A 56,344-nucleotide genomic window follows, 5' to 3' on the forward strand; every position below is an offset into this window, starting at 1 on the left:
CGTCTACCTCAAGGCCGACCCGAAGGACGTCGACCTCGTCCCCGGCTTCACCCGGGACGTGACGGGGCTCGGCCACCACGGCACGGGCGACCTGGAGGTGCAGCTGCGTACGGAGCGAGACCTGGAGCGTGCCCAGGATCTGTTCCGCCTCAGCTACTCGGCGGCGTAGAGCTCCCTCGCTGGAGCGCTGGCGGCGTATGGAGTTGTGGGCGGTCGTCGTGATGCTGCCTTCCGACGTGACGGGCAGGGACTGGCGGTGGACCACTAATGGTCCGGACGATCCCCGGTTTTGCTAACCGGGGATCGTCGGCTATGTATCGCCCCGCCGCTGCTCGGCAGAGGAGTGACTCTGCCGACAGTGAGCCTCGACGGCCCGCCCGCGCCGCAGCCTTGCTTGATCATCAGCGAGCCGATCCTGACCGACGGATCGCCGTGACGTCGACTGTTGGGTGCCGCCGTTTATTCGCTGGTTGGGTGCGGAGACGACGCGGCGCCGAGCCTGATGCCTGGGGCGGCATCAACGACATGTACTAGGCAATTCCGTGATGGTGCTGCGGCTGAACCGCAGAGTCAGTGCAATCGCATCCTGTTGGAAGCGGGTGGTCTGCTCGCCGTGGTGGTGCTGCGTCTTGAGAACGGCAGAGGTGTGCTCATCCTGGTAGACCGAGGCAATGACGTTCAAAGTTCCGTGGTGGTGCGGGGGCGGGTAGAGCAACAGTAACTGACTGGAGGTTGTAACGAATTCGACCTGAAGATATGTCCGTGGTGGTGTGTGGCTTGGCCGGCCACAGAAATTACGCCAGGCCAAATATTAGGCCGAAATCGGCGCCATCGCCACAGTGGTGCTGCGAATTTGAATCGCAGAGGCAGGCGAATTCGGTAGTGAGTCGGCGCCTGGTGAAGCTGGAGTGATGGTGCTGCGATCCCGGGCCCCGGAGGTAGAACCTTGCTGAGGAGACCCAATCGGGGATCTACCAACCGTGATGGTGCTGCGGCACATGGTCGCCGAGCCCGGAACGCTGCCGAGGTGGTGCTGCGGGTGGCTCCGCAGAGGCAGCATGATGCAGATGGAAGGCGTCCACACCGACCTGCAGCCGTGATGGTGCTGCGGTTCGACCGCAGAGGCAGGCGATGGGAGCCGAGACGACCGGCCGCGGTGCGTCGCCCTGATGGTGCTGCAGTACCTGACCCCAGGCAAGCCCATAGTGGGCCGGGAACCTTCCGGACCAGCCGATGCTGTGGTGGTGCTGCGGTTCAGAACCGCAGAGGCGGCAGTAAGGTCAGCCCATCCAGGCTGGCCGCCCACAAGCCACGATGGTGCTGCGATTCGAAACCGCAGAGGCGTCATCCGGTGAAAGCCATTTTTCCCCGGGTCAACGACGCTGCGATGGTGCTGCGGACTGTGACGGCAGAGGCGGCACGGAATCCATGGCAAGAATCTGTACCCACCGCGGGCCGTGATGATGCTGCGGAACTGGCCGCAGAAGTGGTGTCGCCCGGCAGTGACCAAGCCGCCGTGGTCGCCCTTACTGTGGTGGTGCTGCGGTCCTCTCCGCAGTAACTGGCGGGGTGCTGTAACGAGTTCGATCTGAAAATGTGTCGTGGCGGTGTGTGGCTCGGCAGCCACAGCGATGGTGCCGATATCGGCGCCATCGCCTTAAAGGTGCTGCGAATTTGAATCGCAGAGATACGTCGAACCCGTGGCTACGGGGTGCAGTGGAAGCAGCTGACCGCCTCCAACGTAGATCCCGATCTGGTCGCCGTGGTGGTGCTGCGGTTCGTGCCTGCAGAGGCAGCCCGGTATGCGCGGTTTGTTGTTGTCTGGGCCACGCCACCGCGATGGTGCTGCGGTTTGGAACCGCAGCGAGAGCTCAGTGAGCACCGCCTGTGCAGCCTGGAGGTGGAGCCGCGATGGTGCTGCGTCTCGAAACCGCAGGGCAGTTCGGTGTAGAGGGTGACGATGGTCCCCATGACAGGGCCGTGGTGGTGCTGCGGTTTGAGACCGCAGAGACAGTGGGCGGGGCGCCCTTGCGGCCGCGCAGATGGGACCAGCCGTGATGGTACTGCGGTTCGAACCACAGAGACAGCGGCCGCCCGCCCGAGTACTTCGATAGAGCCTGCCAGCCGTGATGATGCTGCGATTCGTAACCGCAGATGTGGTCGGTAGTCGCTGGCTGGCGGGCCGTGGCCCCAGGCGCCGTGGTCGTGCTGCGGTTCGAATCCGCAGAGGTAGCCGTTGCGGTCGAACGCATACGTCTTCTGAGCGCCGCCGTGATGGTGCTGCGGATTGGAACCGCAGAGACGAGCCGAGGTTTCCTGGGCAGTCGAAAGTGATTACGTCTCCACGATGATGCTGCAGCGTACGGTGGCAGGGAGTGCAGTCCGAGGCAGCGTCCGTAGCGTACGAAGTCCTCGCCGTGATGATGCTGTGGTTCAGAACCGCAGAGGTAGCGGTGGCGCGCCAGGTTCTGCAGTGCGAGCGCGAAGCTGTGGTGGTGCTGCGGTTCGGAGCTCCAGAGAAAGCGTCTAGCATGCCCCGCCCTTGCGTTGAAGACCATGCCGAGATGGTGCTGCCATTCGGAGCTGCGGAGATAGATCCAGCAGCGTGCGATCGCCGTGGTGCAGGAGCAGCCGTGGTGGTGCTGCGGTTCAGTGCCGCAGAGGAGATAGGCGCCAGCATGCTTGTGGTTCCGAACTCGGGTTTGGTGGTCGTTCATGGGTAGACGGGGTGGCCGAGTTGGAGGGGCCCGTCAGCCTGTGGAAGGCGTGTGCGAGGGGCGTTGTAGATGGCGGTGACGCCGAGGTTGTGGAGTTTGGCGGGGTCGGGGCTCGGGGTGCGGACGAGGGGGTGTTCGAGGAGGGTGGTGATGCTGGCTGTGGTGAGCGGAGGGCACCAAATGGGCCAGGTGAGTGCACCGTTGGGGATGGTGCGGTCCCAGCTGGTGGTCTGGGCCAGAGTGCTGTCGCCGGTGAGGCGGAAGGTGGCGAACCCGTGGAGAGCGAGCCAGGTGGCTCCGGGGACGCCTTGTTGCGTGGGTCTGCCTTGGCTGACCATGTGCGCGTCGCCGGTGGAGTGGTGGTCGAGGTTGGCGCCGGCGTAGCCGTCGACGCGGCGCCAGGCGGTGAGTGCGGCGAGCAAATGGGTGGGATCTTTGCGGCATTCATCGGCGGCTTTGGTCCAGTTGTTGGCCAGGGTCATTTGTCCGCCGCGGCCAAAGAGCGGGGTGCTTGATGTGTAGAGGTCGGGCTGCTTGCCGCGTACGGGGCGGACGTTGCCGGTGTTCTTCTCGGTGGGGGCAATGCTGAGTTGGTTGACGAGTGCGGTGAACCAGTGGGCGGTGGGGGTGTTGTGTTCGCGCTCGACTCGGGTGTGGGTGCGCAGGTGGTGCAGGGCGGTGTCGATGGGCATGCGCAGGGCGTCGCTGGGTCCGCTGCGGGGCAGCGAGAGGATGCCAGGAACCAGCGGCAGGGGCTCCTTGGCGGGGACGTCGGGTAGTTGGGTGCTCAGCAGGTCGGCGAGGGTTTGATGGGTGAGGGGCTGGCGGGTGTGGAGGAGGGCGGGTGCGTCCGGGCCGCGCCAGGAGAGCCGGGCGGGTTGGTCGAGGAGGGGGGCGGTGAGCTGGAGGATGCCCAGCGCGGCGAGGAAGCCGAGTGGGGAGTTGCTGACCAGGGCGGGCAGTTCGAGTTCGTGGTGGGGCATCGGGGTTAGCTGCCTTCCTCGGAGCAGGCCATGTCGGCCAGGCGTACAACGGCTTCGAGCAGGGCCAGGCCCCAGGGGCCGTAGCGACGGTTGAGGGCGTGGAAGCGGTCGGGGCCTGTCCAGTCGGTGCCCATGGCGGCGCTGTTCACGGTGATGTGCTGCTGGTCGGGCATGAGGCAGGTGACGTCGACGGGGTCGGGGTCGGTCACCGGGGGCAGGAGCGGCCGGGCGTGGCCGTGGTGGGAGGCCACCAGGTGCACGATGAGGTCGCTGTCCAGGCCCTGGGTGTGGTCGGGATGGGTAGTGAGCCACTTCTGTACGGCCAGGGCGCTGAGTGCTTCGTGGCGCAGCTCGGGATGCCAGTTGGCCAAGCGGGCAGCGCGGCGGCGGCCCGTATGGTCGGCCGGGTCCATGCCGGACTTGGCCAGGGGCTCATCCAGGGACTCGGCGAGCAGACGGTCGCCGGCGCACAGCATGCACTGGAAGCGGGGATGGTGTTTGCCGCAGTCGTGGGCGTGCGCCCCGGTCTCCACAGCAGCCACCAGGGCCGTGGGTAGATCCAGACGTACGGCGAATTCGGCTGCGCGTGCCGCGACGGCCTTGCCGTGCTGGGCCAGGCCGACGGGGCGAGTGAGGGAACTGCCATCGGCGTCCTCGTCGTTGACGCCAGCGGTGCGCTCGACGCGGTCGCCCTTCGGGCGGGCGGGGACCAGGAGCAGGCGTGATGGGTCGGTGGCGTCGAGGATGGCGTGGCCCGTGCGGGCCGAGCGCCTATCGGCGGCAGTGTCCCAGGCGGTGATGGTTCGGAGCTGGCTGAGGCGCTGGTGCAGGTCGATGGTGTACGAGCCGGGCGTCGGTGGCCCGGAGTCTGCGGCCGGGAGCAGGCCCAGAAGCTGGTCGAGGAGTTGGTGGATGATATCGGTGATGGACTCGTCGTCCTCGCCGGCCAGCAGTTTCTTGGATGCTCTGGTGATGGCCGTCGTGGCCGCCTGGGCGGTGGTCTCGTCGAATCCGCCGAGCAGTGCCAGGGGGCCGGCGTCCAGGCGGGTCGGTGCGCTGTCTGTGAGGGGCGGGAAGTCGGCGAGGTCGACGACGGGGGCGCCGGGGGTACCGGTCCAGCCGTAGGCGTCGTGGCCGCTGTAGTGCGAGGGCAGGACGACGATGCTGCCGGGACGGATGTCGCGGGGGCCGGTTGCGGGGATCCACTGGTTGTCGCGGTCGTCGTAGCGCAGTACCGGAGCCATCGTCTGGTGTTTCTTGGCCGGGGTAGGTGCCTGCGCGTCCGGTGTCCCTTCCAGGTCGCTGGTGGTGTCGTCGGCGGACGGCTGGGTCAGGAAGCGGCGCAGCTGCCGGGCGGGGATGGCGACGGTTTCGCCGGGATGAGGTGGGACTTGGGCCATGCGAGCGGCCCACTTCTCCCAGTCCGGCTGACCTCCCACGGTGGGGAGGTCGCTGCGCCACAGGACCTGGACGTCTTCGGGCGTGGTGCTCAGGCCGTGGAGGAAGGGCGCGGTCGGCTGGTCGGGCACCGGGGTCGGGCTGGTGCGGGTCCAGGAGTCGAGCAGGGTGCGGTGTAGGACGGGAATGCGCGGAGCCGGCACATTCAGCGACGCGGTCTCGGTGCCTGCCAGCAGGAGGGGCAGCGTGGTCGGGTTGATGACCAGTCCCTGGTGAAGGCTGTGCTGGAGGTCCTCGGCGCAGGTGGTGAGAGGGGTATGGGAGGTGAGCCATTCCCAGGTCGCGTGGGCGGCTGGGCCGTAGACCGGGATGTCCTGCGGATCCGGCGCTGCGGCGCGAATCACGACCGCCGGGGCCCAGGGGAAAGTACCGGTGCGGTCCAGGCGGCCCAGGCGCTGGATGAGCGCCGCCGCAGCGGCGTTCTCGCTGATGAGTCCCGCGAAGGACACATCTACGCCGACTTCGACGGTCTGCGTTGCGACGACCACCAAAGGCCGGTCGCGATCGGCGTTGATGCCTTGGAACAGCTCGCGCATCTGGCGGCTGTTCAGCAGGCGCTCGCGATCCTCGCCGCGGCAGCGGCCGGTCAGCAGGACCAGGTCGATGTCGTCGCGTGCGGACAGGCGTTGGAAGGTTGCTCGGGCGGTGCGGATGGTGTTGGCGATGATGCCGAGCACGGGGCGGGCCATGAGCGGCAGCATGACGTCCGTGGCCTGCTCGGCGGCCTGGGCGAAGGCGAGCGCGGAGTTCTTGGCGAGGGTGCTCGCATCCCACAGGGTCAGCCGCCGCTGGGCGTTGAGACGGTTCCCCGCGACGGGGTGCTGGCGATCCGCTCGGGTGATGCTGTGGCGCGGGCGCGCGGGATCAGCAGCGCCGGTGGCGGAGAGGCTGACGACCTGCACGCCACGGCGGGCGAGGTCGGTGTGGGAGGCGGTCTGCTGGTAGGCGGTGCAGTCGGCGGCCGTTGTGAGCAATGGCAGAGCGATGTGCGCCTCGTCCACCGCTAGCAGCGCGTCGGTGCCGCACAGGGCCGCATCGATTGGCCGCATCCTGGGGCTGGTGTGGTAGCCGCGGAAGAGCAGGCGGCTGCCGTACTGGTCCACGGTCGAGGTGATCACGGCGGGCTGGACGGGGGAGCGCAGCCAGCGTGAGGCCCAGTCCACGCCGCCCCGCATCCGCACCGCTTCCAGAGCGGTGCTTTCCCCGCTCAGTTCACGCAGTGCCTGGGCGACGCGGCCGGTGAGGGAGCCGTACGAGGCGCCTTGCAGAGCGCGGTGGACGGTGCGGGCGTGCTCGTGCGCCTGGTCGACAACGAGACGGCGGTCAACGACGAAGAACAGCCGTAGCGGCACACTGCGCTCCAGCCCGGTGGCGCACTGCCAGGCGAGCAGGAACAGCCAGATATCGATCAAGCTGGTTTTGCCCAGACCGGTCGGCACATCCAGGTCCCGCCATTGCCCGGTCTGAGCGACCTGCTTGAGGTAGGCGTTCTGCCACGGGAAGGGGCGGTAGCCGTGTACGGCTTCGACGAAGTCGGGAAAGTCCTCCGGGGTGAAGCTCATGCCTCCGCCTTCCGGGCGTCGGAGGGCACGCACAGGCCCAGGCCGAAGGTCTTCTTGCTCCCCAGCACCACCGGACCGGTGACAGGCTGAGGGAAGGCCAGACGTACATGCCGGACGGGAAGTGGTCGTTCACCGTCCTTACGACGTACCGCATTCGAGTAAAGGCTGGGTGCGCCGGGCACGAAGGCGCCGGTGCGCAGGACCTCCACTGCAACAGGCGTGGGCAGGCCGGCCAGACGACAGCTGGTGGCCACCGAGCCCTCGATGTCGCGACCCCGGGGGAAGCGATCCAAGACCATGGGCAGGGCTGTGGTCCACTGGCGCGCGGCCCGCGTCCACTGCTCCGGCATCACCGACTTGAGGGAGGTGACTTCCGTGTCGCCGGCGCGGACATAGGTCAGCGATACGGGACGTTCCAGGCTGGGCACCTTGAGCTTGCGCAGGCCGCCGCCCATGCGGAGGAGCACGGCCAGGAGCGCTCTGCGGTGCGCGGGATCCAGGTCACTGGGCAGTGCGACCGCGACTCCCCGCAGCCGGCCGTCGGCGTGCGGGTGGCCGACGAACGGCAGCCCTAGGTAGGCGCAGAGGCGGCGCTCGTCTCCCTTTGTCTTGTGGCCATGGACGGCGACCATGGTCTCGACGTCGTGTCCCGCCTCCGCGAGCAAGCCCATCGTCTTCTCCCGCAGCGCGCCGGTCGCCGCAACCGTCAGCGCGGGGTCCAGGGAGAACCGCGGTGGGAACGCAAAGGTCATCAGGTCCTCGAACGGCCCCGCCTTGGGCTCCTGGGTGGCATCCGGCGCGGTGGCTCCCTGGCGGATGTAAGGGAACATTCGGGCCTGCTGCCAAGCGGACTCACCCTGCTCGTGCGCCAGACGCAGCCGCTGCAAGTAGCCCGGATACGGGGCCCGAAGAGAGCACACATCGGCTGTCGTGCCGGCTGCATCGCTGGGGTGCCACATATCCCACTCGGTGCTGCGGTCCTTCGACACGGAGTGCTCAGATGCGTCGGCGGTGACGAGGGCATGGCCGCCGGCCCGGCCAATGTAGGGCACTGTCCTGGCCAACTCGGCCAGGACAGTGAACACTCCCCTTGGTGGCTCTGATGGCCATACGAACTCCAGCCGAGGCTGAGCCAGGGAGCGCTGCGGCCACACTTTCGGTTTACCGCCGTTGGTCCGTCCGGGCAGCACCGCGTGACCAGGCTTGGCCGCCGAGGCGTTCGTCGGCACCCAGGCCATCCGCGGGATCTCGGCCTCCGTGGTACGAGCCGGCACCAGTAGTGCCGGGAGCGGCTGCTGCTCCAGCCAGGACAAGGCGGCGTCCTGGACAGGATCGGTGGGATCAGCCACAGACACCAGGGCGCAGAAGATGCGGGAGGGGTGCGGGGGCCACTCGGCGTGGCTGCGATCGAGGGTAGACGCCTGGTAGGAAGCGTCTAGCAAGTCGACGGTGATGCGAAAGGGCATCGGGGTCACTCGCTCTCGGCTTCGCCGACCCCGGCAATTACATACGACTTGTCAATCGCTTGCTGAAGGCTCGGGTTGGGGTGCACGATCAACGGCTCGGCCGCCCACTGCACGCCCGCAGCATGGGCTCGATCGCGTGCGATCTCGAACAGCTCCAGCGCCTCTTCGTGAGTGGACAGCTCCAGCGCATCGAGCGCCGGTCCCCCGTCACGGCTGCGCTGGACCCAATCAATGCGTTCGGACACCAACAGCAGCTCGCAACCAGAGCGCAGGTGCAGGGCAGGGGCAGCGAAGGCGAGCCGGTCGCCCAGGAGGGCAATAGCGGCCACCAGGGCCCGTGCAGCCTGCGTCAGCTCGTCGCTGACGGGACCGAAGCGCAGCATCGCCAGTTTCGCCAGGCTCAGCGAGGCGCTGCGCTGTACGGAGGTGACCGAGACGCCGCCCAGCCCCTCCGAAGGCGGAATCATGCCGTGCCCGAGCTCCGACATGCGCGCCGTCTTGACGCCCGCCTTGGGCTTCTCGGAGGGCGAGGGAATCCAGCCGGTCTCGGTCAACTGGACCGTCTCTCCCGCCAGGTTGAGACGGTCGAAACGCCCGGCTCCCCGAACACCGACCAGCGGCTTGATGCCAATCATTTCGGACCGATAGGCGCGGGGGATCTTCACCTGGATACGACGCTTGCGGTGCGAATCCCACGCTCCGTAAATGAGATCGCTCGGGGCCAGACTCAGGTACCCGCTCATGTCGCCGGGGCAGGCATCGCGCAGAGCCATACCCGGCTCCGTCGCATCGAAGGCAACGCCCGCACCGTCGACAGAGTCTCGGAAGTACGCATCTCGCGAGCGATGCGGGGCTTCCAGGCTCGTCATCCGCACCGGCACCCCTAGAGACTCGGTCGCCATCTCCAGATGCGGAATGAACGCGGCCTGCCGCCGAATCGCATCCAGCAGAGCGGTTTCGCACCGGTTGGCTTGTGACTGCGGCTGGTCGAGAAGAACGACCGAGGTCTCAAGGCCGTCCACGTACCGCCGCTCGACAAGATGGGCGGCGGCGTTCGTCTCCCTCCCCTTCACCGTCGGAGGGGACACAGGCGTCCCGACGCCGGCCAGCGGTTCGTAATGCGCGGTGATACGAATCGCACCATCTGCAGACCGCAGGCTCGCAGCGTCCAGCAACCGTTCGTAGACATCCTTCATGGCGGAACCTTCCGTTGCGCAGGGGAGTGTGTGCCCCAGCGCGACGGACGAGAACATGGGTCCGCCGGTTGAGGCAGACGTCATGCAAGCAGCGACGACGGCGCGCAACAACGATCACGATCGCGGCGAGGGTGACGCGCTGTCAGAGCCGCTAGATAGGGTGCCCAGCCGCCCATGGCAGACGCTCGTGGGTACTTGTCGGGCTGAGGCGCTCCGGCCGTCTCGCGGCACCGGTCTGTGAGCAGGCGACTGGCGGTCCTGCACGCATGTCGCTGTGTGACCACACCCCCCCGACTGGCCCTCAAAGGTGGGCACAGGATGCTGCTCTGACGCGCTGTCGTTGCGCCGGGCGCGACAGCACGGCACCCGGAAGCGGTGAGCCAGGCACGGGAGGTGTTGGTATGAACGCTGTCTCTGCGATACCAGTCTTGAGGGCGAGCTGGGTGACTGCCTTCGGCTTAACTTCAATGTGACTTGAATCACAAGGGGAGGGTGCCACTGTTCGGAGTGTCGGGTGTGCGGTGTCCTCCGCGACCTAGGCTGGGGTAGGGCGCTGCGCCGTTTTTTACAGGACTCCGCGCGTGTTGACCGAGGAGGGCTGTACGGCTGGACGACCGGTCGGATCGCTGAGCTCGGGGATACCACTGTGAAGTACGTCCGCGATGTGAAGCGCGCGGCGAAGCGGCGTCCCGGCCGGCGACGCCGTTCGACCTGCCTCCGGCCCGCGGTTCCTCAGGCTCCCGTGGTAAGAAAATCAACCCAGACCATTAAGTGGTCACGGTACCCGGTGTCTTTGCTTCGCTCAGGCACCGTGGCTCCCTGGTCCAGGTCTCACTCTCGACGCAAACGGCCATGGGCAGATGATCACTTTTGGATAGGCTGAGGTCATGCCCCGTGTACACGTCATCGTCGCCACTGCCCTGCTCGGCATGACCGCGCTCACCGCCTGCTCATCCAGCAGCGACACCCCGGGTTCTGCCGCGAACGCGCACGACAGCAGCAAGCCGTCAGCGTCCTCTCCTATGCCGAAGCCGATCACGAAGGATCTCCCTCAGGCGGCGCTCACGCAAGCCTTGCTGGGCAACGGTGAGACGCTCCCGGGATGGTCCCTGCACGACAGCAAGCAGGTGATGGAGGGCCAGTACTGCAACACCAACGCTGCAAAGGCCGCACCGCAGGGATGGGTCCGCAGCAGCGACGCCTCCTACGAGTACAACGGGTCCACGAGGAACATGACGGACGTGGACATCTGTCTGTTCGATACCGCCGAGAATGCCCACCGCGCCTACCTGGCGGTGAAGGGCAAGGAGACGAAGAAGGAGCAGGCCCCCAAGCCGGCCGTCGGTGACGAGAGCACGCTCGTCCTCAACCCTGGGGCCGCAAGCGACTCCGTTTACGCGTACAGCCGCTCTGGCAGGGTCAACATCCGTGTCCGGATGGACGGTGGCAATGGCGGTGACCCGTCCGGGGCGCAGGCCACCCTCTCAGCGACGTTGAAGCGGCTTCAGCAGCTCCAGGACGGCCAGCCCGCCACGGCCCGGGCCACGGATGAGAAGGTCGCCGTTCCCGGTACGTAGCCCACAGCAGCCGTTGTCGCACTCTGTGACCCAGTCGGCATGGAGGTGCTGCTGGAAGCATTGGGCCGGGCGGACGGGGACGGGGCGCGCTGCTTCACTAGGCAGTGTCGAGGCGATGCTCCCAACGCAGTTCCGGGTGATCGCCGATCCAGTACGTATGGGACTTGTCCGTAACCCGGAGCTGTACGGCGGAGACGTCAGGACTCCCCGCGGCCTGCCAGGCGATGAGAGTCCGCTCGACCTTGTCCCACAGGGCCACGGGGCCGCCCTGGCGGACGACCCAGCCATCACCGTCCTCCACGAAGTGTGCGAAGGACTCGCGCTCAGCATCGAAGAGGTAGAGAAGTCGGGCGCCGTCGCTCGTGGCAGCACGGACGAATTGGGCGCCGGGAACGGAAAGCTGCGCTAGGAAGGCGGGTACCCATTCCTCCAGCCGGAGTGGCGACACCCTGGCCTCTCGCTCGCTGTCGGCATACGCGGTACGGGCCGACAGGTCACCCGCCACGGGGGTGACTGCCTGGGCGCGGGCCTGCATGAACGAGGAGCGCCCGATGATCGAACCCTCGGCGGTGCCGTTGTCCTTGACGGTGACCTTCGCAAGGCCGGTTCCCCAGGGCCAGGAGCCCACGGTGCTGAGGACGATGCCGCCGGGCCTCGTCTGCCTGACCCAGGTGTATGGGATGCGGCGGACGGCACAGGTGGCGATCACCCGGTCGTAAGGCGCTCGGCGCGGGTGGCCAAGGAGTCCATCGCCGGTCACGGTCCAAGTCGAGTAGCCGACTGTCTCCAGGGCAGCATCGGCGCGCGCCGCCACCTGCGGGTCGACCTCGATCGTGGTGACGTTGTCCTCGCCGAGGTAGTGGCACATCAGGGCTGTGGAGTAGCCGGTGCCAGTACCGATCTCCAGGACGCGGTGTTCCGCCTTGAGGTCCAGGGCCTCGATCATGCGCACGACTGTGGTCGGGTCGGTTGAGGAGGACGTCGGTACGCCCGCGACGGGCTCGCTCACTTGATCGGCGGTGAGGTGGCCGTCGAGCTGGGTCGTCAGGGTGTCGACGCTGTAGGCGATCTTCAGCCACTCGTCCCGGTCCGTCCCGAGAGCTGTGAGGGGTCGCCACGTCCGTCCCTCGTCGAGGAAGACTCCGGGGTGGAGGAATTGCTCGCGCGGCACGCTCTCCACGGCCCCGCGGAGCCAGGGAAGTGTCAGGGCGCCCTTGTTCGCGAGCGCGGCGGCCATGCGACGCCGCTCGGACGCGGAGTCTGTCATCGGCTGTCTCCTTGCGTGAGTAGGTCGGCAAAGGCTGCGGACAATGGGAGGCCGGTCTCCGTCTCCAGCCACCCCCATTGGCCGTTGGGGTTCAGCTCCAGCCACCAGTAGTCCCCTGCGCGGTCCACCGCGAAATCGAAGCTCCCTGATAACAGTTCCAGGCGGTCCAGGTAGGCGTGCAGGGCTTTGTCCACCCAGTCGGGGAGGTACTCAACGGTGTAGGTCAGGGCGCTGTAGTCCTTGCGCCAGTCCAGCAGTTCGGACTCGATGCGCACGGCGAACGTGTGCCGGCCGACGATCAGGACGCGGAGGTCAGCGACCTTGTCCACCCGAGCCTGGAACAGATGAGGGGTGACGCGAATGCTCTCGTCGATCTCGTCGGCACTGACGGGGTCAGCCCAACCGGTGACTGGTACGCCGTCACGTGTGTACGGGGTCCATCTCAGTGTCTTGTAGATCGCGTCCCCCTGGCCGCAGATGAACTCGCGAGCTTCGTCGGGGTCGTTGGTGACCAGGGTGGGTGGGACGGCGAAGCCGAGGCGCTGGGCGAGAGCGAGCTGAGCAGGTTTGTAGTCGGCCGCAGCGATTCGTAACGGGTGGTTGACCCAGAGCGGGCCGCCTAGGGCGTAGAGGGTGCCACCGAGCCCGTAGCGGACTTGCGCTGCCGCGAAGCGGGAGTCATCGGAGGGCAGGTGAGGGAACGAGGGCCACTCGGGGCGGCGCCAGTACACCGACCGGATTTGGGTCAGGTCAGCGGTTCTCGACGGGGTACGCACCTGCCCGACCACGGGGGCCGGGCAGGTGCCGAACCGAGCCGAGACCGCGAGGTCCCCGCCGATGTCAGCGGGATTGAACCTGACCACCGGCACATCGCGCCGGTTGATTTCGGTGATGACCATGTCGGCGGTGATGTCGTCCGCCTCTGTGGCCACCAGGACCGGCCTCTTCTCGGCTTCTATCATCAGTCCTGGTTGCTGTCCTGGTCGTGGCCCTGGTCGTTCTTGGAGTCGGAGTTCGTGGTCATGGACGTCTCGGTGCCGGAGCTCGTGCCGTGCTTGCCCATCTCGACCACGTGGCCGGCGCGGTCGCGGAAGACGCCGAGCTGGGTGGCAGAGTCAATGGTGATCGTGGCGTGCGGCCGGTAGGTAGTGGTCGGGTACGGCGCCAGGCGGCCGACCCCCCACGGGCGGCCGGAGGTCTGCGTAGCGGTCGTCACGGAGACTCCTCGGATGAGTGGATGGACTGTTGGTAGAGCGGCGGACCTCGGGGGAAGCCGACCGCGCCGTACCGCCTGGCTCGACCTGTCCGGGGTTGCTCCAGGCGGAGCATGCGGGCGAAACCGCGTCAGGCCCTGAGCACGGCGTATGCGTTGAGCGGCTCGGCCGCGTCGGGGTCGCCCCCGTCTTCCTCGGTGGCAACCTCGGTGTCGCTTTCGACGACCGCGGCCTTGTCGGGTTCGGTCTCGGTGGTAGCGGGCAGTGTGCGTTCTCCTTCTCTCATCGTCCCCGGACCATGCTGGGCGCGGGAGGTGCCCGTCCGTTCCACGGACTGGGCTCCGCCATCGGTTGGACAGTCGGCCGTGATGGAATACCGGTGCCCCGGGTGGTCCCCGCCGATGGCGGAAGATCGTCAAGTGCCCCTCCGCTCGCCGGGTTCCGGAGGAAGCCCGCGCGTAGAGGTCGCACCGCCCTGCTTCTTGTAATCCGCCGCGAGACGCTGGAGTGAGCGCACGGCGTACTCCGGTGCGTCCCACTGCGGCGGCCGTGGTGCCCTGACCATGAGGTGCAGTCCGTCCAGCCGCCGATACAATTCACGCTGCGTCACGTGCCGGCACCACTGCCTTTCGAGCCACCAGGCGACGAGCCAGAACTGATCGCGGACAGTCAGCTTGGGGGGATGCATAATCTGCTGCACGTTGCGCTCGTAGTTTGAGAGCACCGGCCTGTGGCGGAATAGACTCCTCATCGCGCGGTTACCTGGGTGAAGAACGAGGCGAGGGTCAGGGCAACGAGCACACCTATCACGGCCAGGTACGTATACAGAGCGTGCATCGCGACCGGGTGTGTGTGGTGAATCACCTTCAGAGCGGCGAGCCCCGCCTTACCTCCGGCCGACGGCCGGGACCCTGATGCGGAGATGGTCAGGTATGTGCCCGCTGGCGGCATATCCGCGCCGCCCATCTCCTCGGCCAAGGCGTCAACAGCGTCGTACAGCTCGAAGCGCCTCTGCATGGCCAGGTACGTGCGGATACGGCGCAGGTTCCAGAATTCCTGCATGGCTTACGGTGCCTCCTTCTGCGTGTACGGCTTGGTGCTGGCCGGGCGGGGGCTGGTCCCCCTAGGCATCGACGGCCTCCTTCTGGGCGGGGTGGGAGCCCTGCCAGCCCTCACGGGTCAGCAGTGCCAGGAGATCCCGGACCACTAGCGCAGCCTGCCTCGTGCTCCTCCGCGATGGCTGGTGCTCCTCATCGGCGACGGCGCGCGCCCGCGTGACCATCTCGCGAACCACGATCCGGCCCATGTCCAACTCCGTCTCCGCCGCCTCCGCGAGAGCCGCGAGATGCCCCTGAATCGTCTGGAGCGTGGCGTCGAGTTCGCTGTCCTGCGCCGCGTCCAGGTGACTGCTGAGCACGTAGTCCATGGTCTGCCGGATGGCCTCGACAGTGATGTGGACAGGCCCGTCCCCGCACTCCTCGACTTGCTGCCGTCGCATGGCCTCGAGAAACCGTCTGAGGAGATCCGTCTCCAACCTGACACCCTCACAGGCGGCGAATCCCCGTTCAGGGAGGCGGTACACCCAGGATGAACCCCGCTCGCGGCTCTCGGCCAGACCGCGCAGCCCGAGGGGAACAAGGGAGAACGCTGTACGCCGCTTCGCGTGTTTGGCCATCAGGCGCGTCCGCCTTCGTGAAGCTCCGCCCAGACGACCTTTCCCCACGGCGTTCGGTCGTAGCCCCAACGCCAGCTCATCGCCTCCACCAGAAGCAGTCCGCGCCCGCCCTCCTGGCCGTCGCTGGGGTGCCCCAGCTCGGGCGTGAGACGAGACTTGTCGCTGACACCGATCCGGACCACGCCGGTGCTCGGCCGATGAATGCTGACGCGAACCAAGCGGCAAGGGGTGTGGTTGATGGAGTTGGCGACGAGTTCGGAGACGATGTACGTCCCAGCGTCAACCAGCTCGTCCGCTCCCCACGCGTTGAGGGCGGAAGAGACGAGCAAGCGGGCACGGTAGGCGGTCTCCGGCTCGCACGGCCAGGTCTCGGCGTAACCGGCGGGACCTGTCCCAGTCGGTCGGGCGGCTGTCACGGTCACGGGGCTTCCCTCCGGGGTGGAGCGGCCGGCCTTTACCGGGGGAAGGCCGGCCGCACTTCTCCATGCAGCGAGCACCGGGGGTGGCGCCTCTTCGCTGCGGCGGCGGTGGTGGCGAGAGACCAGTGTACCGCCGCTGCTTTTCCCACGACAGGTGATTCCTTCAGATGCCGAAGGGGTGACCCCGGTGATTTTTACCTTCGGGGTGTTGCCCCTGATGGCCGCGCCGCTACCTTGCGGTTGTGGGAGAGAACCGCAAGCTCGCTGCGGCTATGGACACCTGCCGGATAGGGCAGGCGGAGTTAGCCCGGCGCATCAACACGGAGATCGGTGCCCTGACGGGGCAAGAAGGCCACGTCACTGACCGGGACATCCGCAGGTGGCTGGACGGCAAGACTCAATGGCCGCAGGCCAAGCAGCGGTTGTGCGTCGAGAAGGTACTAGGTCGTTCAGCTATCGACCTGGGCTTCGTTCCCCGGGCCAAGAAGGCAGCACAAGCACCACCGGAGGACCCGATGTACCGTCGTACTCTCTTCGCCGCCGCCACCGGGACCGCCGTCGCACTCACCACGGGCGCCGCGCGTCCCCGCCTCGGTCAGAGCGACGTGAACCGCTTCCGTGCCGAGTACGCCGAGATCGTCACGGATGACCAAGCGCTCGGCGGTGCCCAGCAAGTGGAGAACCACGCCGTAGAACTGGCCATGCGAATCAAGTCGTCACTGGCCGCGGGAGGCGCCTCGGCCTGGGTGCGGACGAAGCTCTACTGCCTTGCCTCGGACGTCACATGCTCGGCGGCCTTCGCCGCCATCGACGCTCAAGCCCGTACCCGTGCCCGCAACCACCTGGACACCGCGGTCACGTTCGCCGGCCTGTCCGGAGACAGCGAGACGCAGTACCACGTATGGAACCACCTGGCGATGGTGGCCGGACAGCGTAAGGACTACGCCGAGGTCTCCGCAGCGGCAGACGCGGCAAAGAGCCTGACCATCGCGAAGAAGGACCCGCTGTACGCATCTCTGGCACACATGCGCAATGCCCACGCCTACGCAGGAAGCCGCGAACGCAGCACCGCGCTGAGGGCCCTCGCTTCCGCGGAACGCTCGTTCGGCCGCCACCTGGACGTGGAGCGGCCCCCCTGGATCACGTTTTACGACGAGGCCGAACTCGACGGCCTCACGTCGATTGTGTGGCTGCGGCTTGGCGAACCCGAGCGTGCGGAGTACCACTTGCACCGTGCCCTAGGCGCCATCCGTCCGGACCTCCTCCGGAACCGGACTTACTACACCGCGCATTTGTCCCTGGCGCAGGCCAAGCAAGGTGACCTGGAGCAGGCTTGCTGCACGGCGAACCGAGCTGCCGGCCTCCTGACCAAGGTTCGCGGCTCGAAGCGCACGACCGACACCCTGGCGAACGTGCGCAAGCTCGTGGTGTCGTCGGGGACAAGGGAGTCCAGTGTTCTGGACTGGGCAGAGAGGGCACAGGCATGGATCTGAAGACCTACACGCGCAAGGGTGCTGCCGACATCCGGGAGATGCTCCTCGACATGCACGACGCTGTCTACGACGGCGGCGAGGACCGCTTCCACGAGAGGGAACGCTTCGCCTGGTTCGTGGACCACTGGAGCAGCAAGGACAGCTGGTCATGCGTCGTGGGGTTCGACAAGGGGGCGCCTACAGGCTTCGCCTACGGCGCGACGTTCGAACCCGGTGGATGGTGGAAGGGGTCGGAACGCCCCGGGTCCGTACCGCCTGAGGCGACGGTCTTCGCTCTTTCAGAGTTGATGGTCATGGAGAAGTGGCGCAAAACCGGTGTTTCCACGAAGCTCCATGAAGCCCTGGTGGACAGCCGCGACGATGACTTCGCGACGCTCCTGGTCGACACAACGCATCCGAAAGTACAGGCCCTCTATGAGACCTGGAAATACGAAAAGGTCGGCACGCAGAAGCCCTTTGAGGATTCGCCCGTCTTCACGATCATGGTTAAGCCACTCTCATCTTCTGGTCCGCTGCTGGCATGACTCGTAGGTGGCTGCAAAGTTGGCAGCCACGAGGCTGCCCCGCTCCCATACGAGAACGGAGCCATACTCACGGCCAAATCCCGCGTGGTCGTAGCCGTCGATGTGCTCGCGGCCGTTCAGATGGGCGGCGACCTTGCCAACGCCTCGTTCCGGCCGGTACCGCACAGCTCGGTCAGTCACTCTCTGGAGGGCGGCACCTCCGCGTCGGGGAGGGCGGCGCAGTACCGCAGGACGATGGCCTGGCGCTCGCCGGGGGCGAGCGGTGCTGTTACCCGACCCCGCCGGATGTCGGCAAGCAGGCTGGTGCTCGCGAGCTCTGGGTGCACCGCGCCCACACAGATCATTCTAGGTAAGGACGGGTCATCCCCACGGTGGCGTGAGCCACCAGGCGGCCTTTCGTCCGCTGCGACGGGGGAGCGACCCTCGATCCAGGCGGTGGGGCCGGAGCACAGGGCTTCGACGCGGCCGGCTTCCGCCGGGGTGGGAGAAAGCGGCGACGTTGATCTCGCGGCTTGGTTGCTGTGTGTTGGTGGCAGAGATGTTCGGTGAAGTCGGTGTCGACCCCGAGATGGGGAAGGCATCTTACTCAAGGGCCTGCAGACAGCTTCCCGGCACGTAGGGCCACGCGGAAAGGGTGTGAGTCGGATGAACAGGATTTCCGGATCACTAGGCACCGTCGTGCTGACCGTCGTCCTACGGTCAGGCGGTACTGCCGCGGCCGTTCAGCAGTCACCCGCCGGACCGGACGCGTGGTCGGACTGTCCTCGTGCCACCTGGTGCATGTGGGACGGGAACAACGCCGTCGGTGACATCTACAGTGACTGCAACGAGCCCAAGTACAACGCAAATCTGACCGAGTATGGATGGAATGACCGGGCCAACTCCGTGGTGAACAATTGAACGCGGAACATCTGTGTCTACTGGGACAAGGACTACGGTGGAAACTACGTGCGCATCGCAGCCGGGGCCAAAGTGAACCTCCCCGTCTCCTGGCGCAACCGGGTGAGTTCATACCGCCAGCTGCCAGCCGGTATCAGCAGTTGCGTCTATGACTGATGTGAGGGCATGCGCCTGCCGAAGGCGGCGTGGCGCCGCGCGAGTCCTCTCCGTGAACTCGCCCGTCTCGCGTGGCGTCGCCCGGATACGCAACGTAACGCCGGGCCGGGCATGTCGCCTTGCTGTCCTACCGGCCGAAGCTCAGGCACACGAACAGGGTGCCCAGCAGTGTGAAGGCCCCGGTGATGAGGACGCAGAAGAGGTGGCCGAACAGGGGTGACCAGGTGCCGCCTTGACCCATGACCGTGGCGGACCGTGCGGGGTTGTTGGGCCGGTACCGCACGGTGACGGTGTCGCCCGGTTCGAGGAGCAGAGCATCTTCCTCGAACTCGACGTACTGCCCGTCGAGGGTGGTGAAGGCATGGACGTGGTGCCAGGAGGTGTTGCCTTCGCTGCCTTCTGACGAGTATCGGCGGATGCAGCGGCCTTCGACGGCGATGCCGCTCGTGACGGAGCGCAGGCGGCAGATCAACCGGCGCGAAAGGGAGAAGCAGAGCATTCCGAAGGCGGCCACGATGGTGAGGCCGACCCAGAACATCGTCGTTTCTACCGGGTTGAGGCTCATCGACTGCGCCCGGGAAGGTGGACGGCCTGTGGCGCTGCTGCTACCCGTGCTGGGGCTTGTGCGGTGCGACGCACTGGGCCGCGAGTAGCTGGATATACGAGGCGGCTTCCATGGCCCTCGGTCATTTCGAAGGCGATGTTGTGCACCAGGGTCATCGGTGTGTGCGTGGACAATCGGAGTGCCCAGACGGGCTGGTGGGCGGCGTGGCCGCCCCAGAAAGTCCATATGGGAAGGGAGCCGTCGGCCTTTTGGACGTCGAGCGCATCGAAGAGCATGCCGCCGTTTTCGGGGCCGGGGGCCTCCCAGGCGATGTAGCGCCCGTGAATGGACTGCTTCCAGCCCGCATCCGCGAGCGGACGGGTCACCTTGACGATGTGAGCCTCGGTAACGCGGGTGGACGGCCCGCGGCCCCAGACGTCCTCGGTGGTGACCGTGTCCAGCAGTGCGCTGATGATCGCGGTCGGCGTGGAGGCGGTGGCTGTGCTGTGCCACAGGCGGTCGCCCACGGGGGTCTCGTAGGCTGCGACGGTCCAGTTGATGTCGCGCGGCCCGGTTTCGTGCTCGAACTCCACGCGTAGGGTGAGGGATTCGTGGCTGGCGATGGTGGTCTCGTCGTACGGGCGGTACTTCTCCCAGGCGGGCTGGGAGTTGAGGAAGTCGTCGAAGAGGGCTTCATGGTCGCCGGGGTCGGCGGCGTACACCGGTACCAGCTCCGTCTTCGGTGCCTGCGATTCGACCTGGGGGTCGGTGTCAGCGGCGGTGGCTGCCTCCGACGCTGAGGTGCCGGCGAGAGCTTGGGCGGCATGCCGTTCTGTGTCGGTGGGTGGAGGCGGGCCGGGGCGGACGGCGGCGCCGTACAGGCGCTCGAAGTCGGCGATGGCTTCGCTGGGGGTGTCGTAGGAGCCGCTGACGACCCGCAGATGGTCCTCGCCGTGGAGATGGACGCTGTCGGCGTGCCGGTAGGTGCCGACCGCGACGGTGGTGTGACCGTCGTGGGCGTGGAGGTGGAGGGTGAGGAAACCCGAGGCGATGTCGTCGTGGATCTTCTGGGCTTCGGCGGAGACGAGCCGGATCTCATCCCGGTTGAGCCAGGTCATCGGGTGGCTCGCCCAGGTCCACTCGGTGTTGATCTCCTCCCGGAGCGGCTCGGTGATCTCCACGGGGATGCCGGCGTCGCGCAGCAGACCTGCGGTGATGTTGGCGTAGTAGGGCTCCTCGTGGTCGATCCGGACGAGGAGCATCGTGGTCTTGGTGACCGGCTGGAAGCCTTCCGAGGCGAGGGTGGCGCGGGCGGTGTGGAGTGTGCTGCCGGTGAGGGTGGCGACGACGGCGCTGGGGTGCTGGGGGTGCAGGGCGAGGAGAACGTGGGCGTCGGGTGCTGTGTCGGGCATGGCGGGCTCGTTTCGCCGGTCCGGGCCGACGTGGAGGTCGGCCCGGACAGGGGGTTTCAGCGAGTGACTCGGAGGGGGAGCGGGGCGGTCCGCGGTGGCGGACCGGCCCGAGGAGCAGCGGGGGTGCGGGCGGGGCGGGCGGTGCGCGGCGCGGCCCGGCTGGTGGCCTGCTGCCAGCGGGAGCGCACGGCGGTCAGGTCGGCCAGCGCCCGCCGGCTGCCGGTGATGAGCTGGTGGGGGCTGTTGGCGGGGTCGTTGGTGAAGGCGGCGATGGTGGTGGCGACGCTCTGTGCGCGGCTGAGCAGGGCACGCTCAAGGACTTTCTCGCCCCAGTGCTCCGGGGAGCCGACCGGCGTGGACAGCAGGGCCAGCAGATCCGCAGGAGCGATCCTCTGTACGAGGAGGCCGCGGTGCTGGGCTTCCCAGAGCACCGTGATCGGGTCGACCGGATCGCCGCGATGGGAGAGCGCGGCCACACATCGCCACAGCGTCGCGTGCACCGGGAGCGCGAAGTCCTCGGGGACAAGCCAGCGCATCTGGCCGGCCTGGGCGGGGTGGGCGGTCGCGGTGGCGATCAGCAGGCGTTCCTCGTCGAGGGCGTCCTCGCTGGTGTCCCGGGCCGGGGGCGGTGGCAGCGCGGTGCGCGGCACAGAACCCGCGTGCGGGGCGAAGCGGCCCGCGAGATCGTCGAGGAACCGGGTTAGGGCGTCGGCTTGGCGGATCGTGTCCTTCGCGCGGTGGGGCAGGGTGGTGTCCATCGCGCTCTGGGCGAGGCGTTCGGCGTGGAGGCGCAGGCTGCGGCGGGCGTGGTCGGCGCGGATCATCCGGGCGTACATGGCTGCGTGTTGGGGCCAGGGGCAGACCTGGATGAGCAGGTGCAGGTAGGAGACGGTCAGTCCGGGGGCGTGGGGACGGGCCGCGTCCAGGACGGTGTTCAGCCAGGCAGGGCTGGTGCGGTGCTGCTCGGCGTCGGGGGCCGGCACCGTGCGCATCGCGCGGAACAGTTCGCTGTGCGCGTGCTGGGAGAAGTGGTCCGGATCTAGGGGGCCGAGTTCGTTGAGGCGGTGCGGGTCGAGCAGGAGGGCGCCGAGCAGGGCTTGTTCGACGTAGTGCACGGGCGAGGGAAGGTCGTCCAGGTTGTCGTTCTCGTCGGGCAGGGGGTGGGGCATCAGGCGGCCAGGGTGAAGTCGTCGGGGGTGAGGGTTTTCCCGAGGTGCGGGGCCAGCAGGTGGGCTGCGAGTCGGGGCGGGACGGCGTTGCCGACCTGGCTGAAGACCTGGCCCTTGTTGCCCTGCCAGGGGTAGTCGGCGGGGAAGGTCTGAAGGATGCCGGCCTCGGCGGCGGTGATCCGGATCGGATCAGGCGCGCGGACGGTGCCCGGCGTCGCGGGGGCAATGGGTTCGGCCTGCCACACGCATTCGTTGACACGGTGGCCGAAGAACAGCGTCCCGGCCGGCTGGTCGAGGGTGCGGGTCGTGGCGTTGGCCTGGCTGTTGCTGCGCAGACTCCAGCGCCACGCCGGTGCCGTGCCCACGGCAGGGTGAGGGAGACGGTCGGTCTTCTCCACCGGACAATGCGCTTCGCACCGAACGGAGTTGGCGGGCCTTTGCGGTTTCCAGGTACCGCGGTCGCGGGCGTCGCTGAGGGTCTTGCGGGAGCCGGAGGGGAACGGCTCGGGCCCCCCTCCGGGACCGCCGCCGGCACACACGGTGGGAACGGGGCGGTCGGTGGCGCCCCAGCCGAGGGCTTCGGCCATGGAGATCCAGCGGGCGCGGCCCGGCCCGAACAGCGTCTCGGGCTCGGCGAGTTTGGCGTGGGTGGCCGGCGGGGGCTCGGCGGTGTGTGTACGTGAGGCGAGCAGGATCGCCCGTCGCCTGGTCTGCGGGACCCCGTAGTCGGCGGCGTTGAGGATCCCGGTCCAGACCGAGTACCCCCAGGCCCGAAGGATCGCCGCGTACTGGCGCCACAGCGGAAGGACGTCGGGGACCTCCTCCATCGCGACCCACTCCGGCTGGCCGTGCTGGTGGAAGGCGTGCAGGTAGCGCATGGGTTCAGCGGCGAGCAGACTCCGCGGATCCCGGCAGGCGGCCAGGAGCTTGGCACGGGTGTCGAAGCCCCGGGCGAGGTCGGCGACGGCCTGGTGGACCAGGGGCTGGTCGAGGAGCCCGAGGCGCTTGCCGGCCATTGACCACGCCTGACAGGGCGGTGAAGCAATCAGCCCGGTGATCCGGCCGAGGAACGGCCACAACGGATAGGCCGCGACATCGGTTTGGATCGTCAACCGCCCTGCCGCCGCACGGGTTTTGCACGCCCATGCGTCCCATTCCAGGCCCACGTCCCGTGCGCCGAGCATGGCCAGGGCCTGACTCCATCCGCCGGGCCCGGCGAACAGATCAAGTATCAAGAGGCCAGTCCGAAGTCGTCCTGAACCGGCTCGGCTTCACCGCGGCAGGCCCACGGGGAACAACCGTCGACCACACCGTCCTCCAGCGCCTGGGCGTCGGCTTCACTGTCGTCGAGTTCCTGCTGCATGGCTGCCCATTCCGCGGCGGTGACGTGATCGATCGGCGCTTGGTCGAGCGGCACGCGTGAGCGGTGCAGGAATGCCTCGCCCAGCAGCCGGTTGCCGCTCGCGTTGGCGCGCGCGTTGCCCTTCCGGATGGCCGCATCGAAAGCCACCACGTCCTCCCACTCCTGCGGCGAGGAGTCCCGGATGGACCTCCACTGCGCGTTTCCGTGGAAAGGGCATCCCAGGCAGCTCGATTTGGGTGTATCCGCCAGGCCGAGGGACGTCAGGTATTTGATGCAGTCGGCCCTCGACCAGCCCATATCGATGAGAGGGTGCCGGTTGCGCATGTATTTGACGTCCGAGTCCTTGGCCCGGTGGAATTCATCCGTCGAAATGCCGACCCACTGCTCCACGAAAACGTCTCTCGGGATGCGCACGGGATAGGGGTATCCGAGGAGTTCGCGCACCTGCTTCTTCAATGGCTTTATTTTGTACTCGCCAGTACATTGACGCCTGGTCATGCCGGGCTTGCCGTCCTGGTTCAGGATGTACAAGGGCATGGAAGCGAAGCGGTGATGCGGGTCGAGTGCGTCTTGTCGAATGTTGCCGGACGAGACGCGCAGGATGGGGATTCCGGCGGGTGCGGCTATGTCCCGCTCCAGTCGGTCCAGATGCCGGTAAACGGCCTGCGGCTCCCATCCGGTATCGGCGAATATCGCGTAATCGACACGGGGGAGAACGCCCTTGGCTGACAGGGCGAGCATGGCGCTGGACTGCACTCCAGCACCGAGCGAAATTGCGGTGAATGCGGGGGTTGTGGAAATGGGTGATCCTTGCGGCGGGGAGGCGGGAGTGAAGGCGAGTCAGCGCAGTGTTCGGCCCGCGTCGCGAGGTGACGCAGCGGTCATGCGGGGCAGCGGGCAGCGCGACGCCGTAGGTGCGGTGCGGGCGGGGCTGGGCCGGCGGGCCTGTGCGGTGGCTGCGATGTAGTGGGGGATGAGGCGGTCGGTGATGCGCCAGGCAGCCCGCGCCGGTTCGGCGGGTACGGCCACGGACGGTGGGGCGCTCATCCGGTCGGTGAGGTCCTCGTGGAGGCCGTCGGGGATCACGGGGCAGACCAGAATGCGGCTGGTGCGATGGCCCAGGAGGTAGAGGCGGAGCCCGTCCGGGCCGGTGAGCACGGCGTCCTCCAGGCGGTGGAAGGCGGCGAGGGACGGCCGTGCGCTGCTGGGCGTCCAGACACGGGCAGTGCGTTCGAAACGATCGGCGATGGCGTTGTGGTGCTGGACGTCTGCGGCCCAGTGGCCGGGCAGTCTGGCCGCCAGATTGCGGGAGAAGTCGACAAGGTCAGGAATGGGATGTCTCTCTTCAAACGACGTGCGGGGGCTTCGAGGGATGCATGGGGGAGCAAGTGCAGCCGTGCGGAGTGACGAGGCCCGGACGACAGTTGTGCGAGGTGCCGGCCCAGAGTGCTTAGGCAACGGGGGGCTTCAGGAGTGGACGGGCCGGGTCGTACGACGGCGGATCCTGGTTCGGGTTCTGCCCGTGGAGCAGGGAGGGCTACGCGGCGGTGTCGTAGTCGGACTGGTGGGGGGCGGCCTTGGCGACGGCCCGCTCGGTGATGCCCTTCGACGCGCGGGCGGAGGCAGCGGACAGCTCGTCGGCGCCGGGTTCGAGATACCAAGGGCGCAGGTCGAGCATGGCCGCGCGCAGGCCGGTGGCGAAGCAGAGCGCGGTGCCCTTGGGCAGGGCGCGGATGGCGTCGGCGGCCAGGATCCGCTCCTGGCGCATGGAGACGGAGGTGCTCTTGCCGGAGTCGGAGTGCGAGGTGGAGGTGGTTTCGACGTCGTGGTCGCCGATCAGACGGGAGAGCTTGTCGGCGAAGTCGGGGTCGTCGATGCCGGACCCGATGACCTTGATGGTGGAGGCGGACCACATGGCGTCCATGCCCGCGTCCCCCCAGACCTTCTGCCCCTGACGGTAGGACTGCAAGTGAGAGATGAGAGGGTCAGCCGGGTGAGCGAGACACTGACGAACACCCTGCAATACCGCTCTGACGGGCCAAAAGACGCTCCGGTCCTGGTCCTGGGCCCCTCGCTGGGTACCACATGGCACATGTGGGACCGCCAGATACCCGAGCTCTCGGGGAGCTGGCGCATCGTGCGCTTCGATCTGCCCGGGCACGGCGGCGCCCCGGCCCTCCCGGCGGTCTCGGTCGCCGAGCTCGGGGACCGGCTGATCGCCACCCTCGACGAGCTGGGCATCCGGCGCTTCGGATACGCGGGCAGTGCCATCGGCGCCGCCGTCGGTGCCGACCTGGCCCTGCGCCACCCCGAGCGGCTCGCCTCGCTCGCGCTGGTCGCCGCCTCCGCCCGGTTCGGGACCGCCGACGAGTTCCGCCAGCGCGGTGTGGTCGTGCGCAGCAACGGGATGGACCCGATCGCCCGCAGCACGCCCGAGCGCTGGTTCACGCCCGCCTACGCCGCGGCGCAGCCCGCCATCGTGGAGTGGGCCGTCCAGATGGTCCGCACCACCGACCCCGGCTGCTACATCGCCGCCTGCGAGGCGCTGGCCGCCTTCGACATCCGCGCCGACCTCGCCCGTATCGGCGTGCCGACGCTGGTCCTCGTCGGCGCCGAGGACCGGGTGACCGGGCCCGGTGACGCGCGCGTCCTGGTCGCCGGGGTGCCCGACGCGCGCCTCGCGGTGGTGCCGGGCGCCGCGCACCTGGCGCCGGTGGAGCAGCCCGCCGCCGTCACCGATCTGCTCGTCCACCACTTCTCTACCGCCTGGCACGAGACGCTCCCGGCAGTCCCGGTCCCGGTCCCGGCCGCCCCGGTCGCCGCCGTCCCGCAGCCGCCGCGGGCCCCGGCCCCGCACACCCTGCACGTGCCCGTCCCCACGGCCGCCGAGCCCGTGCCCGCCCCGGGCGCCGTGGCCGAGGAGCGCCCCGACCCGTACGAGCGGGGCATGAAGCTGCGGCGCGAGGTCCTCGGGGACGCGCGCGTGGACGCCGAGACCGCCGACGCCGACGGCTTCACCGGCGCCTTCCAGGAGCTCGCCACCCGCTGCGCCTGGGGCGAGGTGTGGGCCCGCGACGGGCTCGACCGGCGCACCCGGGCCGTCGTCGCGCTCGCCGCGCTGGTGGCGGGCGGCCACCTCGACGAGGTCGCGGCCCACACCCGCGCCGCGCTGCGGGCCGGGCTCACCCCCGACGAGATCAGGGAAGTGCTGCTCCAGACGTCCGTGTACTGCGGCCTGCCGGCGGCGGGCGCGGCCTTCCGGGCCGCCGCCGCGGTCATCCGTGAGGAGACCACCCCGCAGCCCTGAGCGGTCCGGGCGCGGCGGCCCCCGCCGTAGCAGGATGGGGGCATGAGTCTGAAGCTGACCAAGAAGACCCACGCCTGCGTCCGGCTGGAGAAGGACGGCCGGACGCTGGTCATCGACCCCGGCGCCTTCAGCGAGGCGGACGCCGCGCTCGGCGCGGACGTCGTCCTCGTCACCCACGAGCACCCCGACCACTTCGCCGAGGACCGGCTGCGCACCGCTCTGGAGCGCAATCCGGCGGCCGAGATCTGGACCCTGCGCAGCGTCGCGGAGAAGATCTCCGCGGCCTTCCCGGGCCGGGTCCACACCGTCGGGCACGGCGACGCCTTCAGTGCGGCGGGGTTCGACGTCCAGGTCCACGGCGAGCTGCACGCGGTGATCCACCCCGACCTTCCGAGGATCACCAACGTCGGCTTCCTGGTGGACGCTTCGCTCTTCCACCCCGGGGACGCGCTGACCGTCCCGGACCGGCCGGTGGACACGCTGATGCTGCCGGTGCAGGCGCCGTGGAGCAAGATCTCCGAGGTGATCGAGTACGTACGGGAGGTCGCCCCGCGCCGGGCCATCGACGTCCACGACGCGCTCCTGACCGACCTGGCCCGGCCGATCTACGACACCCACCTGGGCAATCTGGGCGGCGCCGACCACGCGCGGCTGAGCCCGGGGGAGTCGACGGATCTGTGACTGTCGTACCCCGCCGTTAGGCTGTTCCGCATGCGCATCGCGACCTGGAACGTCAACTCGATCACCGCCCGGCTGCCCCGTCTCCTGGCCTGGCTGGAGAGCACCGGCACGGATGTGCTGTGCATCCAGGAGACCAAGACCACCGAGGAGGGCTTCCCCGCCGCCGAGCTCCGCGAGCTGGGCTACGAGTCGGCGGTGCACGCCACGGGCCGGTGGAACGGAGTGGCGCTGGTCTCCCGGGTCGGCCTGGAGGACGTGGTGCGGGGCCTGCCCGGCGACCCCGGCTTCGAGGGGACCCTGGAGCCCCGCGCCGTCTCCGCGACCTGCGGCGGAGTCCGCCTCTGGTCGGTGTACGTGCCGAACGGCCGCGAGGTCGGCCACGGCCACTACGCGTACAAGCTGGCCTGGTTCGAGGCGTTGCGGGCGGCCGTCGCCCAGGACACGGCGGGGGAGCGGCCCTTCGCGGTGCTCGGTGACTTCAACGTCGCCCCCACCGACGAGGACGTGTTCGACGTGGCGTTCTTCGAGGGCCAGACCCATGTCACCCCGCCGGAGCGGGCCGCGCTCGCCGCGCTGCGCGAGGCCGGTCTCTCCGACGTGGTGCCGCGCCCCCTGAAGTACGACCGTCCGTACACGTACTGGGACTACCGCCAGCTCTCCTTCCCCAAGAACCGGGGCATGCGCATCGACCTGGTGTACGGCAACAGCCCGTTCGCCAAGGCCGTCAAGGACAGCTATGTGGACCGCGAGGAGCGCAAGGGCAAGGGCGCGTCCGACCACGCCCCGGTCGTCGTCGACCTGGAGATCTGAGAATCACACCCCGCCCGGAGATCTGAGAATCACACCCCGCGTGCCGGTGGTGCGCGGGTCTGTGCCAGTGGGACGCTGGACGTCATGAACATCCTGGACAACTGGCGCAAGCGGCACGGCTCGCAGCGGACGGCGGTGCTCGCCGAGGCGGTGCAGACCGATCCGGAGGGTGTGGGGGAGCTGCTCGCGGAGTGCGAGCTGCTCCGGGTCCGGGCGCAGCAGGCCGGGCTCGAACTGGACGACAGCCCGGCCTCGTTGGCCGCGCTCGACCAGCTGCCGCCGCGCTGGCGGGACGACCCGGAGGAGCTGCCGGGGCTGGGCAACGACGCCGGCCTCTATCTGGGCACGGTGCTCGTACGGACGGTCGAGGGCGCCTCCTGGCAGGTGTGGCCGGGCGGCCGGCCGGTGGTGCGGCTCGTCTCGGGGCGCGAGATCGACGTGGTGGGCGCGGGGACGGAGTGGGCGGCGAGCGGGACGCCCGAGCTCTCGCAGATCTACGCGGAGGCCTCCGAGGTCTGACCGTCGCGCCCCCGTTCCCCCGTACCGGGGAACCCAACTCGCCAGTAACCCAAAATACGGTTTATGTCCTCTTCGTGCGTGTCGAGATGAAGTGCCTTTCCCGGCTGGATAGTTTGCGCTGACCTCGACACAGCGATGAGTGGGCAGGACCGTGTATGGCCGTCGATCCGTTGATCGAGCTGCGTGACGTCAACAAGTACTACGGGAAGTTGCACGTCCTGACGGACATCAACCTCACCGTCGGACGCGGGGAGGTGGTGGTCGTCATCGGCCCGTCCGGGTCGGGCAAATCGACGCTCTGCCGGACGATGAACCGCCTGGAGACGATCGAGTCGGGGTCCATCACCATCGACGGCAGACCGCTGCCGGAAGAGGGCAAGGGACTCGCGGCGCTCCGCGCCGAAGTGGGCATGGTCTTCCAGTCCTTCAACCTCTTCGCCCACCGGACCGTCCTCGCCAACGTCTCCCTCGCTCAGATCAAGGTCCGCGGACGCAAGAAGGACGAGGCCGACCAGCGCTCGCGCGAACTCCTCGACCGGGTCGGCCTCGCCTCCCAGGCCGACAAGCTCCCCGCGCAGCTCTCCGGCGGCCAGCAGCAGCGCGTCGCCATCGCCCGCGCGCTCGCCATGGACCCGAAGGTCATGCTCTTCGACGAGCCCACCTCCGCGCTCGACCCGGAGATGATCAACGAGGTGCTCGAAGTCATGCAGTCGCTGGCGCGCGAGGGCATGACCATGGTCGTCGTCACCCATGAGATGGGCTTCGCCCGCTCCGCCGCCAACCGCGTCGTCTTCATGGCCGACGGCAGGATCGTCGAGGACCGCACCCCCGAGGACTTCTTCACCAACCCGCACAGCGACCGGGCCAAGGACTTCCTCTCCAAGATCCTCAAGCACTGAACGGGGAGTGGACGCAACCATGACGCGTACGCGACGCGCGCTCGCCGCGCTGGCGCTGGTCCTGGCCGCCACCGGGTGCGGCAAGTCGGGCAGCCCGCCGGTCAAGGGCCCGCAGCCCGACCGACTGCCCCGCTACCGGGTCGTGACCGGCTTCTCACTGCCCGGCTCGACGGTGTGGCGGCGGGCGAAGAACCGCGGCCACCTGGTCGTCGGCGCCAAGGAGGACCAGCCCTACATGGGCGAGAAGGACCCGGCCACCGGCGTCTACTCCGGCTTCGACATCGAGATCGCCAAGATGATGTCCGCCTCCCTCGGCTTCGACCCGAAGTCCATCGAGTTCAAGACGATCGCCTCCGCCAACCGCGAGACCGCCCTGCAGAACGGCCAGGTCGACTACTACGTCGGCACCTACACCATCAACGCCAACCGCAAGAAGCTGGTCGGCTTCGCCGGGCCCTACTACATGGCCGGCCAGGGCCTGCTGGTGCGCACCGACGAGGACGACATCGACGGGCCGCAGGACCTGAACGGCAAGCGCGTCTGCTCGGCCGCGGGCTCCACCCCGTACCAGCGCATCCAGAAGGACTACCCGAAGGCCGATCTCGTCGCGTACGACACGTACTCCGTCTGTGTGGACAACCTGCTCACCTTCCAGGTCGACGCCGTCACCACCGACGACACCATCCTCAGCGGCTACGCGGCCAAGGTGCCCGACGAGCTCAAGGTCGTCGGCAAGCCGTTCTCCAAGGAGCCCTACGGCGTCGGGGTGCCGCGCGCCGACAACGCCCTGCGCTTCGCCCTCGACGACGCCCTCGCGGCCCACGAGAAGAACGGCGACTGGCAGAAGGCCTACGACGCCACTCTCGGCCTGTCGGGACGCAAGGCCGCGCCCGTCCCGCCCATCGACCGCTACCCGGCGAGCTGAGGTCCCGCATGGACGTACTGACCAAGAACTTCTCGCTGTACGGCAAGGGCTTCCTCGGCACCGTCGAGCTCACCGTCTACGCCTCGGCCCTGGCGCTGGTGCTGGGCTTCCTGATGGCCTCCTTCCGGGTCTCGCCGGTCGGCTCCTTCCGGGCGCTGGGCACCGTCTGGGTGAACGTGCTGCGCAACACCCCGCTCACGCTGCTCTTCTTCGCCGTGCTCCTCGGGCTGCCGCGCTTCGGTCTGGTGCTGCCCTTCAAGCTGTTCGCGGTGCTCGCGCTCGGCTGCTACACCTCCGCGTTCATCTGCGAGGCACTGCGCTCGGGCATCAACACCGTCCCCACCGGCCAGGGCGAGGCGGCCCGCAGCCTGGGGATGACGTTCGGCCAGACGCTCTCCGCCGTGGTGCTGCCGCAGGCCTTCCGCTCGGTCATCCCGCCGGTCGGCTCCACCCTCATCGCGCTCGCCAAGAACTCCGCCATCGCGGGCGCGTTCAGCGTCACCGAGCTGCTCGGCACGTACAAGACGCTCAGCGAGCTCGGCTACGACATCGTCTGGACCTTCATCTGGATCGCCGTCGGCTATCTGATCATCACGCTCGCCATCAGCGTCGTCTTCAACCTCATGGAGAAGTACTGGGGAGTCGTCCGATGACCGCACAGCCGTCCACGCGGGCCACCGCCCTCTACGACATCCCCGGCCCGAACACCCGGCAGCGGCACCTGCTCTACGGGGTCGTCTCCACCGCCCTGATCCTCGCCCTGCTCGGCTGGGTCGTCTATCTGCTGTTCGACACCGACCAGTTCACCACCACCAAGTGGTCGCCCTTCGAGTACGAGGGAATCCAGCGGCTGCTGCTGCGCGGACTCGGCAACACGCTCAAGGCCTTCGGGTTCGCCGCGCTGTTCTCCCTGCTCCTCGGCGCGGTCCTGGCCACCGGGCGCCTCTCCGACCACCGGCCGGTGCGCTGGCTCGCCACGCTGCTGGTCGAGTTCTTCCGCGCCATGCCCGTCCTGGTCATGATCTTCTTCATCTTCGTGGCGCTGAAGGTTCAGCCCCTGCCGGCGCTGGTGGCCGGACTGACGCTCTACAACGGCTCGGTGCTCGCCGAGGTGTTCCGCTCCGGCGTCAACTCCGTGGAACGCGGCCAGAAGGAGGCGGCATTCTCGCTCGGGATGCGCAAGACGCAGGTCATGACGTACGTGCTGGTCCCCCAGGGGATCCGCGCGATGATGCCGACCATCATCAGCCAGCTGGTGGTCGCCCTGAAGGACACCTCGCTCGGTTTTCTGATCACGTATGAGGAGTTCCTGCACGCGGGGAAGCTCATCGCCTCGAATCTCGACTACGATTTGCCGTTCATCCCCGTGGTGATGGTGATCTCACCGATCTACATCGGGATGTGCATGCTGCTCTCCTGGTTCGCCACCTGGATGGCCAGGAGACAGAAGCGCAATCCCAAGACGGAGGCCGTGGATGTCGCCCCGGCCGAACCAGGGACGCTGCTGCCAGGTGCGCAGTAGCAAGGGGGCAAGGCCCACCCGGCAGCAGCCGGTGATCACTCCTCGCGGAGAGGGACCGTCAGAGACGACGGATCTGACGCGGGCGGGGAGAAGGTCAGCTGCGCGCCGGTCGGGTTGTGCTCGATGCAGAGCGGGTCGACGGTGTCCACCACCTGTGCCGGGCGTCTTGCCGTGGAAGGTGCAGGGGGCGTTGCCGGCCGGCTTGCCGAGGCCGAGCGGGCCCACGTCGTACAGACGCGACGGGGGTGCCGCTCTCCTTGGCGGGGGTGACCGCGGGGTGCGGGGCGGCTCTAGCCGGCCGTGGTCGAAGCCCCGTTCAGGGCGCTCTTGGCCTGCCACTGCTCCCAGCCGAGGTTCCACTCGCCGTAGCCGTTGTTGACCGCCTGGGTGCCCTTGGCGTCCTCGCCGGTGATCTCGAACGGGTCGCCGGGCTGCACCATGCCGTACAGCTCCTTGGCGTTGGCGTCGCTCATGCCGATGCAGCCGGAGCTGTGGTTGGTGTTGCCGAAGAACGCGTCGTTCCAGGGAGCGGCGTGGGCGTACATCCCGGACCAGGTCAGACGCATCGAGTAGTCGACCATCTTGTCGTAGGTCTTGCCGAGCCCGACCGTCTCGGAGTTCATGTTGATCGTGCCCTCCTTCGCCATCAGGACGGCCTTGCCGCGCCAGGACGCCTTGTCGCCGCCGGGCGTACCGCCCGATATCGGGATGTCCTTGACCACGGCGCCGTCGCGGTACAGCTTGAGGTGGTGGTTGTCGAGGCTGACCTTGACGACCTGGTTCCGGCCCACCGTGAAGCCGGTTTTGTAGTCCTTGACGAACCAGCCGCTGCCCGAGTCGACGCCGTTGAGGTCCGCCTGGAGCGTGACCTTGGTGCCCGGCTTCCAGTACTCCTTGGGCCGCCAGTCCACCCGGGACTTGCCGGAGTAGTCCTCCATCCAGCCCCAGGACCCCACGGTGTTGTCCGAGGTGGTCACCTTGAGCTGCTTCTCCACCGCCGCCTTGTTCTTCACCGGGTGGTCGAAGACGATCGACAGCGGCTGGGCGACACCGACCGTGGTGTCCTTGCCGGGCGCCAGCGCCAGCTTGTTCACCTTGTCCGCGGCGGCGGTCGCGAAACCGGCCTTGGCGGACGAGCCCTTGTCGTCCTTCGCCTCCACCGCGTACGTGGTGCCGGGCGCGGCGTTCCGGTCCGAGGTCCAGGTCCTGCCGTCGGCGGATATCTTCCCCGCCAGCGTCCCGCCCTTGCCGTCGGTGACCGTGACCTGCTGGAGCCTGCCCCCGGCCAGGGTGACCTTGACCGGCTCGCCCGCCTTCGCCTGCTGCCCCGTCAGATTGACCGCGATCTCGGCCTTCTTGGCGCCCGCGATGTCGGCGCCGCCCTTGGCGTCGTCCGAGCCGCCCGACCCGCCGGAGCAGGCGCTCAGAGCGGCGGCGAGGACCGCGGTGCCGGCGATGACGGCGTTACGGACGGGTCGGCGGCGGAGCGGGATGTGGCGGCGTATGCGGCTCAACTGGAAAACCTCCGTAGCAATGCTTCTCCGTAGGAGAGAGTCGGTCACTCGACTCTAGGTTGCGCAAAGGGCCGGAAATCTCCGGGATTCGCTTTGTGACAAGGACCGCAGAGGAACTGTCACCGTCCGGTCACATGCGCCGCGCGGCGCGGTCATGGACTGCTGTGAGCATCCTGTGCATCCCCGTGGAACCGATCGCGGGGCGTACTTGGGAGGTCACTCACGTGTCCGCACTGCTCGTGACCGGAGACCGCGACCAGGACCTGCACGTGCGCGGTCTCTCCGTCGCGGAGTACCGGTCCTTTCTGGCGGCCCGCTCCGGCGTGAGTTTTCTCCAGCACCCCTCCTGGGCCGAGGTGAAGGACCAGTGGTCCGCGGAGAGGGTCGGCTGGCACCTCGGCGGCGGTGAGCTGAAAGGCGCCGCCCTCGTGCTCTACCGGCAATTCCCGGGCACCCGGAAATACTTCGCCTATCTCCCCGAAGGACCGGTCGCGGACTGGGCCGACCCCGAGATCGACCGCTGGCTCCAGCCACTGCTGCGCCATCTGCGCCGGGCGGGCGCCTTCGCCGTACGCATCGGGCCCTCACCCGCGTACCGGCGCTGGGACGCCGCCCTGCTGAAGTCGGCGACCGGCACCGGCCGCAGGGTCGGCGACGTGCTCGCCACCGAGGTCGACTCGCTGGGCAGCGCGGTGGCCGAACGGCTGCGGGCGCGCGGCTGGCGGCGGTGCGGAGGGGACGGCGGCGACGCGGACGCCCAGCCCCGCTACGTCTTCCAGGTGCCGCTGGCCGGGCGCACCCCCGAGCAGCTGTGGTCCGGGCTCAACCAGGAGTGGCGCCGCAATGTGCGCACCGCCAAGAAGGCGGGCGTCGAGGTCGTCACCGGGAACGCGTCCGACCTGCCCGAGTTCTACCGGCTGCTGCGGATCACCGAGGAGCGCGACGGCTTCCGGCTGGGCCGCTCGCTGGCGTACTACGAGCGCCAGTACGCGGCGCTCAACGCCGAACACCCCGGCCGGATGCGCCTCTACCTCGCCGTGCACGGGGGCGAGGTGCTGGCCGCCCACACCATGATCTCCACCGGCGGGCGGGTCTGGTACCAGACCGGCGCCTCCGCCGACCACCGCCGCGAGGTCCGCCCCAGCAACGCCCTTCAGTGGCAGATGATGCTGGACGCCCACGCGCTGGGCGCTCAGGTGTACGACATGCGCGGGGTACCCTCCACTCTTGATCCACAGGACCGCCCGTTCGGTCTGCTGCGCTGGAAGCTCGGCACCGGCGGCCAGGTGGTCGAGACACTGGGGGAGTGGGAGACACCGATGAGCGGCACCGCCAACCACGCGCTCCACCGCGCGTTCCAGGCCTATCTGGCGCGCCGGTGACGGCCCCCGTCAGAACGGCGCCCCGGCACGCCGCCAAGCCGTCCCTGGCCCGCAGCGGAGCGGTGATGGCCGCGGGGTCCATCGTCTCGCGCGCCACCGGTTTCGTCCGCTCCGCGGTGGTGGCCGCCGCACTCGGCGTCCAGCTCGTCGGCGACGGTTTCGCGGTCGCCAACAACATCCCCACCATCCTCTACACCCTGCTCATCGGCGGCACGCTCAACGCGGTCTTCGTGCCCGAGCTGGTCCGCGCCGCCAAGGAGCACGACGACGGCGGCGCCGCCTACACCGACCGGCTGCTCACCGCCTGCACCGCCGCCCTGGCCGCCCTCACCGCCCTCGCGGTACTCGCCGCACCGCGCGTCGTCGACCTCTACACCGACTACACCGGCGCCCAGCGCGACCTCACCGTCGCCTTCGCCCGCTACTGCCTGCCGCAGATCCTCTTCTACGGCCTGTTCACGCTCTTCGGGCAGGTCCTCAACGCGCGCGGCCGGTTCGGCGCGATGATGTGGACGCCCGTCCTCAACAACCTCGTCGTGATCGCGGTGTTCGGCCTGTACCTGGTGACCGCCGGAACCTCCGGCGACACCCTGAGCGCCACCGACACCCGGATCCTGGGCTGGGGCACCACCGCCGGGATAGCCGTCCAGGCGCTCGCGCTGGTCCCGGCGCTGGGCGCGGCCCGGTTCCGCTGGCGGCCGAGGTTCGACTGGCGCGGCAGCGGCATCACCCGCCCACTGCGCTCCGCGGGCTGGCTGGTGCTGCTGGTCCTGACCAACCAGCTGGCGTACTGGGTGGTGACCCGGCTCTCCACCACCGCGGCCCAGCACGCCAAGGGCGCGGGCTACACCGCGTACACCAACGCGTACATGCTCTGGGTGGTCCCGCACGGCATCGTCACCGTCTCGCTGCTCACCGCCCTGATGCCCCGGATGAGCCGGGCCGCGGCCGACGGGGACCCGGCGGGAGTGCGGCGAGACCTGTCCTACGGTCTGCGCACCAGCGCCGCGCTGATCGTCCCGGCCGCCTGCGCCCTGTTCGCGCTGGCGCCCTGGCTGATGGGCGTGGTGTTCGGGTACGGCAGGACCAGCCCCGCCGACGTCGAGGTCATGGCGGGGATGCTGATGGCGTTCGCGCCCGGGCTCATCGCCTTCTCCGGGCAGTACGTGCTCTCGCGCGGCTTCTACGCGCTCGGCGACACCCGCACCCCGTTCCTGCTCAACCTGGTGATCGCCGGCTGCAACGCGGGCCTGTCCGCGCTCGCCTATGTGCTGCTGCCCGCGCGCTGGGCGGTCACCGGGATGGCCGGGGCGTACTCGCTGGCGCTGTTCGCCGGCTGGGCGCTCACCGCCTACACCCTCGACCGCAGGCTCGGCGGCGGCGCCGGACTGCTGCGCTCGCCCGCGCTGACCACCCACGTCCGGCTGCTCCTGGGCTGCGCCCCGGCGGCGCTGCTCGGCTGGGCGGCGGCCCGCGCGGCCGACCCGCTCGGCTACTTCGCCGGGGCCGGGGCCGGAGCCGCCGTGCTGCTCGTGACCGTCGCCCTGCTCGCCCGGCCGCTGCGGCTCGACGGCATCAACGACGTGCTCGGCAAGCTCCGCGGCGGACGCAAGCGCTGAGACACCTCACCCGCCCGGGACACACGAGACTGCTGGGATACTGACGCTCATGCCACGCGTGCTGCTCATCGAGGACGACCCCTCCGTACGGGAAGGGGTCGAGCTCGGGCTGCGCAGGCGCGGCCACGAGGTGCGCGCGGCGGAGACCGGCGAGGCGGGGCTCGCCGCGCTCAGGACCTTCCAGCCCGAACTGGTCCTGCTGGACCTGATGCTGCCCGGCATCAACGGCGTCCAGGTCTGCCGCCGCATACGCGAGACCAGCCAGCTGCCGATCATCATGCTCACCGCGCGCGGCGACGACTTCGACGTGGTGGTGGGCCTGGAGGCGGGCGCCGACGACTACATCGTCAAACCCGCCCGTACCGAGGTCATCGAGGCCCGCATCCGGGCCGTGCTGCGCAGGCTCACCGAGCCCGGGCGCCCGGGTCTGGAGTTCCACGGCGAACTGGTCCTCGACCGGGCCGGTCTCACCGCCGCCAAGGCGGGCGAGCGCCTGGCGCTCGCCCCCTCGGAGCTGAAGCTGCTGCTGCATCTGTCGGCCCACGCCGAGCAGGTCTTCAGCCGCCAGCAGCTCCTGGAGTCGGTGTGGGAGCACAGCTACCACGGCGACGCCCGGCTCGTCGACGCGTGCGTCCGACGGCTGCGCCACAAGATCGAGGACACCGCCGGCAGCCCGCGCTACATCCAGACCGTCCGCGGTTTCGGCTACCGCTTCGGCCCGCTGCGGTGATACGCGCGCGTCTGCGGGCCGGGCGCCTCGGGCTGCGCGCCCGGCTGATCGCCGCCTTCCTCCTGGTCGCCGCCATCGCCGCGGGCACCACCGCCACCCTGATCTACCAGGAGGCCCGCTCGGTCATCCTCCAGCAGGCCCAGGACACCGCCGTCGCCCAGCTCCGGGACCAGATCGGCGCGCAGACGGTGAAGCTGCCGATGACCCGCACCTCGCTGCGCGAACTCAGCCTCGCGGTGGGCCGCCAGGGCAAGCCGCACCCCTGGTACGTCTTCGCCGAGTACGGCTCGCTGCGCGCCTCCAACGTCAGCCAGACCACGTCCGGTGTCCTCACCGAGGACCTGCGGCGCCGGGCCCGCGCCAATCCGCACGGCACCTTCCAGCGGGTGGTGAAGGACGGCCAGCCCTGGCTGACCGTGGGCATGCCCGTGATGCTCGGCGACGAGGGAGTGCAGCCCGCGCAGCCCACCGGGCTCACCGTGTTCGCGGTGATGCCGCTGGCCACCGAGGAGGACAACGTCCAGGCGATGGTCACCGCCGCCCGGGACGGCGCGCTGCCCGCGCTCGCCGTCGCCCTGGTGCCCGCGCTGCTCGCCGCCCGCAGTGTGCTGCGTCCCGTCCGCGATCTGCGGCGGGCCGCCAGCAGCATGGGCAAGGGACGCCTGGACACCCGTATCGAGGTCAAGGGCTCGGACGAACTCGCCGATCTGGCCTGGACGTTCAACGAGTCGGCCAGGGCGCTGGAGCGGTCCGTCGAGGAGCTCCAGAAGGCCGAGGCCAGGGCGCGCAGATTCGCCTCCGACGTCTCGCACGAGCTGCGCACCCCGCTCGCCGGGATGCTCGCCGTCACCGAGGTCCTCGACGAGGACGCCGGCCGGCTCGACCCGGACACCGCGGCGGCGGTCCGGCTGATCTCCACCGAGACCGACAAGCTCGCCACCCTCGTCGACGACCTGATGGAGATCTCCCGCTTCGACGCCAAGGCCGCCGAGCTCAACCTCGACGAGGTCGACGTGGCCGAGACGATCGCCAAGACCCTCCAGCGCAGGCGCTGGGAGGAGCGGGTGGCCGTCGACCTGCCGCCGGGGATACGGGCCATGCTGGACCCCAGGCGCTTCGACGTCGTCGTCGCCAACCTCGTCGGCAACGCGCTGCGCCACGGCACCGCCCCGGTCCGGGTGGTGCTGCGCGCCGACGGCGACCGGGTGGTGACCGAGGTGAGCGACGGCGGCCCCGGCATCGCCCCCGCCGTGCTGCCGCACATCTTCGACCGGTTCTACAAGGCCGACGCCGCCCGCACCCGCTCGGCGGGCAGCGGGCTCGGTCTCGCGATCACTCTGGAGAACGTCCGGTTGCACGGCGGCACCGTCCGGGCCGCCAACGGGCCCTCGGGCGGGGCGGTGTTCACCGTCGAGCTCCCGGCGCGCCCGCCGGGCGAGGGGAGCCCGTCGTGAGGGCGGCCCGGCTCGCCGCCCTGTGCGCCGCCCTGCTCCTCGCCACCGGGTGCGGCATCCGCTCCACCGACGTCGTGGAGGTGGGCGACCCCGCCTACGTCCGGGCGACACCCACCGTCCCCGGCGGCGTCACCCTGTACTTCGAGGGCCCTGGCGGAGTGCTGCCGGTGGTCCGGCCCGGGCAGCGGGAACAGTCACCGGGCAGCGCCGTCGCGCTGCTCCTGAACGGCCCCACCCAGGCCGAGAAGGACGCGGGGCTGAGCACCGGGCTGCCCAACTACTACGGGGCGATGGCCGTCAGCAGTGAGGGCGCGAACGTCGACATCCGGCTGGAGCGCGCCGTGCGCGACTTCCCGGCCGGCGCCCGCCAACAGCTGGTGTGCACCGCGGCGCACGCCGTCACCCAGGTGCCGAGCAGGTCGGTGTCGGTGACGGTGGCCGGGACCGACGGCGAGCTCGCTCCCGCGAAGTGCCCGTTCTGAGCCGGAGCCGGGCTCCCGAGGGGCGGTCTTGTCGACGGCGCCGGTGGGCGTCACCTTGGTGCGATGAGTGATCTGCCGGACGTCTTCGACCCGCGCCGGTACGCCGCCGGGCCGCCCCACGACGACTACCGGGAGCTGCGCGAGCGGCACCCGGTGGCCTGGCAGGAGGAGTACGAGGTCCTGGGCTGGCCCGCCGGACCCGGCTTCTGGGCGGTCACCCGCCACGCCGACGTCGTCCGCGTACTGAAGGACGCGGCCGGTTTCTCCTCCGCGCTCGGCGCCACCCAGATCCGCGACCCCGACCCCGACGACCTGCCGTTCATCCGGCGCATGATGCTCAACCAGGACCCCGCACCCGGCTCCGCACCGGTGCCGGGCCGCACGGACCACCACGACCACGGCAGGCTGCGCCGCCTGGTGAGCCGCGCCTTCACCCCGGGCCGCGTCGACCGGTTCGCGGCGGCGGTACGGACCCGGGCCCGCACCCTGCTCGGCGCGGCCCGCGACGGCGCCGAGGACGGGGTGTTCGACCTGGTCACCGAGGTTACCGACGACTACGCGCTGCTCAACCTCGCGGACCTGCTCGGAGTGCCCGGCAGCGACCGCGGGCTACTGCTCGAATGGACCGAGCGGGTCATCGGCTACCAGGACCCGGACGAGCCGCCGGTGCTCGGCCCCGACGGACGGCCGGTCAACCCCCGCTCACCCGCGATGCTGCGCGAGATGTTCGGCTATGCCCAGGAGCTCGCCGCGTACAAGCGACGCGAGCCGGGCGACGACGTGATGACCGCGCTCGCCCACTCGGAACTGGCCGACGCCGAGCTGGAGATGTTCTTCTTCCTGCTGACGGTCGCGGGCAACGACACCGTGCGCGCGGCGGCGCCCGGCGGTTTCCTGGCGCTGGCCGAGCACCCGGCCGCCCAGCGCGCCCTGCGCGCCGGCACGGCGGGCGTCGACGGCGCCGTGGAGGAACTGCTGCGGTGGCACCCGCCGGTGCTCACCTTCCGCCGCACCGCCGTACGGGACACCGTGCTGGCGGGGCAGCGGGTGCGGGCGGGCGAGAAGGTGGTGGTCTTCCACGCCTCGGCCAACCACGACGAGCGCGTCTTCGCCCACCCCCACCGCCTGGACCTCACCCGTACCCCCAACCCGCACGTCTCCTTCGGCGACGGTCCGCACGTCTGCCTCGGCGCCCACTTCGCCCGCCTCCAGCTGCGGGTGCTGCACGAGGAGGCGCTGCGGCTGCTGCCCGTCTGCGCGCTCGCCGGGCCGCCGCGCAGGCTGGTCTCCAACTTCGTCAACGGGATCAAGTCGCTGCCGCTGGAGCCGGCGGGGCGGTGAGGGCGGCGCGGGTGACGTCCGCGACGACCTCCACCACGTCCGGCCCGTAGGCGAGGGAGTTGACGACCTTCAGCAGCAGACAGAACGTGCCGTCGCCGTGCTTGCGGGCCAGCTTCTCGTGGTTGCGGGCGAGATAGCGGGTGGCCGCCTGGTTGGTGATGGCGCGCTGCCCGCAGAAGAGGAACACGGGCCGCTGCCCCTGGCCGGCGGTGACCCGCGCGAGTATGACGTACTCGGTCACCCCGCCCTCCACCCGGTACTGCTCACCACCGATGGTGAACGCGCCCCGCTCGGGAACGGGTTCGGTGTCCACGTTCATGGTGACGCCCGGCAGCAGCGCGGACAGATGCGCGGCCATCCGGCGGTTGGAGTAGGGCCCGCCCACACAGAACTCGGTGCGGACCCCGAAGCCCTGCTGGGTCGCGTCGTGCTGGACGATCCGGGCGTGCGCCCCGCAGTCCTTGATGAGCGAGGCGAGTTCGAGGAGTGCGAACACGTCGAACCGGTGCACCGCGCCCTCCGCGCCCGCGTCCCGGTTGACGACGAGCAGGCACTCGGAGTGGGTCGGCAACCCGAAGAAGTCCTGCTTGCGGCGGAGCCTGCGCTTCCAGAGGTAGGTCCGGGTGAGCCAGCCCAGGGCGGCGCTGATGCCCGCGGCCACCACACCGAGCACGATGTTGCGTACGTCGTCGTTCATGGGCGCGCATGCTAGCGGCCACGCGACGCGGTGTTCGAGACGGTCCTGACGAGACGGCGGGAGCGGCGTTACGCTGCGCGGACATTCGCACCCAGGAGGTACGCATGCGTCGCTCCGCCGTCCGCAGTCTCTCGATACTGGCCGTCGCCGCGGCCGTGGCGACCTCGGTCGCCGCCGCCCCACCGGCAACCGCCCGCCCACCCGTCAAGACGGCCGAGGCGGTGGGGTACGGGGGCGCCGTCGCCAGCGTCGACGTGGACGCCACCGCCGCCGGTATCGAGGTGCTCAAGCACGGCGGCAACGCGGTGGACGCGGCCGTCGCCACGGCCGCCGCCCTCGGCGTCACCGAGCCGTACTCGTCGGGCATCGGCGGCGGCGGGTACTTCGTCTACTACGACGCCCGGACCCGCACCGTGCACACCATCGACGGCCGCGAGACCGCGCCCCGCTCCGCCACCTCGTCCCTGTTCCTGGAGAACGGCAAACCCCTGCCGTTCCCGGACGCGGTGACCAGCGGGCTCAGCGTCGGCACCCCCGGCACCCCGGCCACCTGGGACGCGGCCCTCCGCGCCTGGGGCTCCAAACCGCTGAGCGGACTCCTGCGGCCCGCCGAACGGCTCGCGCGCGACGGCTTCAGCGTCGACGAGACCTTCCGCCAGCAGACCGCCGACAACCAGGCGCGGTTCGCCGACTTCCCGGACACCGCGAAGCTGTTCCTGCCCCAAGGCCGGCTCCCGGTGGTCGGCGCGAAGCTGCGGAACCCCGATCTGGCGCGCACCTACGAGGAGTTGGGGCGCAAGGGCGTCGACGCCGTCTACCGCGGCGACCTGGGCCGCGACATCGTCCGGACCGTCCGCAAGCCCCCCGTGGCGCCCGGCTCGGGCCGGAACGCGCGCCCCGGCGACCTCACCGCGAAGGACCTGCGGTCGTACGCGGTCAAGCGTCAGGCGCCGACGAAGGTGGACTACCGGGGCCTGAAGGTCTACGGCATGGCGCCCTCGTCCTCGGGCGGCACCACGGTCGGCGAGGCGCTCAACATCCTTGAGCACACCGATCTGTCGAAGGCGTCCGAGGTCCAGTACCTGCACCGCTACATCGAGGCGAGCCGGGTGGCGTTCGCGGACCGGGGCCGCTGGGTGGGCGACCCGGCCTTCGAGGACGTCCCCACCAAGGGGCTGCTCTCGCAGCGGTTCGCGGACTCGCGGGCCTGTCTGATCAGCGACACCAAGGCGCTGACCAGCCCGCTCGCGCCCGGCGACCCGCGCCACCCGGCGCCGTGCGCCACCTCCGGCCAGGCCTCGCCCACCACGTACGAGGGCGAGAACACCACCCATCTGACGGTGGCCGACAAGTGGGGCGACATCGTCTCGTACACGCTCACCATCGAGCAGACCGGCGGCAGCGGCATCACGGTCCCCGGCCGGGGCTTCCTGCTCAACAACGAGCTGACCGACTTCTCGTTCGCCCCGGCGAGCCCGGCCGTCCACGACCCGAACCTGCCCGGTCCGGGCAAGCGTCCGCGCTCCTCGATGTCCCCGACGATCGTGCTCGACGGGCACGGCAGGCCGGTCATGGCGCTCGGCTCGCCGGGCGGCGCGACCATCATCACCACGGTGCTCCAGTCGCTCGTCGGACACCTGGACCGGGGTCTGTCGCTGGTCGACGCCATCGCCGCGCCACGCGCCAGCCAGCGCAACGCGGCCAGGACGGAGCTGGAGCCCGAGCTCTACGACAGCCCGTTGCGGGCCCGGCTGGAGGCGCTGGGGCACGCCTTCTCGCTCAACCCGATGATCGGCGCGGCGACCGGCGTCGAGCGGCTCGACGACGGCCGTTGGGTGGCGGCGGCCGAGAAGGTCCGGCGCGGCGGCGGCTCCGCGATGGTGGTGCGCCCGACTGGGTGACACTTCGTCAGAACCGTCCGCCGGGCGGGTGAAGGGGGCGCGGCCCTCGTCCTTCACGGGACGGGGGTCGCGTTTCCTTTTATGTGACCGGGGTTGACGCGCTCATGTAAACGGTTCAGATTGTTCGCGTCAGGTAAGGAAACTTTCCTAACAGAAGGGTCCCCCACGTGCGTACGCGAACGTTCGCCCTCGCCGCCGCCTCCGGCGCGGCACTGCTCGCCACCGCGGCCCTGCCCGCCACCGCCTCGACCGCTCCCCGCGCGGCCGGCGCCCCCACCCGCACCCAGGAGGGCTCGGTGAGCGCGGCCGACCTGCTCGCCAAGGTCACGTCCTGCTCGCAGATCTCCAGCGGCAAGTACCGGACCGACAGCGAGACCTCCGCGACGGTCCCGGTCTGCGGCAAGAACGGCGCGGTCTTCTGGAAGGCCGACCTCGACGTCGACTGCGACGGCCAGACCACCACCGCCTGCAACACCGGCACCGACCCGTGGTTCCAGGGCGACACCGCCTTCCGCCAGTCCAACGGCAAACCGCTGAACGCCGAGAAGCTGCCGTACGTCGTCGTGCCGAGCTCCAGCTCGATCTGGAACTACGGCTCGGCGGGGATAGAGGGCGGAGGGGTGGTCGCCGTCGTCTACCGCGACAAGGTCGAGTACGCCGTGGTCGGCGACACCGGCCCCTCCAAGATCATCGGGGAGGCCTCCTACGCCACCGCCAAGGCGCTCGGGATAAACCCCGACCCGGCCACCGGCGGCGCGGAGTCCGGCGTGACGTACATCCTCTTCAAGAACTCCCAGACCAAGCCGATCGAGAGCCACAGCGCGGCGGTCTCGCTCGGTGACGAGCTGGCCAGACGGTTCATCGCCGCCAACTGACGGCACGGGCCGTCCGCCTCGCGGCGGGCGGCCCGTGCGCGTACCGCCGCGACGGCCCGCTACTTCGGCGGGCACACCTTCCACGAGAAGTGGTACGTGGTGGTGATGCTCGCGTCGGTCGAGTCCATCGTGATGAAGCTGGTGGTGTTGACCGTGTCGGAGGTGCCGGCGCCGGCCCGCAGCTCGGTGTTGATGTTCAGATAGCGCTCCTCCCCGCAGGGCTTGTAGACGAGGGCGGCGACGTCGGTGGTGTCGTTGGTCTGCCAGTCGTCGGCGAACGGCCCCTTGAACGGGTGCGAGATGTAGGCCGTCTGGGACATGCCCTGGAAGTAGTAGTTGGCCCGCTCCTGCGCGGTGGCGCCCTTCTCCAGATGGGCGAAGCCCCGGTAGTCGGCCGAGGCGACCGCGTAGGTGAAGCCCTGCGGGACGTGGACGTTCAGCGCGAGCTGGCAGTTCTTTCTGAGGTCGGTGGGCTGGGCGCCCTTGCCGACCTGGGCCAGGTAGGCGCTGTACGTGACGGTGAACGCGGTGTTGTCGGGGGAGACCGCGACGGCCGCGGTGCCCGCCGGGCAGCCCGAACCGTTGACGGTCACGAGGTCGATCACGATCTTGTCGGGAGGCGGGGTGCCCCAGCCGGGGGTGTGGCCGGACGTGCTGAGCGGGGCGGCCAGCAGGACGGCCGATGCGCCGCCGATGGCCAGTACGTTGAACATGACGCTCTCCTTCGGTCATGTCGCCAGCCCGCGGTCTCCTGTGGGGGGTTGGCGGGTCCATGACAGCAGAACGTGACGTTCCGGGACAGGTACGGGACCGGCCACGGTGGGCCTCGGCCGGGGCGTGCCGCGTGGCCCGTTCCGGGCGTCGACTTCCGGCCGCGGGCACCGGGGCGTCGCTCACGCGCCGGAGGGCGGGCCCGTCCGGGAAGGCGGTGCGCCGCGCCCCTGTCGCGGGGTGCGGCGTGCGTCACACCGGCCTCGGTGCGGACGGGCGCGGTTGAGCCGACATCAGAGCGCCTCCAGCACCATGGCGTTGGCGAGTCCCCCCGCCTCGCACATGGTCTGGAGGGCGTAGCGCGCCCCGCGCCGGCGCATCGCGTGCACCAGCGTGGTCATCAGCCGGGTGCCGCTGGCGCCCAGCGGATGGCCGAGGGCGATCGCGCCGCCGTGCACGTTGACCTTCGCGGGATCGGCGCCGGTCTCCTGCTGCCAGGCGAGCACCACACTGGCGAAGGCCTCGTTGACCTCGAAGAGGTCGATGTCGTCGAGGCCGAGGCCCGCCCGGCGCAGCACCTTCTCGGTGGCGGGGATGACACCGGTGAGCATCAGGACGGGGTCGGAGCCGGTCACCGCGAAGCTGTGCAGCCGGGCGAGCGGGCGCAGCCCGAGCCGCGCGGCGGTCTCGCTGGAGGTGATCAGTACGGCCGAGGCGCCGTCGTTGGTGGGGCTGCTGTTGCCGGCCGTCACCGACCAGTCGATCTGCGGGAAGCGCTCGGCGAAGTGCGGGTCCACGAACGACGGCTTCAGCCCGGCCAGGATCTCCGGGGTCGTCGTGGGACGTACGGACTCGTCCCGGGTCAGCCCGGCGATCGGCGCGGTCTCGGCGTCGAACAGCCCGCCGTCCCAGGCCGCGGTCGCCTTCCGGTGCGAGGCGGCGGCGAACTCGTCCATCCGCTGCCGCCCGATCGACCACTTCGCGGCGATCAGTTCGGCGCTGATGCCCTGCGGGACGAGGCCCTCGGGGAAGCGGGCGGCGATCCCCGGGCCGAACGGGTCCGTGCCCGCGGGCACGTTGGACCACATCGGCACCCGGCTCATCGACTCGACCCCGCAGGCCACGACCAGGTCGTACGCCCCCGACAGCACGCCCTGGGCGGCGAAGTGGACGGCCTGCTGGGAGGAGCCGCACTGGCGGTCCACGGTCGTGGCGGGGACGCTGTCGGGGAACCCGGCGGAGAGCCAGGCGTACCGGGTGGTGTTCATGGCCTGCTCGCCGACCTGGTCGACGGTGCCGCCGATCACGTCGTCGACCAGCGCCGGGTCGACGCCGCTGCGCTCGACGAGGGTGCGCAGGGTGTGCGCGAGCAGTTCTACGGGGTGCGTCCCGGAGAGCGCCCCGCCCGGCTTCCCCTTTCCTGTCGGGGTACGGACGGCTTCCACGATCACGGCGTCACGCATGGCGCGCTCCTCGGGTCTGCTCGGATGCTGCTCGGTTCCCACCCGCTACCCGCGAGTAGGTTTGGAAACTGGATTCACTGTAGTCCAGTGGGTTGGAAAATCCAATGCACTGCTGTTCCTGGCTTACCGTGGAGCCATGACGACATCGCAGAAGAACTCCCGGCCCTGCTCGATCGCCGACGCGCTCGCGGTCGTGGGGGAGAAGTACGCGCTGCTCGTCCTGCGCGAGGTCTTCTTCGGTGTGCACCGCTTCGACGCGATCGCCCGCAACGTGGGCGCCCCGCGCGACATCCTCACCGCGCGGCTGCGCAGGCTCGTCGACGCGGGGGTCCTGGAGAAGGTGCTCTACAACGAGCGGCCCGCGCGGTACGAGTACCGGGCCACCGAGGCGGGACAGGAGCTCCGGCCGGTCCTGCTGACGCTGATGCGGTGGGGCGACCGCCACCTCGCGGACGTGCCGCCCACGGTGTGGCAGCACACGTGCGGCGCGGATCTCGACCCGGTGATCATGTGCCGGTGCTGCGGTGAGGAGGTGCGCCGGCGGGACGTGACCCCGCGGTTCCAGGTGGAGGGGTGGACGGCGGAGGGCGCGGTGGGCGGCTGAGCCGGGCGTGGTGGTCCCCGGCGGCCCGTACGGGTCCGCTTCGGCCGCGCCGGGTGCGTGTCGGCCCGCTCCGGATAGACTCGGGGGCATGGTCCGCACCCCTCTCACCCCCGAAGAGCGCGAACGTGGCGAGCGGCTGGGCAGGTTGCTGCGGACCGCCCGGGGCGGGCGCAGCATGAGCGAGGTCGCCGCGGCGGCCGGGCTCTCGGCCGAGACCCTGCGGAAGATCGAGACCGGGCGGGCCCCGACGCCGGCCTTCTTCACCGTGGCCGCGCTGGCGGGCGTGCTCGGCCTTTCGCTCGACGAGGTCGCCGGGAGTTGCAGCCTGCTGCCCGCATGAGCGGGTCCGTGGGGGCGGGTTGTCCTGGCGCGGGTGATTTCTGACCGTTTGCCCTGTTCTGTGCGTTCCTGGGTGGGCCGGGCTCGCCGAGCCCCGGAGCGGGCGCGGGCGGACTGATCCGAGCAGGCTCCGGCGGATCGATCCGGCGCGGGCGGCCTTCGAAGGCGCGGGGCGCCCCGAGCGGTTCACCGGCGTACGCCGCCGCCCCCGCCAGTCCCCGCCGCGGTCCGTCCGGGGCGCGCAGCGGCGCTTCGCGGGGGCGCGCGGCTCCCGTCATCACCTCGCCGTTCGGCGTACGGCCATACCCCGGTATCGCGGTGAAGACCTCGGTGTAACACGGGCGCAATACCGCGGGTATCGAATGCCCAAGGACCGTGGGGGTTCAGTCGACGGTTGGGGGATGGCGCGATGACGGTCAATCAACTCCCGGCGGACATGGGGGTGTTCGCACGGTACTTGGGCCGGCTGACGGCCCTGCTCGACCGGAACGGGGGCTGGTACGCGGTCTTCCGGCAGCGCGACCCCGGCGGCCTGGCGGCCTGCTTCGAGGGCCGCGCGATCCCGCCGTGGGACGTGGTCGAATCGCTGCTCCAGGATCTGGCGCCGACACACGGCCCGGAGGCGGTGGCCCGCGAGACGGTACGGGCGCGGGCCCTGCACACCGCGGCCACGGCGGCGTACGACACCCGCCCGGGCGGGCGCGAGGCCCTGCGCGAACAGCTCACCCTCATGCTGCGCGAGCAGACACGTGCGGCGGACCACCTCCCGGGCGCCGCCCCGGACGAGCTGGCCTGGATCCAGGACGACCTGGCCCGGGCCACCGCCCGCTGTGCCGAACTGCGCTCCCGTATCGCCGCGTTGGGACCGGAGGTGCCGAGGGGCTGGTTCGGCGAGCGGGCGGTGGCCCGGGGCGGGGGCGAGGGCGCCCCCGTGGCCGGCGCGGCGCCGGACGCTCCCGAGCGGGCCCCTCGCGTACCCGCCGCCCGGCCCGCCGTCCGGCGCCCCTCGCGCGGCGCCCGGTTCGCCGGGATCGAGGCCGACGGGGCGGAACCGGAGCTGGAGCCGGGGGTGGGGGTGGGGTCGGGGATGGAGCCGCAGGCGGGGCCCGGGGCGGAGACGGAGGACAGGGGGCCCTTACTGCCCCCGGTCGCCGTCGCCGCGCCCACCGGGGCCCGGTTCGGTGGCGGTCGGCAGTCGCGCGGACAGTCCGGGCAGCCGCGCGGGCGGAGCGAGCCCCGGCCGGAGGAACGGGCGGACGGGCTCGACCGGCAGCGCGCGGTCCGCGAGGCCGTCGTCCGGCTGGTACGGCTGCGGGCTGGGGGCCGTACCGGCGAGGCGCACGCCGTGCTGTGCGAGGCGGCGGCCGGACCCGCCGACCTGCTGCCGCTGTTCGCGGGCGAGCTCCACCGCGCGGGCCTCGGCGCCGACTGGGCCACCCTGCTGTGGGAGGCGGCCTCGCTGCCGCCCGACCGGCTCGCCGCGGCGGCTGCCGCGCTCGCCGACGCCGGGCAGGACGCCGACTGCCACCGGCTGCTGCGCCAGGGCGTGAGCCGGCCCGCCGAGCAGATCGCGCACGCGGTGCTCGCGCTGGGTGACGCCGGACGCGAGCGCGAGGCGGACGCGCTGCTGGACGCCTTCGTCCGGGTCCGTACGCCCCAGGACGCGGCGCATCTGGCCGCGCACGCCCCGGCGCGCCTCGGCCCACGGCTGCTCACCGCCGCCGGCGCGGTCTCCGAGGGGCGCAGACGAGACCTCGTCCACGCCCTCCGCGTGGCCGGAATTGCAACAGAACGTTGAAATCCAGGGATTGAGGGGAGGGTGCGGATGGGCAGGGTCCCCGGCGATGGACAACGACGCCCATGCATCCCGGTCCCGCTCCCGCCCACCCCGGTCGCGCGCGCCACGTGCCGCCGCGTTCTTCGACGTCGAGGGCACGCTCCTGGCGCTGCCCGAGCTGCCCCCGGACGGCCCCGGGCCGCTCGGCCGCCTCTGGCACGCGCCGGTCCTCGCCGCCCTGCACGGCCACACCGCCCGGGGGCATCTGGTGGTCCTGGTGACGCCGTCGCCCGCCGGGGCCGTCGCGTCCGTCGCCCGCGAGCTGGGCGCCGACGCGGTGCTCTGCGCCCGGCCGAGGGCGCCGATGTCCGGCCAGGGCAAGGGGTACGCGGCCCGCGCCCTGCTGCGCGAGCACGCCCTGCTCGCCGCCGACTGCTACGCCTACGCCGACGAGGCGGCCGATCTGCCGCTGCTCGCCGAGGTGGGCCACCCGGTGGTCGTCGGCGACGACCCGGTGCTGCTGAGGCACGCCCGGCGGGGCAACTGGGCGCGGCTCCCCGCCCCCGTACCGAGGGAAATGTGATCGACTTCGTGGCGTGACGGCGATGGTCTTGCCACGGTGCGTGACGGGCTTTACCGTCTCTCCACACGCAATCTACGCGTGTCGACGCCTGGCTGACGGCTCGTCTAAGGAGCAGCTCATGGCCACTGTTGTCCGCGCCGCACTGGTCCAGGCCAGTTGGACCGGCGATACCGAATCCATGATCGCCAAACATGAGGAACACGCCCGTGAGGCCGCCCGGCGGGGTGCGAAGATCATTGGTTTCCAGGAGGTCTTCAACGCCCCGTACTTCTGCCAGGTGCAGGAGGCCGAGCACTACCGGTGGGCCGAGCCGGTGCCGGACGGGCCGACCGTCCAGCGGATGCGGGAGCTCGCCCGGGAGACCGGGATGGTGATCGTCGTCCCGGTCTTCGAGATCGAGGACTCCGGTTTCTACTACAACACCGCGGCCGTGATCGACGCCGACGGCAGTTACCTCGGCAAATACCGCAAGCACCACATCCCCCAGGTGAAGGGGTTCTGGGAGAAGTACTACTTCAAACCGGGCAACCTGGGATGGCCGGTCTTCGACACCGCCGTGGGCAAGGTCGGCGTCTACATCTGCTACGACCGCCACTTCCCCGAGGGCTGGCGGCAGTTGGGCCTCAACGGCGCCCAGCTGGTCTACAACCCCTCTGCCACCTCGCGCGGACTCTCGGCCCATCTGTGGCAGCTGGAACAGCCCGCCTCGGCGGTCGCCAACGAGTACTTCGTCGCCGCGATCAACCGGGTCGGCCGCGAGGAGTACGGCGACAACGATTTCTACGGCACCAGCTACTTCGTGGACCCGCGCGGCCAGTTCGTCGGCGGCACCGCCAGCGACAAGGAGGAGGAACTCCTCGTCAGGGACCTGGACTTCGGCCTCATCGACGAGGTGCGCCAGCAGTGGGCGTTCTACCGCGACCGGCGGCCCGACGCCTACGAAGGGCTGGTGCGGCCGTGAGCTCGCTCTTCGACCGCCACCGCGCGGTGCTGCCCGAATGGCTCGCGCTCTACTACCGGCACCCGATCGAGCTCACCCACGGTGAGGGCCGGTACGTCTGGGACGCCGAGGGCAACCGCTACCTCGACTTCTTCGGCGGCATCCTCACCACGATGACCGCGCACGCCCTGCCCGAGGTCACCAAGGCCGTCTCCGAACAGGCCGGCCGGATCATCCACTCCTCGACGCTCTACCTCAACCGCCCGATGGTCGAGCTCGCCGAGCGGATCGCCCAGCTCTCCGGCATCCCGGACGCCCGGGTCTTCTTCACCACCTCCGGCACCGAGGCGAACGACACCGCGCTGCTGCTCGCCACCGCCCACCGCGGCTCCAACCAGATCCTGGCGATGCGCAACAGCTACCACGGCCGCTCGTTCAGCGCGGTCGGCATCACCGGCAACCACTCCTGGTCACCGACGAGCCTGTCACCCCTGCAGACGCTCTACGTGCACGGGGGCGTGCGCACCCGCGGCCCCTACGCGGAGTTGAGCGACCGCCAGTTCATCAACGCCTGCGTCGCCGACCTCGAAGACCTCCTCGGCCACACTCGTGACGTCGCCGCGCTCATCGCCGAGCCCATCCAGGGCGTCGGCGGCTTCACCTCGCCCCCCGACGGGCTGTACGCAGCCTTCCGCCAGGTCCTCGACCGGCACGGCATCCTGTGGATCAGCGACGAGGTGCAGACCGGCTGGGGCCGTACGGGCGAGCACTTCTGGGGCTGGCAGGCGCACGCCGAGAACGGGCCGCCGGACATCCTCACCTTCGCCAAGGGCATCGGCAACGGCATGTCGATCGGCGGTGTGGTCGCCAGTGCCCGGATCATGAACTGCCTGGACGCCAACTCCATCTCGACCTTCGGCGGCTCCCCGGTCACCATGGCGGCCGGCCTCGCCAACCTGTCGTACCTGCTCGAACACGACCTCCGGGGCAACGCGCGCCGCGTCGGCGGGCTGCTCATCGAGCGGCTGCGGGCCGTCGCCGCCCAGCTCCCGCTCGTACGCGAGGTGCGCGGCCGGGGGCTGATGGCGGGCATCGAGCTGGTGAAGCCGGGCACCGACGAGGCCCATCCGGAGGCCGCCGCGGCCGTCCTGGAAGCGGCCCGCGAGGGCGGTCTGCTCCTCGGCAAGGGCGGCGGCCACAACACGAGCGTGCTCCGTGTCGCCCCACCGCTGTCCCTGACGGTCGCGGAGGCGGAGGAGGGGGCGGCGATCCTGGAACGGGCGCTGCGGAGCGTGTAGCGCGCGCCGGACCGGGGCCGTGGCATTCGCGGTTCCGCCGCACGGCCGTCCCTCAGCCGAACAGCCGCGCCCCCGAGCGGAGCGCGCCGTACGTGTACGAAAGGGAGCACCACCCATGAGTACCCGCACACTGATCCGCGGCGGACTGGTGATCACCGCCGCCGACGAGCTCCACGCCGACGTCCTCATCGAGGACGGCCGCGTCGCCGCCCTGGCCGCGCACGCGTCGGACGCGGCACAGAGCTGGAGCGCCGAACGGACGATCGACGCGACGGACAAGTACGTCATCCCGGGCGGCGTCGACGCCCACACCCATATGGAGCTCCCCTTCGGCGGGACCTTCGCCTCCGACACCTTCGAGACCGGGACCCGGGCCGCGGCCTGGGGCGGCACCACCACCATCGTGGACTTCGCCGTGCAGACGCCCGGCCGGGCCCTGCGCGAGGGGCTGGACGCCTGGTACGCCAAGGCCGACGGCCAGTGCGCCGTCGACTACGCCTTCCACATGATCCTCTCCGATGTGAACGAGCACTCGCTCAAGGAGATGGACCTCCTGGTGGAGGAGGGCATCACCTCGTTCAAGCTGTTCATGGCGTACCCCGGCGTCTTCTACAGCGACGACGGCCAGATCCTGCGCGCGATGCAGCGCTCGGCCTCCAACGGCGGGCTGATCATGATGCACGCCGAGAACGGCATCGCCATCGACGTCCTCGTCGAGCAGGCGCTCGCCGCCGGCCGCACCGACCCCCGCTACCACGGGGAGGTGCGCCGCGCCCTGCTGGAGGCCGAGGCCACCCACCGCGCGATCCAGCTCGCCCGGGTCGCGGGGGCGCCGCTCTACGTCGTGCACGTGTCGGCCGAGGAGGCGGTCGCGGAGCTGGCCGCCGCCCGGGACAAGGGACTTCCGGTCTTCGGCGAGACCTGTCCGCAGTACCTCTTCCTCTCCACCGACAACCTGGCCGAGCCCGGTTTCGAGGGCGCCAAGTACGTCTGCTCGACGCCGCTGCGGCCCCGGGAGCACCAGGCCGCGCTCTGGCGGGGGCTGCGCACCAACGACCTCCAGGTGGTCTCCACCGACCACTGCCCGTTCTGCTTCGTGGGGCAGAAGGAGCTCGGCAGGGGCGACTTCTCCAAGATCCCCAACGGGCTGCCGGGCGTGGAGAACCGGATGGACCTGCTGCACCAGGCCGTGCTGGACGGCCACCTCTCACGGCGGCGCTGGATCGAGATCGCCTGCGCCAGTCCCGCGCGGATGTTCGGGCTCTACCCGAAGAAGGGCACCATCGCGCCGGGCGCCGACGCCGACATCGTCATCTACGACCCGCACGCCGAGCAGACCCTCTCCGCCGAGACCCACCACATGAACGTGGACTACTCGGCGTACGAGGGGCGCCGGATCACCGGCCGCGTCGAGACGGTCCTCTCCCGCGGCGAACTCGTCCTGCACGAACGCCGGTTCACCGGACGGGCCGGACACGGCGTCTACACCCCGCGGGCCACCACCCAGTACCTCGGCTAGTCACCTGGAGCAACACCACATGGACTTCGGACTCGTCCTGCAGACCGACCCGCCCGCCTCGACCGTCGTCGGCCTGATGCGCCGCGCCGAACGCAACGGCTTCCGCTACGGCTGGACCTTCGACTCGGCGGTGCTCTGGCAGGAGCCGTTCGTCATCTACAGCCGCATCCTTGAGCACACACGGCAGATGCGCGTCGGCCCCATGGTGACCAACCCCGGCACCAGGACATGGGAGGTCACCGCCTCCACCTTCGCCACCCTCAACGAGATGTACGGCAACCGCACCGTCTGCGGCATCGGGCGCGGCGACTCCGCGATGCGCGTCGCCGGGCGCAAACCCAACACCCTGGCGCGCCTGGGCGAGGCCATCGACGTGATCCGCGACCTCGCCGAGGGCCGGGAGGCCGAGGTCGACGGACAGCCCCTGAAGCTCCCCTGGGTCAGGGACGGCCGGCTGCCCGTCTGGATGGCGGCGTACGGACCGAAGGCGCTGGCGCTGGCCGGCCAGAAGGCCGACGGCTTCATCCTCCAGCTCGCCGACCCGTTCCTGACGGAGTGGATGGTCAAGGCGGTCCGCACGGCCGCCGTGGAGGCCGGACGCGACCCCGCCGCCGTGACCATCTGTGTGGCCGCCCCGGCGTACGTCGGCGACGACCTCGCGCACGCCCGCGAGCAGTGCCGCTGGTTCGGCGGCATGGTCGGCAACCACGTGGCGGACCTGGTGAACCGCTACGGCGAGCACTCCGGGCTGGTGCCGGACGCGCTCACCGACTACATCAAGGCGCGCCAGGGCTACGACTACAGCCACCACGGCCGCACCGACAACCCGGACACGGCCTTCGTCCCCGACGAGATCGTCGACCGCTTCTGTCTCCTCGGCCCCGTGGAGGCGCACATCGAGAAACTGAGGGCGCTGCGGGCCCTGGGCGTCGACCAGTTCGCGCTGTACGCGATGCACGACGCGCGGGAGACGGTCATCGACGCGTACGGGGAGCGGGTGATCCCGGCGCTGAACTGAGGGGCCGGGGGCGCCTCGTCCGCCGGGGGCCCGGGGGCGCCACCGGTCCGTGCGGGGCCGGGGGCGGCCGGCCGGGCGGGACTTTCGCAACACGCCCTAGGGCACCCGCGCGGTCCACTCCTCGCTGGAGAACTTCGTCCGCGCCAGCTCGCGGGCGCGGGCCATCTCCGCGTCCGTCACCCGGCCCTCCGCCAGCCCGTACCGCCCCCGGAACGAGGCGATCATCCGCTCGATGACCGCCGCGCGGGGCAGGCCCGTCTGGCGGCGCAGGGGGTCCACGCGCTTCTTCGCGCTCTTGGTGCCCTTGTCCGAGAGCTTCTCGCGGCCGATGCGCAGCACGTCGAGCATCTTGTCGGCGTCGATGTCGTACGCCATCGTCACGTGGTGCAGGACCGCGCCGCCGTCCGCGACCACCCGCTTCTGCGCGGCGCCCGCGATCTTGCCGGCGTCCGTGGCGATGTCGTTCAGGGGCTGGTACCAGGCCTTCACCCCCATGTCGCCGAGCGCGCCCAGGACCCAGTCGTCCAGATAGGCGTACGAGTCGGCGAAGGAGAGGCCGGAGACCAGGGCGTCGGGGACGGAGAGCGAGTACGTGATCGTGTTGCCGGGCTCGATGAACATCGCCCCGCCGCCGGACACCCGGCGCACCACCGTGATCCCGTGGCGCTCGGCGCCCTCGGGGTCGACCTCGTTGCGCAGGGACTGGAAGCTGCCGATGACGACGGCGAGGGCGCCCCACTCCCACACCCGCAGCGTCGGCGGGCGGCGGCCCGCCGCGACCTCGGCCGTGATCACCTCGTCCAGCGCCATGTGCAGGGCGGGGGACTGGGGGCCGTCGTGGATCAGCTGCCAGTCGTAGTCCGTCCAGTCCGTCGCGTGCGCCAGCGCGCGGCGGACCGCGACGCCTACCCCCTCCGACGTCAGGCCGTACATCGTCGTGCCCGGGGGCAGCGCCGCGTCGATACGGGCCGCGAGCCCCGCCGCGTCCGTGTCGGCCGGGGCGCCCTCCAGTGCGCTGTTGATGGCCCCGATCGCCTCGTCCGGCTCCAGGAAGAAGTCACCCGCGACCCGCACGCCGCGCAGGACCCCGTCCTCCACGTCCAGGTCCACCACCACGAGCTTGCCGCCGGGGACCTTGTACTCACCGTGCACCGCTGCTCCTCCATCCGTTCCGAGCGGGATCAACGTTACGGGCGGGGTCTGACATTCCGGCACGGGCCCGTCTAGCCTGCGAGGGTGTTCACCACCCGGCCCACCCTCCAGGGCACCTTCGGCATGGTGTCCTCCACCCACTGGCTCGCCTCGCAGTGCGCGATGGCCGTCCTGGAGGACGGCGGGAACGCCTTCGACGCCGCCGTGGCGGCGGGTTTCGTCCTGCACGTCGTCGAGCCGCACCTGAACGGGCCCGCGGGTGAGGTACCGATCCTGCTCGCACCCGCCGGAAGCCCGGTACGGGTGCTCTGCGGCCAGGGGACCGCGCCCGCCGGAGCCACCGCTGCCCACTACCGCGCACTCGGCCTGGACCTGGTGCCCGGCACCGGGCCGCTGGCCGCCGCCGTGCCCGGCGCCTTCGACGCCTGGATGCTTTTGCTGCGCGACCACGGGACCAAACCGCTCGCCGACGTACTGAAGTACGCCATCGGATACGCGGAGGACGGCCATCCGCCCGTGGAGCGGGTCGGGCAGGCCGTGGAGAGCGTGCGCGCGCTCTTCGCGAGCGAGTGGCCCTCCTCGGCCGGGGTGTATCTGCCGGGCGGCCGTTCCCCGCGCCCCGGCGAGCTGCTGCGCAATCCGGCCCTGGCGCGCACCTGGCGTCGCGTCCTCGCGGAATCCGCCCCCACGCGCGCGGACGCGACCGGGGACGGCCGGGTGCGGCAGATAGAGGCCGCCCGGCGGATCTGGCGCGAGGGGTTCGTCGCCCGGGCGCTGGTCGCGCAGGCCCGCCGCTCCACCCTGGACACCAGCGGCGAACGCCACACCGCCGCGCTCACGGAGGCCGACCTCGCCGGATGGTCCGCCACGTACGAGGACCCGGTGACGTACGACTGGAACGGCTGGACCCTGTGCAAACCGGCCGCCTGGAGCCAGGGACCGGCCTTCCTCCAGCAACTGGCGCTGCTGCCGGGGGAGTTGCCGCCGTACGACTCCGCCGAATACGTCCACCTCCTCGTCGAGGGGTGCAAGCTCGCCATGGCGGACCGGGAGGCCTGGTACGGGGACGCAGCCGAGGTGCCGACGGCCGAGCTGCTCTCGGACGACTACAACGCGGCCCGGCGCGCGCTCGTCGGCGCGACCGCCTCGTACGAGCTGCGGCCCGGCAGCCCCGGCGGGCGTCCGCC

General features: G+C 70.1%; 53 protein-coding genes and 2 pseudogenes (2 of these 55 cut by a window edge). 31 read left to right on the top strand and 24 right to left on the bottom strand.

Annotated features, from left to right (window positions below):
* Positions 1-169, top strand: partial view of a transporter gene (locus ACZ5ID_RS08090; protein ID WP_468894569.1) — the 3' end only. The gene continues 719 nt to the left of window position 1, outside the view; only the last 169 of its 888 coding nucleotides appear in the window; the start codon falls outside the window, past its left edge; its stop codon occupies positions 167-169.
* Between the two features lie 2,544 nt (positions 170-2,713).
* Here the strand turns inward: ACZ5ID_RS08090 and ACZ5ID_RS08095 are convergent.
* The 4 genes from ACZ5ID_RS08095 to cas7g are packed head-to-tail and all read right to left on the bottom strand — an operon-like array spanning position 2,714 to position 9,382.
* Positions 2,714-3,700: a type I-G CRISPR-associated protein, Cas3-extension family gene (locus tag ACZ5ID_RS08095; RefSeq protein WP_468894571.1), complete on the bottom strand. Its 987-nt coding sequence runs from the start codon at positions 3,698-3,700 to the stop codon at positions 2,714-2,716.
* A gap of 5 nt (positions 3,701-3,705) precedes the next feature.
* Positions 3,706-6,720, bottom strand: coding sequence for a type I-G CRISPR-associated helicase/endonuclease Cas3g (gene cas3g, locus ACZ5ID_RS08100; RefSeq protein ID WP_468894573.1), 3,015 nt, complete (start codon positions 6,718-6,720; stop codon positions 3,706-3,708).
* Positions 6,717-8,186: a type I-G CRISPR-associated protein Csb2 gene (csb2, locus tag ACZ5ID_RS08105; RefSeq protein WP_468894574.1), complete on the bottom strand. Its 1,470-nt coding sequence runs from the start codon at positions 8,184-8,186 to the stop codon at positions 6,717-6,719. Before csb2 ends, cas3g begins: the two co-directional genes overlap by 4 nt.
* A gap of 5 nt (positions 8,187-8,191) precedes the next feature.
* A complete protein-coding gene (gene cas7g, locus ACZ5ID_RS08110) occupies positions 8,192-9,382 on the bottom strand; it encodes a type I-G CRISPR-associated RAMP protein Csb1/Cas7g (protein ID WP_468894576.1) in 1,191 nt (396 codons plus the stop codon).
* A gap of 887 nt (positions 9,383-10,269) precedes the next feature.
* On the opposite strand from cas7g, the gene ACZ5ID_RS08115 reads away from it, so the two are divergent.
* Entirely contained in the window at positions 10,270-10,959 is a 690-nt protein-coding gene (locus ACZ5ID_RS08115) for a hypothetical protein (protein WP_468894578.1), read from the top strand.
* A 97-nt stretch (positions 10,960-11,056) separates the two neighbouring features.
* Here the strand turns inward: ACZ5ID_RS08115 and tgmC are convergent, their stop codons facing one another.
* The 7 genes from tgmC to ACZ5ID_RS08150 all read right to left on the bottom strand — a co-directional run bounded on the left by tgmC (position 11,057) and on the right by ACZ5ID_RS08150 (position 15,537).
* Complete coding sequence (gene tgmC / locus ACZ5ID_RS08120; protein WP_468894580.1) at positions 11,057-12,226, bottom strand: ATP-grasp peptide maturase system methyltransferase; 1,170 nt, start codon at positions 12,224-12,226, stop codon at positions 11,057-11,059.
* Positions 12,223-13,188 (bottom strand): ATP-grasp ribosomal peptide maturase, encoded by a 966-nt coding sequence (gene tgmB / locus ACZ5ID_RS08125; RefSeq protein WP_468894582.1) that lies wholly within the window; start codon positions 13,186-13,188, stop codon positions 12,223-12,225. Before tgmB ends, tgmC begins: the two co-directional genes overlap by 4 nt.
* On the bottom strand, positions 13,188-13,442 hold the full coding sequence (tgmA, locus tag ACZ5ID_RS08130) for a putative ATP-grasp-modified RiPP (RefSeq protein ID WP_468894584.1): 255 nt from the start codon (positions 13,440-13,442) through the stop codon (positions 13,188-13,190). The genes tgmB and tgmA overlap by 1 nt, the downstream gene beginning before the upstream one ends.
* A gap of 128 nt (positions 13,443-13,570) precedes the next feature.
* On the bottom strand, positions 13,571-13,726 hold the full coding sequence (locus ACZ5ID_RS08135; RefSeq protein ID WP_468894586.1) for a hypothetical protein: 156 nt from the start codon (positions 13,724-13,726) through the stop codon (positions 13,571-13,573).
* A gap of 461 nt (positions 13,727-14,187) precedes the next feature.
* Positions 14,188-14,502, bottom strand: a complete 315-nt coding sequence (locus tag ACZ5ID_RS08140; RefSeq protein WP_468894588.1) for a hypothetical protein — start codon at positions 14,500-14,502, stop codon at positions 14,188-14,190.
* 61 nt (positions 14,503-14,563) lie between these two features.
* Positions 14,564-14,938: a DUF6415 family natural product biosynthesis protein gene (locus ACZ5ID_RS08145; protein WP_468894590.1), complete on the bottom strand. Its 375-nt coding sequence runs from the start codon at positions 14,936-14,938 to the stop codon at positions 14,564-14,566.
* Positions 14,939-15,114: 176 nt separating this feature from the next.
* Positions 15,115-15,537 carry an ATP-binding protein gene (locus tag ACZ5ID_RS08150; RefSeq protein WP_468894592.1) on the bottom strand — a complete coding sequence of 141 codons (423 nt, stop codon included), beginning with the start codon at positions 15,535-15,537 and terminating at the stop codon, positions 15,115-15,117.
* Between the two features lie 239 nt (positions 15,538-15,776).
* Between ACZ5ID_RS08150 and ACZ5ID_RS08155 the strand changes: the two genes are divergently transcribed.
* From ACZ5ID_RS08155 to ACZ5ID_RS08170, 4 genes are all read left to right on the top strand, one after another.
* A complete protein-coding gene (locus tag ACZ5ID_RS08155; protein WP_468894593.1) occupies positions 15,777-17,027 on the top strand; it encodes an XRE family transcriptional regulator in 1,251 nt (416 codons plus the stop codon).
* Complete coding sequence (locus tag ACZ5ID_RS08160) at positions 17,018-17,551, top strand: GNAT family N-acetyltransferase (RefSeq protein WP_468894595.1); 534 nt, start codon at positions 17,018-17,020, stop codon at positions 17,549-17,551. The genes ACZ5ID_RS08155 and ACZ5ID_RS08160 overlap by 10 nt, the downstream gene beginning before the upstream one ends.
* Positions 17,552-18,196: 645 nt before the next feature.
* Entirely contained in the window at positions 18,197-18,451 is a 255-nt protein-coding gene (locus tag ACZ5ID_RS08165; protein ID WP_468894597.1) for a peptidase inhibitor family I36 protein, read from the top strand.
* A 9-nt stretch (positions 18,452-18,460) separates the two neighbouring features.
* On the top strand, positions 18,461-18,607 hold the full coding sequence (locus ACZ5ID_RS08170) for a peptidase inhibitor family I36 protein (protein WP_468895077.1): 147 nt from the start codon (positions 18,461-18,463) through the stop codon (positions 18,605-18,607).
* 127 nt (positions 18,608-18,734) lie between these two features.
* Here the strand turns inward: ACZ5ID_RS08170 and ACZ5ID_RS08175 are convergent, their stop codons facing one another.
* The 7 genes and pseudogenes from ACZ5ID_RS08175 to ACZ5ID_RS08205 form a co-directional block, all read right to left on the bottom strand.
* A complete protein-coding gene (locus ACZ5ID_RS08175; RefSeq protein ID WP_468894599.1) occupies positions 18,735-19,172 on the bottom strand; it encodes a DUF3592 domain-containing protein in 438 nt (145 codons plus the stop codon).
* Positions 19,169-20,563: an SPDY domain-containing protein gene (locus ACZ5ID_RS08180; protein ID WP_468894601.1), complete on the bottom strand. Its 1,395-nt coding sequence runs from the start codon at positions 20,561-20,563 to the stop codon at positions 19,169-19,171. The genes ACZ5ID_RS08175 and ACZ5ID_RS08180 overlap by 4 nt, the downstream gene beginning before the upstream one ends.
* A gap of 56 nt (positions 20,564-20,619) precedes the next feature.
* Positions 20,620-21,732: a DnaB-like helicase N-terminal domain-containing protein gene (locus ACZ5ID_RS08185; RefSeq protein ID WP_468894603.1), complete on the bottom strand. Its 1,113-nt coding sequence runs from the start codon at positions 21,730-21,732 to the stop codon at positions 20,620-20,622.
* Entirely contained in the window at positions 21,732-22,967 is a 1,236-nt protein-coding gene (locus tag ACZ5ID_RS08190) for a DNA cytosine methyltransferase (protein WP_468894605.1), read from the bottom strand. The genes ACZ5ID_RS08185 and ACZ5ID_RS08190 overlap by 1 nt, the downstream gene beginning before the upstream one ends.
* On the bottom strand, positions 22,964-23,836 hold the full coding sequence (locus tag ACZ5ID_RS08195) for an adenine nucleotide alpha hydrolase family protein (protein WP_468895079.1): 873 nt from the start codon (positions 23,834-23,836) through the stop codon (positions 22,964-22,966). Before ACZ5ID_RS08195 ends, ACZ5ID_RS08190 begins: the two co-directional genes overlap by 4 nt.
* A 99-nt stretch (positions 23,837-23,935) precedes the next feature.
* Entirely contained in the window at positions 23,936-24,253 is a 318-nt protein-coding gene (locus tag ACZ5ID_RS08200; RefSeq protein WP_468894607.1) for a hypothetical protein, read from the bottom strand.
* A 379-nt stretch (positions 24,254-24,632) separates the two neighbouring features.
* A pseudogene (locus ACZ5ID_RS08205) lies at positions 24,633-25,073 on the bottom strand (TraM recognition domain-containing protein); the annotation flags it as partial.
* Between the two features lie 15 nt (positions 25,074-25,088).
* Here ACZ5ID_RS08205 and pcaDC point away from each other — a divergent pair.
* The 8 genes from pcaDC (at position 25,089) to ACZ5ID_RS08245 (ending at position 31,758) form a co-directional block, all read left to right on the top strand.
* Complete coding sequence (pcaDC, locus tag ACZ5ID_RS08210; protein ID WP_468894609.1) at positions 25,089-26,402, top strand: bifunctional 3-oxoadipate enol-lactonase/4-carboxymuconolactone decarboxylase PcaDC; 1,314 nt, start codon at positions 25,089-25,091, stop codon at positions 26,400-26,402.
* A 42-nt stretch (positions 26,403-26,444) separates the two neighbouring features.
* Positions 26,445-27,083: an MBL fold metallo-hydrolase gene (locus ACZ5ID_RS08215; protein WP_468894611.1), complete on the top strand. Its 639-nt coding sequence runs from the start codon at positions 26,445-26,447 to the stop codon at positions 27,081-27,083.
* 30 nt (positions 27,084-27,113) lie between these two features.
* The gene (locus ACZ5ID_RS08220; protein ID WP_468894613.1) at positions 27,114-27,893 is read left to right on the top strand and encodes an exodeoxyribonuclease III; all 780 of its coding nucleotides are present in this window, start codon (positions 27,114-27,116) and stop codon (positions 27,891-27,893) included.
* 84 nt (positions 27,894-27,977) lie between these two features.
* A complete protein-coding gene (locus ACZ5ID_RS08225) occupies positions 27,978-28,412 on the top strand; it encodes a DUF6278 family protein (RefSeq protein ID WP_468894615.1) in 435 nt (144 codons plus the stop codon).
* 155 nt (positions 28,413-28,567) lie between these two features.
* Positions 28,568-29,311 (top strand): amino acid ABC transporter ATP-binding protein, encoded by a 744-nt coding sequence (locus ACZ5ID_RS08230; protein WP_468894617.1) that lies wholly within the window; start codon positions 28,568-28,570, stop codon positions 29,309-29,311.
* Between the two features lie 19 nt (positions 29,312-29,330).
* Positions 29,331-30,236 (top strand): glutamate ABC transporter substrate-binding protein, encoded by a 906-nt coding sequence (locus tag ACZ5ID_RS08235; RefSeq protein ID WP_468894619.1) that lies wholly within the window; start codon positions 29,331-29,333, stop codon positions 30,234-30,236.
* An 8-nt stretch (positions 30,237-30,244) separates the two neighbouring features.
* A complete protein-coding gene (locus ACZ5ID_RS08240; protein WP_468894621.1) occupies positions 30,245-30,889 on the top strand; it encodes an amino acid ABC transporter permease in 645 nt (214 codons plus the stop codon).
* Positions 30,886-31,758: an amino acid ABC transporter permease gene (locus tag ACZ5ID_RS08245; RefSeq protein ID WP_468894623.1), complete on the top strand. Its 873-nt coding sequence runs from the start codon at positions 30,886-30,888 to the stop codon at positions 31,756-31,758. The genes ACZ5ID_RS08240 and ACZ5ID_RS08245 overlap by 4 nt, the downstream gene beginning before the upstream one ends.
* A gap of 35 nt (positions 31,759-31,793) precedes the next feature.
* Here the strand turns inward: ACZ5ID_RS08245 and ACZ5ID_RS08250 are convergent.
* A pseudogene (locus tag ACZ5ID_RS08250) lies at positions 31,794-32,038 on the bottom strand (acyl esterase); the annotation flags it as partial.
* Between the two features lie 10 nt (positions 32,039-32,048).
* Positions 32,049-33,272 (bottom strand): L,D-transpeptidase, encoded by a 1,224-nt coding sequence (locus ACZ5ID_RS08255; RefSeq protein WP_468894625.1) that lies wholly within the window; start codon positions 33,270-33,272, stop codon positions 32,049-32,051.
* Between the two features lie 224 nt (positions 33,273-33,496).
* On the opposite strand from ACZ5ID_RS08255, the gene ACZ5ID_RS08260 reads away from it, so the two are divergent.
* The 6 genes from ACZ5ID_RS08260 (at position 33,497) to ACZ5ID_RS08285 (ending at position 40,280) form a co-directional block, all read left to right on the top strand.
* Entirely contained in the window at positions 33,497-34,654 is a 1,158-nt protein-coding gene (locus tag ACZ5ID_RS08260) for a lipid II:glycine glycyltransferase FemX (RefSeq protein WP_468894627.1), read from the top strand.
* The gene (gene murJ, locus ACZ5ID_RS08265) at positions 34,651-36,273 is read left to right on the top strand and encodes a murein biosynthesis integral membrane protein MurJ (protein WP_468894629.1); all 1,623 of its coding nucleotides are present in this window, start codon (positions 34,651-34,653) and stop codon (positions 36,271-36,273) included. Before ACZ5ID_RS08260 ends, murJ begins: the two co-directional genes overlap by 4 nt.
* 49 nt (positions 36,274-36,322) lie before the next feature.
* A complete protein-coding gene (locus tag ACZ5ID_RS08270; protein WP_468894630.1) occupies positions 36,323-37,003 on the top strand; it encodes a response regulator in 681 nt (226 codons plus the stop codon).
* Positions 37,003-38,457 carry an ATP-binding protein gene (locus tag ACZ5ID_RS08275; RefSeq protein WP_468895081.1) on the top strand — a complete coding sequence of 485 codons (1,455 nt, stop codon included), beginning with the start codon at positions 37,003-37,005 and terminating at the stop codon, positions 38,455-38,457. Before ACZ5ID_RS08270 ends, ACZ5ID_RS08275 begins: the two co-directional genes overlap by 1 nt.
* Positions 38,454-38,939 carry a GerMN domain-containing protein gene (locus tag ACZ5ID_RS08280; RefSeq protein ID WP_468894631.1) on the top strand — a complete coding sequence of 162 codons (486 nt, stop codon included), beginning with the start codon at positions 38,454-38,456 and terminating at the stop codon, positions 38,937-38,939. The genes ACZ5ID_RS08275 and ACZ5ID_RS08280 overlap by 4 nt, the downstream gene beginning before the upstream one ends.
* Positions 38,940-39,002: 63 nt before the next feature.
* Entirely contained in the window at positions 39,003-40,280 is a 1,278-nt protein-coding gene (locus ACZ5ID_RS08285) for a cytochrome P450 (RefSeq protein ID WP_468894633.1), read from the top strand.
* Here the strand turns inward: ACZ5ID_RS08285 and ACZ5ID_RS08290 are convergent.
* Positions 40,246-40,977 carry a hypothetical protein gene (locus ACZ5ID_RS08290; protein ID WP_406556869.1) on the bottom strand — a complete coding sequence of 244 codons (732 nt, stop codon included), beginning with the start codon at positions 40,975-40,977 and terminating at the stop codon, positions 40,246-40,248. The genes ACZ5ID_RS08285 and ACZ5ID_RS08290 overlap by 35 nt on opposite strands.
* Positions 40,978-41,081: 104 nt before the next feature.
* On the opposite strand from ACZ5ID_RS08290, the gene ggt reads away from it, so the two are divergent.
* Both ggt and ACZ5ID_RS08300 read left to right on the top strand, forming a co-directional pair.
* A complete protein-coding gene (gene ggt, locus ACZ5ID_RS08295; RefSeq protein ID WP_468894636.1) occupies positions 41,082-42,878 on the top strand; it encodes a gamma-glutamyltransferase in 1,797 nt (598 codons plus the stop codon).
* A gap of 167 nt (positions 42,879-43,045) precedes the next feature.
* Entirely contained in the window at positions 43,046-43,753 is a 708-nt protein-coding gene (locus tag ACZ5ID_RS08300) for a glycoside hydrolase family 75 protein (protein WP_468894638.1), read from the top strand.
* A 59-nt stretch (positions 43,754-43,812) separates the two neighbouring features.
* Here ACZ5ID_RS08300 and ACZ5ID_RS08305 read toward each other — a convergent pair whose 3' ends face one another.
* Positions 43,813-44,466, bottom strand: coding sequence for a DUF4360 domain-containing protein (locus ACZ5ID_RS08305; RefSeq protein WP_468894639.1), 654 nt, complete (start codon positions 44,464-44,466; stop codon positions 43,813-43,815).
* A 291-nt stretch (positions 44,467-44,757) separates the two neighbouring features.
* Positions 44,758-45,927 (bottom strand): thiolase family protein, encoded by a 1,170-nt coding sequence (locus tag ACZ5ID_RS08310; RefSeq protein ID WP_468894641.1) that lies wholly within the window; start codon positions 45,925-45,927, stop codon positions 44,758-44,760.
* Positions 45,928-46,063: 136 nt separating this feature from the next.
* Here ACZ5ID_RS08310 and ACZ5ID_RS08315 point away from each other — a divergent pair, with 136 nt between their 5' ends.
* The 8 genes from ACZ5ID_RS08315 to ACZ5ID_RS08350 all read left to right on the top strand — a co-directional run bounded on the left by ACZ5ID_RS08315 (position 46,064) and on the right by ACZ5ID_RS08350 (position 54,005).
* Positions 46,064-46,531, top strand: a complete 468-nt coding sequence (locus ACZ5ID_RS08315; protein WP_468894643.1) for a winged helix-turn-helix transcriptional regulator — start codon at positions 46,064-46,066, stop codon at positions 46,529-46,531.
* A gap of 88 nt (positions 46,532-46,619) precedes the next feature.
* Positions 46,620-46,871 (top strand): helix-turn-helix domain-containing protein, encoded by a 252-nt coding sequence (locus ACZ5ID_RS08320; protein WP_468894646.1) that lies wholly within the window; start codon positions 46,620-46,622, stop codon positions 46,869-46,871.
* Between the two features lie 408 nt (positions 46,872-47,279).
* Positions 47,280-48,668 carry a hypothetical protein gene (locus ACZ5ID_RS08325; protein ID WP_468894648.1) on the top strand — a complete coding sequence of 463 codons (1,389 nt, stop codon included), beginning with the start codon at positions 47,280-47,282 and terminating at the stop codon, positions 48,666-48,668.
* Between the two features lie 46 nt (positions 48,669-48,714).
* Positions 48,715-49,230 carry an HAD family hydrolase gene (locus ACZ5ID_RS08330; protein WP_468894650.1) on the top strand — a complete coding sequence of 172 codons (516 nt, stop codon included), beginning with the start codon at positions 48,715-48,717 and terminating at the stop codon, positions 49,228-49,230.
* 118 nt (positions 49,231-49,348) lie between these two features.
* A complete protein-coding gene (locus ACZ5ID_RS08335) occupies positions 49,349-50,191 on the top strand; it encodes a nitrilase-related carbon-nitrogen hydrolase (protein WP_468894652.1) in 843 nt (280 codons plus the stop codon).
* Positions 50,188-51,468, top strand: coding sequence for an aspartate aminotransferase family protein (locus ACZ5ID_RS08340; RefSeq protein WP_468894654.1), 1,281 nt, complete (start codon positions 50,188-50,190; stop codon positions 51,466-51,468). Before ACZ5ID_RS08335 ends, ACZ5ID_RS08340 begins: the two co-directional genes overlap by 4 nt.
* 115 nt (positions 51,469-51,583) lie before the next feature.
* Positions 51,584-52,987 carry a dihydropyrimidinase gene (gene hydA / locus ACZ5ID_RS08345; RefSeq protein WP_468894656.1) on the top strand — a complete coding sequence of 468 codons (1,404 nt, stop codon included), beginning with the start codon at positions 51,584-51,586 and terminating at the stop codon, positions 52,985-52,987.
* A 19-nt stretch (positions 52,988-53,006) separates the two neighbouring features.
* Entirely contained in the window at positions 53,007-54,005 is a 999-nt protein-coding gene (locus ACZ5ID_RS08350) for a TIGR03842 family LLM class F420-dependent oxidoreductase (RefSeq protein ID WP_468894658.1), read from the top strand.
* 96 nt (positions 54,006-54,101) lie between these two features.
* On the opposite strand, the gene ACZ5ID_RS08355 is transcribed toward ACZ5ID_RS08350, so the two are convergent.
* A complete protein-coding gene (locus ACZ5ID_RS08355; RefSeq protein ID WP_468894660.1) occupies positions 54,102-55,157 on the bottom strand; it encodes a lipoate--protein ligase family protein in 1,056 nt (351 codons plus the stop codon).
* An 84-nt stretch (positions 55,158-55,241) separates the two neighbouring features.
* Here ACZ5ID_RS08355 and ACZ5ID_RS08360 point away from each other — a divergent pair, with 84 nt between their 5' ends.
* Positions 55,242-56,344, top strand: partial view of a gamma-glutamyltransferase family protein gene (locus tag ACZ5ID_RS08360; RefSeq protein WP_468894661.1) — the 5' portion only. The gene runs 694 nt beyond the window's last position; 1,103 of the gene's 1,797 nt are visible here — the first part of the coding sequence; it begins with the start codon at positions 55,242-55,244; its stop codon lies beyond the right edge, outside the window.

This window comes from Streptomyces sp. NPDC031670 (assembly GCF_055580545.1).

Coding starts and splice junctions, on each gene's coding strand:
- ACZ5ID_RS08115 (WP_468894578.1), top strand. CDS start 10,270: ATGCCCCGTGTACACGTCATCGTCGCCACTGCCCTGCTCGGCATGACC.
- ACZ5ID_RS08180 (WP_468894601.1), bottom strand. CDS start 20,563: ATGCCCGACACAGCACCCGACGCCCACGTTCTCCTCGCCCTGCACCCC.
- ACZ5ID_RS08335 (WP_468894652.1), top strand. CDS start 49,349: ATGGCCACTGTTGTCCGCGCCGCACTGGTCCAGGCCAGTTGGACCGGC.
- tgmB (WP_468894582.1), bottom strand. CDS start 13,188: ATGATAGAAGCCGAGAAGAGGCCGGTCCTGGTGGCCACAGAGGCGGAC.
- ACZ5ID_RS08310 (WP_468894641.1), bottom strand. CDS start 45,927: ATGCGTGACGCCGTGATCGTGGAAGCCGTCCGTACCCCGACAGGAAAG.
- ACZ5ID_RS08195 (WP_468895079.1), bottom strand. CDS start 23,836: ATGCTCGCCCTGTCAGCCAAGGGCGTTCTCCCCCGTGTCGATTACGCG.
- csb2 (WP_468894574.1), bottom strand. CDS start 8,186: ATGCCCTTTCGCATCACCGTCGACTTGCTAGACGCTTCCTACCAGGCG.
- ACZ5ID_RS08140 (WP_468894588.1), bottom strand. CDS start 14,502: ATGCAGGAATTCTGGAACCTGCGCCGTATCCGCACGTACCTGGCCATG.
- ACZ5ID_RS08290 (WP_406556869.1), bottom strand. CDS start 40,977: ATGAACGACGACGTACGCAACATCGTGCTCGGTGTGGTGGCCGCGGGC.
- ACZ5ID_RS08095 (WP_468894571.1), bottom strand. CDS start 3,700: ATGCCCCACCACGAACTCGAACTGCCCGCCCTGGTCAGCAACTCCCCA.
- ACZ5ID_RS08175 (WP_468894599.1), bottom strand. CDS start 19,172: ATGAGCCTCAACCCGGTAGAAACGACGATGTTCTGGGTCGGCCTCACC.
- ACZ5ID_RS08230 (WP_468894617.1), top strand. CDS start 28,568: ATGGCCGTCGATCCGTTGATCGAGCTGCGTGACGTCAACAAGTACTAC.
- ACZ5ID_RS08235 (WP_468894619.1), top strand. CDS start 29,331: ATGACGCGTACGCGACGCGCGCTCGCCGCGCTGGCGCTGGTCCTGGCC.
- ggt (WP_468894636.1), top strand. CDS start 41,082: ATGCGTCGCTCCGCCGTCCGCAGTCTCTCGATACTGGCCGTCGCCGCG.
- ACZ5ID_RS08270 (WP_468894630.1), top strand. CDS start 36,323: ATGCCACGCGTGCTGCTCATCGAGGACGACCCCTCCGTACGGGAAGGG.
- tgmC (WP_468894580.1), bottom strand. CDS start 12,226: ATGACAGACTCCGCGTCCGAGCGGCGTCGCATGGCCGCCGCGCTCGCG.
- ACZ5ID_RS08350 (WP_468894658.1), top strand. CDS start 53,007: ATGGACTTCGGACTCGTCCTGCAGACCGACCCGCCCGCCTCGACCGTC.
- ACZ5ID_RS08165 (WP_468894597.1), top strand. CDS start 18,197: ATGAACAGGATTTCCGGATCACTAGGCACCGTCGTGCTGACCGTCGTC.
- ACZ5ID_RS08315 (WP_468894643.1), top strand. CDS start 46,064: ATGACGACATCGCAGAAGAACTCCCGGCCCTGCTCGATCGCCGACGCG.
- cas7g (WP_468894576.1), bottom strand. CDS start 9,382: ATGAAGGATGTCTACGAACGGTTGCTGGACGCTGCGAGCCTGCGGTCT.
- ACZ5ID_RS08325 (WP_468894648.1), top strand. CDS start 47,280: ATGACGGTCAATCAACTCCCGGCGGACATGGGGGTGTTCGCACGGTAC.
- ACZ5ID_RS08245 (WP_468894623.1), top strand. CDS start 30,886: ATGACCGCACAGCCGTCCACGCGGGCCACCGCCCTCTACGACATCCCC.
- ACZ5ID_RS08320 (WP_468894646.1), top strand. CDS start 46,620: ATGGTCCGCACCCCTCTCACCCCCGAAGAGCGCGAACGTGGCGAGCGG.
- ACZ5ID_RS08160 (WP_468894595.1), top strand. CDS start 17,018: ATGGATCTGAAGACCTACACGCGCAAGGGTGCTGCCGACATCCGGGAG.
- ACZ5ID_RS08215 (WP_468894611.1), top strand. CDS start 26,445: ATGAGTCTGAAGCTGACCAAGAAGACCCACGCCTGCGTCCGGCTGGAG.
- hydA (WP_468894656.1), top strand. CDS start 51,584: ATGAGTACCCGCACACTGATCCGCGGCGGACTGGTGATCACCGCCGCC.
- ACZ5ID_RS08305 (WP_468894639.1), bottom strand. CDS start 44,466: ATGTTCAACGTACTGGCCATCGGCGGCGCATCGGCCGTCCTGCTGGCC.
- ACZ5ID_RS08330 (WP_468894650.1), top strand. CDS start 48,715: ATGGACAACGACGCCCATGCATCCCGGTCCCGCTCCCGCCCACCCCGG.
- ACZ5ID_RS08220 (WP_468894613.1), top strand. CDS start 27,114: ATGCGCATCGCGACCTGGAACGTCAACTCGATCACCGCCCGGCTGCCC.
- ACZ5ID_RS08225 (WP_468894615.1), top strand. CDS start 27,978: ATGAACATCCTGGACAACTGGCGCAAGCGGCACGGCTCGCAGCGGACG.
- ACZ5ID_RS08145 (WP_468894590.1), bottom strand. CDS start 14,938: ATGCGACGGCAGCAAGTCGAGGAGTGCGGGGACGGGCCTGTCCACATC.
- ACZ5ID_RS08185 (WP_468894603.1), bottom strand. CDS start 21,732: ATGCCCCACCCCCTGCCCGACGAGAACGACAACCTGGACGACCTTCCC.
- cas3g (WP_468894573.1), bottom strand. CDS start 6,720: ATGAGCTTCACCCCGGAGGACTTTCCCGACTTCGTCGAAGCCGTACAC.
- ACZ5ID_RS08285 (WP_468894633.1), top strand. CDS start 39,003: ATGAGTGATCTGCCGGACGTCTTCGACCCGCGCCGGTACGCCGCCGGG.
- ACZ5ID_RS08135 (WP_468894586.1), bottom strand. CDS start 13,726: ATGAGAGAAGGAGAACGCACACTGCCCGCTACCACCGAGACCGAACCC.
- ACZ5ID_RS08240 (WP_468894621.1), top strand. CDS start 30,245: ATGGACGTACTGACCAAGAACTTCTCGCTGTACGGCAAGGGCTTCCTC.